Origin of the sequence: Achromobacter sp. Marseille-Q0513, from assembly GCF_018195695.1 — a bacterium.
In the GTDB taxonomy this organism is placed as follows: domain Bacteria; phylum Pseudomonadota; class Gammaproteobacteria; order Burkholderiales; family Burkholderiaceae_B; genus Achromobacter.
In genome coordinates this window covers 1-41,068 of the sequence record NZ_JAGTJY010000035.1, presented here as the reverse complement: position 1 = coordinate 41,068, position 41,068 = coordinate 1, and the positions used below count along the sequence as shown (strand labels likewise).

Here is a 41,068-nt window from a genome sequence, read left to right as displayed (position 1 = left end):
TTCTTTCTGCACTCCTTTGTGCTCTGTTGACTCCGCTGTACGTTTCTCTTACCTCCTCCCCTCCCCCCACCTCTCTCCATCACTCCTCTACCTCCCCTCTCTTCCCTCTTTTTCTCTCCCTCTCTTTGCTCTCCAGAAGTGGAAGCTAGTGATGGTCAAGCAGTCACACTGAATCCTTGTCCCGGCTGGTGCGGGTGCGTTGGACGGAACGCGGCGCCGGCTGGCTCGCCGGCGCCGCCCTGATTGCCCTGGCGGTGCTCGCGCCGCTGCTGATACTGGGCTGGTGGGCGCTGGGCGGCGACCTGGCCCATTGGCAACACCTGGCCAGCTACGTGCTGCCCCAGGCGCTGGCCAACACCCTCATCCTGCTGGCCGGCGTGGGCGCGCTGGTGGCCCTGCTCGGCACCGGATCGGCCTGGCTGGTGACCGCCTACGAGTTCCCCACGCGCCACACGCTGACCTGGGCGCTGCTGCTGCCGCTGGCCGTGCCCACCTACATCATCGCCTTCGCCTATCTGGACCTGCTGCATCCCATCGGCCCTATCCAGACCGGCCTGCGCGCCATCCTGGGCTACGACAGTCCGCGCCAGTTCCGCCTGCCCGACCTGCGCTCGATCCAGGGCGCGATCTTCGTGCTGGGCTTCGTGCTGTACCCCTATGTGTACCTGAGCACCCGCGTGATGTTCATGACGCAGGCCGCCAGCCTGCTGGAAGCCGCCCGCACCCTGGGCGCCGGCCGCGCCGGCGTGTTCTTCCGCGTGGCGCTGCCGCTGGCGCGTCCGGCCATCGTGGTCGGCATGAGCCTGGCCCTGCTGGAAACGCTGAACGATATCGGCGCCTCGGAATTCCTGGGCGTGCAGACGCTGACCGTCTCGGTCTACACCACCTGGGTCACGCGTTCCGACCTGGCCGGCGCGGCACAGATCGCGCTGACGATGCTGGCCATCGTCGTCGGACTGATCCTGCTGGAACGGCATGGCCGCAAGCGCCAGCGCTATGCCAACACCCAGCGCATGCGCCCGATGCAGCCACGCCGCCTGCATGGTCCGGCGGCGCTGGTCGCCGCGGCGCTGGGCTGGATTCCCGTGCTGCTGGGCTTCGTCGCCCCGGCGCTGTACCTGATGGTGGAAACGTACAAGCGCCTGCACCTGGTCGGCGGCGTGTCGGGCCAGCTGCTGGTCGGGCTGCGCAATACGCTGACCGTAGCCTTCTGCGCCACCGTCGTCACCCTGCTGTGCGGCCTGATCGTCGCCTGGGCCGGACGCACGCTGCGCGAGAGCGCCGCCTTCAATCCCGGGCGCGCCTGCGGCCGCATCGCCAGCCTGGGCTACGCCGTGCCCGGCACGGTGCTGGCCATCGGGCTGCTCACGCCCTTCGTCTGGATCGATACGGCCGTGGGCCGCCTGTTCGGCGGCAGCGGCCTCTTGCTGATGGGCTCCATGGGCGCGCTGGTGTGCGCCTATGCGATCCGCTTCCTGGCCATCTCCACCGGCGCCATCGAGGCGGGCCTGGCCCGCATTCCGCCGTCGCTGGAACAGGCGTCGCGCATGCTGGGCGAGACGTCCGCCGGCACGCTGCGCCGCGTCCACCTGCCGCTGTTGCGCCCGGCCCTGGCGGCCAGCGCGTTGCTGGTGTTCGTGGACGCCATGAAGGAACTGCCCGCCACCCTGCTGCTGCGCCCGATGAACTTCGACACGCTGGCCACCTGGCTGTACGCCGAGGCCGCCCGAGGTACCTACGAGGAAGGCGCGGTCGCCGCGCTGGCCATCGTGCTGGCGGGCCTGTTGCCCGTCATCCTGCTGGCGCGCACCAATCTGAAAATGGGACATTGAACATCTTGTCGTCCGATCTGCTCGAAATCGACCATATCTCGCTGGCCTACGACACGCCCAAGGGCGTGCGCGACGTGGTGCGGGACCTGACGCTGTCGCTGCCCGCCGGCCACATCGGCTGCCTGCTGGGCGAATCCGGCTGCGGCAAGACCACCGTGCTGCGCGCGATCGCCGGCTTCGAGCCGCTGCGCGCCGGCCGCATCCTGCTGGACGGCACAGTCATCTCCACCCCCGACATGCAGGTCGCGCCCGAGTCGCGCCGGGTCGGCATGATGTTCCAGGACTATGCGCTGTTCCCGCACCTGACGGTGGCGCAGAACGTGGCCTTCGGCCTGCGCAAGCTGGACCGCGCGGCGCGCGCGCGCCGGGTCGAGGAAATGCTGGAGCTGGTGGGGCTCAGCCATGCCGCTGCCAGCTATCCGCACGAGATCTCCGGCGGCCAGCAGCAGCGCGTGGCGCTGGCCCGGGCGCTGGCGCCCTCGCCCGAGCTGCTGCTGCTGGACGAGCCCTTTTCCAACCTGGACGTGGACACGCGCGAGCGGCTGGCCTTCGAAGTGCGCGAGATCCTGAAGGCCACCGGCCACACCGCCATCCTGGTCACGCACAACCAGGCCGAGGCCTTCGCCATCGCCGACCGCATCGGCGTGATGAGCAAGGGCCGCATCGCGCAGTGGGACACGCCGTACAACCTGCATCATCACCCGGCCGACGCCTTCGTGCGCGACTTCATCCGCAGCGAGGCGCTGGAAGAACAGCGCGAACAGGTCTTCGCGCGCGGCCGCTGAACGCAACGCGGGCGGCCCGGACCACGATCCGGGCCGCCCGCGCGAACGGCGCGCCATCCAGGCCGCCGTCACTTCCGTCGCGGCGTCAATCCGCCGACAGCTTCACCTTCTGCGACAAGGCCTTGAAGGCCTCGTGTTGGCTGCGCGTCAGCTTTTCCACCTCTTCCGGCGTCGAGCCATACGGCATGAAGCCCGCCTGCTCCAGCTTGGTCTTGACCTCGGGCATGGCCAGCGCCGCCTGGAACGCCTCGCTCAAGGTCTTGGTGATCTCCGGCGGCATCTTGGCCGGGCCATAGACGGCGAACCACGGATCGACCACGGCCGCGCCATAGCCCAGTTCGGCCAGCGTGGGCACGTCCGGCAGCGCCGGCGCGCGCTTGCTGCCGGTCACGGCCAGCGCGCGGACCTTGCCCGACTTGATATGCGGCAGCGAGGCCGGCAGGTTGTCGAACATGATGGGCAGATGGCCGCCCAGCAGATCGTTGATGCCTTGCGCGCTGCCCTTGTACGGAATGTGCTGCATGCCGGCGCCGGTCAGCTGGTCGAACATCACGCCCGCCAGATGCATCGACGTGCCCGTGCCCGGCGTGCCGAACGCGGTGCCCGGATGCTGCTTGGCATAGGCGACCAGATCCTTGACGCTGTCGACCTTGATCGACGGGCCGGTCTCCAGCACCACCGAGGACGCGCCCAGCATGCTGATGCCGGTGAAGTCCTTGGTCGGATCGAACGGCATCGACGGATAGACGAAGGGATTGAGCGCATTGGTGGAAATGGCGCCGAAGCCGATGGTGTAGCCGTCCGGCGCGGCCTTGGCCACGGCGTCCATGCCGATGTTGCCGCCCGCGCCCGGACGGTTCTCGACGATGACGGGCTGGCCCAGCTTTTCCGCGACCTTCTGGCCGGCGGTGCGCGCGACCAGATCGGTGGTGCCGCCGGCGGTGTAAGGCACGATGAATACGATGGGCTTGGCCGGATAGCCGGCGGCCTGCGCGGCGGCCGCGCCGTGGACCAGCGCCAGCGCGGCCAGGCCGCGCAGCGCGTTCAAGGTAAAGCGTTGCATGATGTCTCCATCCCGTTGTTGTCTCGCGGCGATCGCGTTGTGGTCGATGCCGGACGCGCATCATACTGCGCGGCGCCAGTCGCCCTGGCGGCGCCGAGCGCACGCACTGTGGCGCAATTCATACGTATCGACGCGCATGACGGCCTCGCTTGCGGCAACCGCGAGACAGGCCGCGAAGTTCAATGATAGAGTTGCGCTCTTTCCGGCCTGACGCCCGCGCAACGCCCCGTACCGGCGCCAACGAGCATCCGCCGTGGAAGCCGCGCCGCGCAGGCCATGAACGGCCATTTGAATGGCCATACCCGCGACGCCATCCCCCCCATCAACCGAACTGCACAGGAGGAATCATCATGCAACAACAACCGACTTCCCGCCTTGCAGGCCGCGTCCAGCCCGACTGAATTCTTCTTGCCGCAGACAAGCCGGCAAGACATTCGCACTGCCCTGGTCCGGTCCTGCCATACAGGGTCTTTCATACGCATCACGCCCGCACGGCCACTGCCTGGCAGTCCGCCGCGCCGCAATCGCCGCGTCCGCGCCATGCGCCGCGCCGACGAGCCGTGGCCTCGCCTTGCGGTTCCGATGCCTGTGGAAGCAAGCCCTTTCCAAGACCTGATTATGGAAATTCCATGGGCAATTGCATTCAAGCACTGTCCGAGAGCGTCACGCTGATCGCCTCGGACGACACCTGGATCGAAGGCAACGCGATCCAGCAACTACACACGACCGCCAGGCTCGCCGGCATGCGCCGCGTCGCCGGCATGCCCGACCTGCATCCGGGTCGAGGCTATCCGGTGGGCGCCGCCTTCTTCTCCACCGGACGCCTGTATCCCGCCCTGATCGGCGGCGATATCGGCTGCGGCATGTCGCTATGGACCACCGGCATCGACGCCCGCAAGGCCGCGACCGCCAAGCTGGAGAAGCGGCTCGGCGATATCGACGGACCGCTGGACGACAGCTGGCAGTCGCTGGTCGCCGAGCTGGCGCCCGCGGATGTCGGCCATCGGCAGGCGCTGGGCACCATAGGCGGAGGCAACCACTTCGCCGAACTGCAGCGCATCGACACCGTCTACGACCCGCAGGCGGTCGACGCGCTGGAGCTGGATCTGGACCGGCTCGTCCTGCTGGTCCACAGCGGGTCGCGCGGCCTGGGCCGCGCCATCCTGGAAGAGCATGTCCAGCGGCACGGCCACGATGGCCTTGCCGAAGACAGCGCCGATTGCCAGGCCTACCTGGCGCGGCACGACGCCGCCCTGCGCTACGCCCGGGCCAACCGGCAGCTGGTCGCGCGCCGCATGCTGGACCGGCTCGGCACGGACGGCGGACAGGTGCTGGACGTGCACCACAACCTGGTCACGCGCGCCGAAGTCCAGGGCGAACATGGCTGGCTGCACCGCAAGGGCGCCACGCCGTCCGACGGCGGACTGGTTGTGATCCCGGGCTCGCGCGGCGACTTCAGCTATCTGGTGGCGCCGGTTCCCAGCGCGGCCAGCCTGTACTCGCTGGCGCACGGCGCGGGCCGCAAGTGGATGCGCAGCGAGTGCAAGGACCGGCTGTTCAAGCGCTACAGCCCCGCGCAACTCGCCAAGACCCGGCTGGGCAGCCACGTCGTCTGCGAAGACAAGCAGCTGATCTACGAAGAAGCGCCCGAGGCCTACAAGCCGGTGGACAGCATCATCGCCAGCCTGGAACAGGCCGGCCTGCTGACGGTGCTGGCCAAGCTGCGTCCGGTGCTGACCTACAAGACCCGGGGAGGATGCTGCTGATGATCCTGCTGCAACTATCCTCGGCCCAGGGGCCGGACGAGTGCTGCCTGGCGGTGGCCAAGGCGCTGGCGCGGCTGTCGCGCGAAGCGCAGGCCCGCTCGGTCGATGTGGACATCGTCGAAAGCGAAAGCGGCGGCAAGACCGGCACTTACCGCTCGGTGCTGCTGAGCCTGGACGGCGACGGCGCGGCGGAACTGGCGGCGAGCTGGGAGGGATCGATCCAGTGGACCTGCCCCAGCCCTTACCGTCCGTCCCATCCGCGCAAGAACTGGTTCATCGGCGTGCTGCGCTGCGAAGCGCCCGCGCCCAGCCTGGCCGCCGACATACGCTTTGAAACGACGCGCTCGTCCGGACCTGGCGGCCAGCATGTCAACAAGACGGAATCCGCCGTGCGCGCCACGCACGTTGCCACCGGCATCAGCGTGAAGGTACAGACCGAGCGCAGCCAGCATGCCAACAAGCGCCTCGCCGTGCTGTTGATCGCGCATCGGCTGGCCAGCCACGAGCAGGCGCGGGACGCGGCGCAACGCGCCCGCCGCCGTCAGTTCCACCATGAGGTGGAGCGCGGCAGCCCCAGGCGTGTATTCAAGGGCGCCGCCTTCGAGCCGGCCGACGGCGCCTAGACCGCGCGCGGACGCCTTGCGCAAACGGAAACGGCCGGGACGCGAGTCGCCGGCCGTTTTTTTTCGCCAGACCGTCACCTCCCCCAGCGGCAAGCGCAAACCGTGCTGGGGGAGATTTCTGATGCCCGTCAGGCCTTGGGCGGCGGCAAGGGAATGAACTCCGTCTCGTCGCCCGGCACCGTCTGGCCGAAACGATCGCGTTGCCAGTCCTCTTTGGCCTGCTCGATACGGTCCTTGCTGCTGGACACGAAGTTCCACCAAAGGAAGCGGGGACCGTCCAGCGGCTCGCCGCCCAGCACCGCGTAGCGCGCATCGCTCACCGCGCGGATCTGCACCGGCCTGCCCGGCGCGAACACGACCAGACGGCCGCTTTCGAACACCTGCCCATCGACCTCTATCGAGCCCGTGGCCAGATAGGCCGCGCGCTCTTCATGCTCGGCAGGCAGGACCAGGGTCGAACCTGCGCGCATCTGGATATCACCGTAGAACAGCGGCGACAGCGTCTTGACGCTGGAGGTCTTGCCGAACAGCTCGCCGGCCACCACCTGGGCGCGCACGCCCTCGCCTTCCACCACCGGCTGCGCGTCCAGCCCGTAGTGGACAAAACCGGGATCGGTCTCCTCATGCTGTTTCGGCAGCCCCACCCAGATCTGCAGGCCACAGAGCCGCTGGTCGGCCTGCCGGCTTTCGGGCGACGAGCGCTCCGAATGCACGATGCCCCGGCCCGCCGTCATCCAGTTCACTTCGCCCGGCAGGATGGTCTGCGTATGCCCCGCGCCATCGCGATGCACCATCGACCCTTCGTACAGATACGTGACCGTGGACAGCCCGATATGCGGATGCGGCCGCACATCGATGCCGCTGCCGGCCCTGAACTCGACCGGTCCCATATGATCCAGGAACACGAAAGGCCCGACCGTGCGCTTCTGCGCCGAAGGCAGCGCCCGCCGAACCTCGAATCCGCCCAGATCGCTGCTGCGCGGCACCACCACCGTTTCAATCTGGCTCGCGCCATCGTCAGACAAGGTCGTCATGGTCATTTCTCCCAATTGAATCCTGCAACTACATTCCATCTTAGTAACACAGCCCCCTCACGCCGCCCACCAATCGCGGCAAAACCTCCCAATCGGGGCAAAGCCTCCCAAGCGGGGCCGCACGGATCCGGCTCCGCCGGTCCGTAGCGGCGCCCCTGGGGGAAGCGCGCAGCGCTCGGGGGGGCCCCCTACTTCAGGTCAAACACCAGCACTTCGGCATCCTTGCCGTTCGACAGCTTCACGGCGGCCTCATCGCTGAGCGCCAGCGCGTCGCCGGCCTTCAGCGTCTCGCCATTGGCGACGATCTCTCCCCGGGCCACATGGACCCAGGCGCGACGCCCCGCCGCCAGCGGCAGCTCGGCGCTTTCATCGCCGTCGAACAGCCCACCGTACAGCCGGGCGTCCTGGTGGATCTTCATCGAGCCCTCGGCGCCATCCGGCGACACTAGCGCCTGCAGGCGGCCGCGTTTCTGCGCATCGCTGAATTCACGCTCCTCGTACTCCGGCGCGATGCCGGCCACGTCGGGCTCGATCCAGATCTGCAGCAGATGCGTTTCGGCATCCGGCAGCGGGTTGAACTCAGAATGCAGCACGCCCCGGCCCGCGCTCATGCGCTGCACATTGCCTGGCCGGATGGTCGAGCCGCTGCCCATGCTGTCCTTGTGGGCGACGGCGCCGTCGAGCACATAGGTGATGATCTCCATGTCGCGGTGCCCGTGGGTGCCGAAACCGCGTCCGGCGGCGATGCGGTCATCGTTGATCACGCGCAGCGCGCCAAAGCCCATGTGCGCCGGGTCGTAGTAGTTGGCGAAAGAGAAGGTGTGGAACGAGTCGAGCCAACCGTGGTTGGCATGGCCCCGTTCGGCGCTGCGGCGGATGGTAAGCATGGCTGACTCCTATTTCAATAAAATGAATGGTTGTGCCGTACCTGCTGGCGGGAATCGCCGTTCGGTTTCTAGCTGCACAACCGGCATGAGTGATATTCTGCGCCTGACGGCAGCCTGCTTTGTCGCCCGTTTTTGAAGACAACGTTCATAATTTTTGAATGCATGGCCACGACCCCGCTCTCCCAGCCCATCACCCCCGAGCTGCTGACCCTGGTGGACGCCATCGCGCGCCACGGCAGCTTCGCCAAGGCCGCCCGCGAACAGGGCAAGGTGCCCTCGGCGGTGACCTACGCCATCCGCAAGCTGGAGGACGGACTGGACGTGCTGCTGTTCGACCGCAGCGGGCAGCGCGCGCGGCTCACCCCCGCCGGCGAAGCGCTGCTGCGGGAAGGCCGCCACGTCCTGCAATCGCTCGACGACCTGGCTTGCCGCGTCAAGCGCATCGCCACGGGCTGGGAGGTGGAGCTGCGCATCGCGGTCAGCGCCGTGCTGCCATGGCGCCCGCTGTATGACCTGATCGAGGAATTCCAGGCGCTGCGCAGCGCCACCGCGCTGCGTTTTTCCACCGAGGTGCTGAGCGGCAACTGGGACGCGCTGACCTCCGGGCGCGCCGATCTGGTCGTCGGCGCCGGCGCGGCCGGCGAGCCGACCGGCCCGTATCGCTCGCAGGCCATGGGCCAGGTGCAGTTCGCGTTCTGCGTGGCGGCCGGCCATCCGCTGGCGGCGCTGGACCGCCCGCTGGGCCCGGCCGATCTCAACCGCTATAGCGCGGTGGTGGTGGCCGATACCAGCCGCGGCCTGCCGCCGCAGACGCGCGGGATCCTGTCGGAACAGCCCGTGCTGGTCATGCCCACGATGCAGGCCAAGATCGACGCGCAGGTGCGCGGCCTGGGCTGCGGCTACCTGCCGGTGACGCTGGCCGCGCCGTATCTGGCACAAGGCCTCCTGACGATCTGCGAAACGGAGGAAGGCATGCCCTTGACGGAGCATGTGGCCTACGCGTGGCGCGCGGAGCCGCCGGGCGAGGCATTGAAGTGGTGGCTGGAAAAGCTCAAGTCACCCCGGCTGTGCGAAAGCCTGCTCGGGCTGGGCTGAGGGCGGGCGCGATGCCGCGCCCGCGCCTCAGTCGTCCTCGATGCCCAGCTCGCGCAGCTTGCGCGTGATGGTATTGCGGCCGATGCCGAGCCGCGTCGCGGCCTCGACGCGGCGGCCACGGCTGGCATCCAGCGCGCTTTGCAGCAGGATCTTCTCGAACTGGCGCGTCAGCGTGGCCATGACGGCCGGCTCGCCGCGCTCCAGCCGATGCTGCGCGTCGCGCAACAAGGGATCCTGCCAGTTGCGCGGCGTCGCCGCATCCGGCTCGGCCTGCGCCGGCATCGCGGTCGGCAACACCGTGCCGATGGCAGCCACCGGCGGGCGCGGCGCCATCGACGCGCCGGATGCCTGCTGCGGATCCACCGCGCGGATTTCGGGCGGCAGATCGGCGGGCTCCACCGTCTGCCCCGGCGCCATCACGGTCAGCCAGTGACAGAAATTCTCCAGCTGGCGCACGTTGCCGGGGAAGTCGAAGCGGGTCAGCACCGCCAGCGCCTCGGGCGTCAAGCGCTTGACCGGCACGCCCAGCGCGCGTGCGCTGGCCGTCAGGAAGTGGTTGGCCAGCGCCGGAATGTCCTCGGTGCGCTCGCGCAAGGGCGGCAGGCGCAGCCGGATCACGTTCAGGCGGTGGAACAGATCCTCGCGGAACAGGCCCTGCTCCACCCGCTGCTCCAGCGGCTGGTGGGTGGCCGCGACGATGCGCACGTCCACGCGCACCGGCTGGGCGCCGCCCACGCGGTAGAAGCTGCCTTCGGCCAGCACGCGCAGGAGACGGGTCTGCAGCTCGATCGGCATGTCGCCGATCTCGTCCAGGAACAACGTGCCGCCGTGCGCTTCCTCGAAGCGACCTCGGCGCAGCGTGTTGGCGCCGGTGAAGGCGCCGCGTTCGTGGCCGAACAGTTCGGCCTCCAGCAGGTCGCGCGGAATCGCCGCCGCGTTCAGCGCGACGAAGGGACCGCCGGCGCGCACGCCATGGCCGTGCAGCGCCCGCGCCACCAGTTCCTTGCCGGTGCCGGACTCGCCCGTGATCAGCACGGTGACCTTGGACTGGGCCAGCCGGCCGATGGCGCGGAAGACTTCCTGCATGGCGGTGGACGAGGACTGCGTCATCATCCAGCGCTCGTTGTTCTGCGCCTCGTCCTGCCCGGGCGCGGCCTCGTCCTGCTGCGAGGACTCCTGCATCGCGCGCTGGATCAGCGCCACCGCCTCGTTCACATCGAAGGGCTTGGCCAGGTAGTCGAACGCGCCGCCCTGGAAGGCGGACACGGTGCTGTCCAGGTCGGCGAAGGCCGTCATCACGATCACGGGCAGGCCGGCGTGGCGTTCCTTCAGCTGGCGCAACAGCTCCAGGCCGTTGCCGCCCGGCATGCGTATGTCCGACACCAGCGCCGACGGGATATCGCGCGCCAAGGCGTCCAGCACGTCGGCCGACTGGGAGAAACTGCGGGTGGGGATGCCAGCGCGCGCCAGGGCCTTTTCAAGCACCCAGCGGATGGCCTGGTCATCATCGACGATCCATACAGGTTTCATCAGTGTGCGGGCTCCATCGGAAGGACCAGGCGGAACTCGGTGCGCCCGGGCCGGGATTCGAATTCGATGATGCCGCCGTGCTGCTGCACGAAGTCCTGAGCCAGGCTCAGGCCCAGTCCCGTGCCGCCGGCACGGGCTGTCACCAGCGGGTGGAAAATGCGGTCGCGGATGTGCTCGGGCACGCCCGGACCGTTGTCGATGATGGACAGCACCAGCGCCAGCCGGTGCTGCCGGTGCGCCAGCATGACCTGCCGCGCCACCCGCGTGCGCAGCGTCACCACGCCATGCTCCACGCCGGCGTCCCTGGGACGCGCCATCAGTTCCTGCGCGGCATTGCGGGCCACGTTCAGCACCGCCTGCATCAGCCGGGCCGCGTCGCCCTTCAGGTCGGGCACGGAGGCGTCGTAGTCGCGCAGCAGCGTGATCTCGTCGCGGAACTCGGCCTGTATCAGCGCGCAGACGCGCTCGCAGATCTCGTGGATGTTCACCGGCCGCGCGTTCAGCGGCACGCGCTGCGGTCCGCTCAGGCGGTCCACCAGCGCCTGCAGGCGGTCGGCTTCGGAAATGATGACCTGGGTGTACTCGGCCAGCGCCGCATTGGGCAACTCGGCCTCCAGCAATTGGGCGGCGCCGCGCAGTCCGCCCAGGGGATTCTTCACTTCATGCGCGAGATTGCGCAGCAATTCGCGGTGCGCCTCGATCTCCTCGACCAGGCGATGACTGCGATCGGCCAGCACGCGCTGCTCGATCTCGCGCGCCTCGATCAGCACGGGCCAGCGCTGGCCCGTCAGCCCGACGGTCGTGACCGACACTTCCACCGACTCCATGGCGCGGCGCAGGAACGCCAGCTGCCTGACGTCGGCATAGCGGCCGCCGGCGGCGCGATCGATGGAGGACTGTATGTGCTCGGGATTGTCGAACAGCGTGGCGGCCGAATGTCCGCACAGCTGCTTGCGCGACCGCCCGAACAGATCCTCGGCGGCGGCGTTGGCGTATTCGATGTGGCCTCGCCCGTTCACCAGAAAAACGGACGTGGCGAGCAGGTCTAGAGCTTCTACATTCATCTCAGTTACCCATCGCGCTACGCGCCACCCGCAACGCAAGAAATCAACACAACTCCATCGAGAACGCAGCGGAACCGGCCAAGCCGGCCCGCTAGCGTCACCCATGGAGACAAACACTCCGGACAGCAACGCCTCAATTCAGCGATGCTCTCCCCCACCCAAGACCGCGCGGAGCCGGCTTTGCCGGTCCGCAGCGGTGCCCCCTTGAGGGGGAAGCGCGCAAGCGCTTCGGGGGTGGGTCTACCCTACAGGCTGTAGTACATGTCGAACTCGATCGGGTGCGTCGTCATGCGCAGACGGTTCACATCGCCCATCTTCAGGTCGATGTAGGCGTTGAGCATGTCGTTGCTGAACACGCCGCCACGGGTCAGGAACTCGCGGTCCTTGTCCAGGGCTTCCAGCGCTTCTTCCAGCGAGGCGCACACGGTCGGGATCTTGGCGTCTTCTTCCGGCGGCAGGTCGTACAGGTTCTTGTCGGCCGGATCGCCCGGGTGGATCTTGTTCTGCACGCCGTCCAGGCCGGCCATCATCAGGGCCGAGAAGGCCAGGTACGGGTTGGCCAGGGGGTCCGGGAAGCGCGCCTCGACGCGGCGGCCCTTCGGGTTGCCGACGTAGGGGATGCGGATCGAGGCCGAGCGGTTGCGGGCCGAGTAGGCCAGCTTGACCGGGGCTTCGTAGTGCGGAACCAGACGCTTGTACGAGTTGGTGCCCGGGTTGGTGATGGCGTTCAGCGCGCGGGCGTGCTTGATGATGCCGCCGATGTAGTACAGCGCGAAGTCCGACAGGCCGGCGTAGCCGTTGCCCGCGAACAGGTTCTGGCCGTCCTTCCAGATGGACTGGTGCACGTGCATGCCCGAACCGTTGTCGCCGACGATGGGCTTGGGCATGAAGGTGGCGGTCTTGCCGTAGGCGTGGGCCACGTTATGAATGATGTACTTGGTGATCTGCGTCCAGTCGGCGCGCTGCACCAGCGTGCTGAACTTGGTGCCGATTTCCAGCTGGCCGGCGCCCGCCACTTCGTGGTGGTGCACTTCGACCGGCACGCCCATCTGTTCCATCAGCAGGCACATTTCCGAGCGCATGTCCTGGAACGAATCGACCGGGGGCACGGGGAAGTAGCCGCCCTTGACCGAGGGACGATGGCCGGTGTTGCCGCCTTCGAAGTCCAGGCCGGTGGACCAGGAGGCCTCTTCCGACTTGATCTTGACGAAGGTGCCCGACATGTCGGTGTTCCAGGTCACGCCGTCGAACACGAAGAATTCGGGTTCCGGACCGAAGTAGGCGGTGTCGCCCAGGCCCGAGGACTTCAGGTAGGCTTCGGCGCGCTTGGCCAGCGAGCGCGGATCGCGGTCATAGCCCTTCAGGTCCGAAGGTTCGACCACGTCGCAGGACAGGATCAGCGTCGGCTCTTCGCGGAACGGATCCATGTTGGCGGTGGACAGGTCGGGGATGAGCAGCATGTCCGAGGCTTCGATGCCCTTCCAGCCCGCGATCGACGAACCGTCGAAGGCTTGCCCGCTTTCCAGCTTGTCTTCATCGATCGCGCTCGTGGGCACGGACACGTGGTGCTCGCGGCCCACGGTGTCGGTAAAGCGGAAGTCGACGAATTTGACTTCGTTGTCGGCGATCTGTTTCAGGACGTCTTTCGGGCTTGCCATGTCATCTCCATTAGATAAAAAGGTCGAGGGCGCTGCCGCTCGACTGGCATGAAAGAGGGAAGCAATAAGCGTGCCAGGTTTGCCCTCAGGGAATCCCCGGGGACAATGGCGAGTAAGAAGGAAAATGTAGCACCAATATGGTGCAAAAGATGGGGCATGAACGCCCCATCTTGGTGCCCTTTTGCTACAGGAACATTTCCTGGAGGTCGTTCAGGAAGCGCCAGCCCAGGGCGGTCGCCTGCAGACGGGTGGGATCGACGTCCAGCAAGCCGCGCTTGGCCGCTGCCTCCAATTGGTGCGCGATGACGGCCAGCGACAAGCCGGTGCGCTCGCTGAACAAGGTCGCCGCCACGCCATCCTTCAGGCGCAAGGCGTTCAGCATGAACTCGAATGGCAGCTCGTCCGGTCCGACCTGGCGGCTTTCGGCCAGATGGCTGCCATCGCGCGCGGCGGCGGCCTGCATCCAGGATTCCGGGTTGCGCAGCCGCGCCTCGCGCACGATGCGGTCATGGAAGGACAGCTTGCCGTGGGCGCCCGGCCCGATGCCCAGGTAGTCGCCGAACTCCCAGTAATTCAGGTTGTGCCGGCAGCGCGCGCCCGGCCGGGCGTAGGCGGACACCTCATAGCGGGCCAGGCCCGCGGCGGCCAGTTCGGTTTCGACCAGGTCCTGCATGGCGGCGCTGGCATCGTCGTCCGGCAGGTCCTCGGGCGGAAACTTGGCAAAGACCGTGTTCGGCTCCATCGTCAGGTGATAGAGCGACAGATGCTCGGTGCCGAAGGCCAGCGCCTGGCGCAGATCGTCCGTACAGGCCGCCAGCGTCTGGCCCGGCAAGGCGAACATCAGGTCCAGGTTGACGCGCGGCACGGCGCGCTGCGCCATCTCGATCGCGGCGCGGGCCTGGGCCGCGTCGTGGATGCGGCCCAGCTTCTTGAGCTGGACATCATCGAAGCTCTGGATGCCCAGCGAGAAGCGCGTCACGCCGCTGGCGGCATAGTCCCGGAAGCGGCGGGCCTCGGCCGTGCCGGGGTTGGCTTCCATCGTGATCTCGGCGTCCGGCCACAGGTTCAGGCAGGCGCGCAGCATCGCCAGCAGCTCGTCCAGCCCGGCGGCCGACAGCAGGCTGGGCGTGCCGCCGCCGATGAACACCGACACGACCTGCCGGCCCCAGATGCCGGGCAGCGCCTGCTCCAGGTCGCTGCGCAGCGCATCCAGGTAGGCGCGTTCCGGAATGCCCTCGCCCGGCGATGCATGCGAATTGAAGTCGCAGTACGGGCACTTGCGCACGCACCAGGGCACGTGCACATAGAGCGACAGCGGCGGCAGGCTGGTCAGGGCGGAGCCCGCCGCCAGGCGCGGGCGCGAAGCGCCCGATTCGGCGCGGATGGGAATGGTGATGGACATGCTGGGGTACGAATGCTGGGAGGGCGGCGCGCCGCTCAGGCCTGATTGAGCTTGCCCAGCAGCTCGCGCAGCGCGCGGGCGCGGTGGCTGACGGCGTTCTTTTCCGCCGGATCCAGCGAGGCGGCGGTCAGGCCCAGGTCGGGCAGGTAGAAATGCGGATCGTAGCCAAAGCCGTTGGCGCCCTCGGGCTGGTCGATGATCTCGCCGTGCCAATGGCCTTCGCCGATGAGCGGACACGGGTCGTTCTCGGCGCGCACCAGCGCCAGCACCGCCACGTACCAGGCGCGCCGGTCGGCCTGGCCGGCCAGCTTCTGGACCAGCAGCGCGTTGTTGGCCTGGTCGGATTTCTCGCCGCCGTGCATCTTGGCGTAGCGCGCCGAATACACGCCGGGCGCGCCCTGCAGCGCGGCCACGCACAGGCCGGAGTCGTCGGCCAGGGCCGGCAGGCCGGTCAGGCGGCTGGCGTGGCGGGCCTTGGCCAGGGCGTTCTCGATGAAGGTGACGTGCGGCTCTTCGGCCTCGGGCACGCCCAGCTCGCCCTGCGGCACCAGCTCCATGCCGAGCGGGGCGAACAAGGCGGAAAACTCACGCAGCTTGCCGGCATTGTTGGACGCCAGCACCACGCGGCGCAGCGATTCGGGAATCTTGGGGGAAGTCATGGCGGCATTGTAAGGGAGCCGGCCGGCGCCGCCCTGCCCGCCCCGGCCTGCCATGCCGCTGTTGCGCCAGCGCAGGAAGAATGATGAATATGGCAATCGCGCAACAAGACAGACATATTTTATTGTCACTATGGATAATCTTGTCACTGATCGTATCTGACGCACCGGCGATGAACTCTCTTCACGCTTTGCCCCGGCCGGTTGCGGCCGGCGCTCCCCATTCCATTCCGGCAGTGGGGTCTGGTCACGCCAGTCTGGCCGGCATCTTGCGCGAACGCCTCCTGCAACCCCGCTTCCAACCTGTCATCGACCTGGCCCAAAGCCGCATCTACGGCCATGAAAGCCTGATCCGCGGCCCGTCGGACTCGGCGCTGCACTTTCCCGACGCGCTGTTCGCCGAGGCCCGCCGCCAGGGCCTGCATCCCCAGCTGGAACTGGCCAGCTTCCGCGCCGGCGCCCAGGGCTTCCATGAAGCCCACGCCCAGGGCAAGCTGTTCCTGAACCTGTCCGGCTCGGCACTGATCCATTACTGGACGCTGTGGGGCGACGAAATGCCGCTGCGGCTGCTCAAGGATTGCGCGCTCGAACCCACCAGCATCATCGTCGAGCTGACCGAGCAGGATCCGCTATCCGAGCACATGGCCGCGCTGGGCAGCGCCTTCGCCTGCCTGCGCGACTGCGGCATGCGCATCGCGCTGGACGACTACGGCGTGGGCAATTCCAACCTGCAGCTGTGGGCCGAGATGCAGCCCGATCTGGTCAAGATCGACCGCTACTTCTTCCGTGGCATCGGCCAGGACGACCGCAAGCAGAACATGGTGCGCGCCATCCTCAAGGTCGCCCAGCACCTGGGCACCGCCATCGTGGCCGAAGGCATCGAGACGGCCGAGGACCTGGCCGTGGTGCGCGAGCTGGATATCCGCTACGCCCAGGGCTGGCTGCTGGGGCGGCCCGAAGAAGCCCTGCTGACCGAACTGACGCAGCCGCTGCGAGATTCGCTGCGCGTGCGCACGCCCACGCCGCTGGCCCAGCGCTCGGCCGGCGGCACCGCCGCCAGCCTGAGGGTCGAGGCGCCCGCCGCCCTGCTTGGCAAACACACCAACGACGATGTGCACCGCCTGTTCATGGAACACAAGCACCTGCATGCCGTGGCCGTGGTCGACGCCGACAACCGCCCGGTCGGCATCATCAACCGCCGCGATTTCTCCGAGCACTACGCGCAGCGCTACACGCGTGAGCTGTTCGGCCGCGATACCTGCTCCACCTTCATGAACGGCGAGCCGGTGCTGGTCGACCTGAACGTGTCGATCGACCAGCTCAGCCACGTGCTGATCTCCGAAGACCAGCGCTACCTGATGGACGGGCTGATCATCACCCGCGACGGCCGCTACGACGGCCTGGCCACCGGCGAGACGCTGGTGCGCTCGGTCACCGAGATGCGCATCGAGGCCGCCCGCTACGCCAACCCGCTGACCTCGCTGCCCGGCAACATCCCCATCAGCCGGCACATCGCCACCCTGCTCGATGACGCCGAGGACTTCACCGTCTGCTATGGCGACCTGAACAACTTCAAGCCGTTCAACGACGTCTACGGCTACTGGCGCGGCGACGACATGATCCTGCTGACCGCCGAGGTCATCAAGCGGCATTGCGATCCGCTGCGCGACTTCGTCGGCCATGTCGGCGGCGACGATTTCGTGGTGCTGCTGCGCAGCCCCGACTGGATGGAGCGGGTGCAGCGCATCATCGCCGAGTTCAACGACCGCGCCATGGACCTCTATGACGACGAGGGCCGCCGCAACGGCGGCATCGAGGCCGAGGACCGCTACGGCGTGCCGCGCTTCTTTCCCTTCGTGACCCTCGGCGTGGGCGCGCTGACGGTCACGCCTTCCCTATGCGAGCGCATCCGCCCGGAGGACATCGCGTCGGCCGCCGCGCACGTCAAGCACAAGGTCAAGCATGGGAACCTGTCGCTGGTGAGCGAGCGCTATACCGGCGGATCCCTGGCGCAGCTCGCCGGCGGCTGAGGCCTGCCGCGCCTCGTCCTCTTCCTGGGCGATCTGGAACACCGCCACGGCGCGCCGCAAGGCCTGCGCCTGGCCTTCCAGCGCAGCGGCCGCCGCCGCGGTCTGCTCGACCATGGCGGCGTTCTCCTGCGTGGAGCGCTCCACGTCGGCCACGGCCAGGTTGACCGAGGCGATGCCGGCGGCCTGCTCTGCCGTAGCGCTGGAGATCTCGGCCACGATCTGCGTCACGCGGTCCACCGACACCATCATGTCGCGCATGGTGTCGCCGGCCAGGCCGACCTGGCGCACGCCGGCCTCGACCCGCGCCGCCGAATCGTCGATCAGGCCCTTGATTTCCTTGGCCGCCTGCGCGCTGCGCTGCGCCAGCGAACGCACCTCGCCCGCCACCACGGCGAAGCCCTTGCCCTGCTCGCCGGCGCGCGCCGCCTCGACCGCCGCGTTCAGCGCCAGGATATTGGTCTGGAAGGCGATGCTGTCGACCACGCCCACGATCTCGCCGATGCGCCGCGCGCTGTCGGCGATGCCGCGCATACTCTGCACCACTTCGTCGACCGCCTGGCCGCCGCGCTGGGCCAGCTGAGTGGCGCTCTGCGCCTGGCGGCTGGCCTGATCGGCGTTGCCGGCGGTCAGCTGCACGGTGTGCGCCAGCTGCGTCATGTTGGCGGCCGCTTCCTGCAATGAACCAGCCTGGCGCGCGGTGCGGTCGGACATGTCGGCGCCGCCCGCGGCGATCTCGCCCGAGCCGGTATGGATTTCCTCGACGCCGTAGCGCACCGAGGCCACCGCCTCGGTCAGACCGGTCTGCATGCGGCGCATGGCCGAGTACAGCACGCCGATCTCGTTGTCGCCGCGCAGCGCGATCGCGCCGGTCAGGTCGCCGTCGGCGATGCGGTCGAAATGCGCGCCGGCCTCGTTCAGCGGGCGCAGGATGCCGCGCCGGAACGCCAGGCGGATCAGCACGGCCAGCAGCACCACCAGCCCCAGCACCACCGCCGCCACCAGGATGACCCTGGCCAGGGTATCGCTGGCGCCGGCCACCGCCGCCTCGCCGCGCTGGCGCGCGTAGGCCTGGTAGGCCTCGGCCTGCCTCACATAGGTGCTGCCGCTGCCCGGCAGCACCTTGTCGACCAGGCGATTCACCTCGATGCCGTTCCAGCCCTGTATCGCCTTCTGCATGGGCGCCAGGGTCTGGTCGGCGAAGGCCGCGTAGGCGGCCAGCATCTGGTCGAACAGCGGCGCGCCCTGCGCGCTGGTGTCCGGATTGGCGCGCAGCCGCGCTAGGCTGTCGGCGGCCTGCTTGAGCAGGGTCTCGGACTGCTTGATCGACGCATTGCGCGCCTCTTCCAGCCCGCCTTCCATGGCCGTCTTGGCATCGGTCAACGCGGCGCGCGCCTGGAACAGACGGCTGGTCATGTCTGCCAGGTCGCTGGCGCGCTCGATGCTGCCCTTGCCCAGCGCTTCAATATCGGCGCGATTGTCGCGCAGCACCGCGATGCCCGCGGCGGCGGCCGCCGCGAACAGCACCACGAACAAGGCCAGGATCGCCGACAAGGCCGTGGTGACTCTCAGATTCTTCCGCATATCCATCCCATCGCCCTGCCTCCAGGGCACATCGCGAATGATTATGCGGACACAGTTTGGCAAATTCTTGACACAACCCGGCCCCTTGCATGACAAACCCTTGTCATGATCGCGCGCTTAGGCGCGGAGCAAGCCCGTGTTAATGAATTGTGAATTGGCAGCCCCTGCGCCTTGCGGCACAGTCCATCCTGTACCGAATTTCCATCCATCACGATCCAAGAAGCCCCCATGCCCCAAGCCTCCCACGCCTACCAGGACATCCGCGAAGCCGTGCGCGACCTGTGTTCCCAGTTCCCCGGCGAGTACTTCCGCAAGATCGACGAAGAGCGCGGCTATCCCGAGGCATTCGTCCGCGCGCTGACCGAGGCCGGCTGGCTGGCTGCGCTGATTCCCCAGGAATACGGCGGCTCCGGACTGGGCCTGACCGAGGCCTCGGTCATCATGGAGGAAATCAACCGCAGCGGCGGCAATTCCGGCGCCTGCCACGGCCAGATGTACAACATGGGCACGCTGCTGCGCCACGGCTCCGAGGCGCAGAAGTGCGAATACCTGCCGCGCATCGCCACCGGCGAGCTGCGCCTGCAGTCGATGGGCGTGACCGAACCCACCACCGGCACCGACACCACCAAGATCAAGACCACGGCCGTGCGCCGAGGCGACCGCTACGTGATCAACGGCCAGAAGGTCTGGATCTCGCGCGTGCAGCACTCCGACCTGATGATCCTGCTGGCGCGCACCACGCCGCTGGACCAGGTGACGCGCAAGTCCGAGGGCATGTCGATCTTCCTGGTGGACCTGCACCACGCGATCAAGCACGGCATGACGGTGCGCCCGATTCCCAACATGGTCAATCACGAGACCAACGAGCTGTTCTTCGACAACCTGGAAATCCCGGCCGAAAACCTGATCGGCGAGGAAGGCAAGGGTTTCAAGTACATCCTGGACGGCCTGAACGCCGAGCGCACGCTGATCGCCGCGGAGTGCATCGGCGACGGCTACTGGTTCATCGACAAGGTCGCCGCCTACGCCAAGGAGCGCACCGTGTTCGGCCGCCCCATCGGCCAGAACCAGGGCGTGCAGTTTCCCATCGCGCGCGCCTACGTCAACGTCGAGGCCGCCAACCTGATGCGCTTCGAGGCCTGCCGCCTGTTCGACGCCCACGAGCCCTGCGGCGCGCAGGCCAACATGGCCAAGCTGCTGGCGGCCGACGCCTCGTGGGAAGCGGCCAACGCCTGCCTGCAGTTCCACGGCGGCTTCGGCTTTGCCAACGAGTACGATGTGGAGCGCAAGTTCCGCGAGACCCGTCTGTATCAGGTGGCGCCAATCTCCACCAACCTGATCCTGTCCTACGTGGCCGAACACATCCTGGGCCTGCCCCGCTCCTTCTGACGATGACGAACGCCTCCCACACCCCCCACCTCAGCGCCGAGCTGGCCGCCTTCGCGGCCGGGCTGCGCTACGAGGACATTCCCGCGCCGGTGCTGCGGCGCGCCGAGGACCTGCTGCTGGACTGCCTGGCCTCCATCCTGGCCGGCGCCTCGGCGCGGGCGGTGCTGGCGATCGAGCGCTATGCCGCCGCCATGGGCCCGGCCGACGGCCCCAGCGAGGTGCTGATCAACCGCCGGCGCACCACGCCGCTGTTCGCGGCCATGGTCAACGCCGCCGCCGCGCATGTGGTCGAGCAGGACGACGTGCACAACGGCTCGGTGTTCCACCCCGCCGCCGTGGTGTTCCCGCCGGCGCTGGCCGTGGCCCAGGCGCTGGGACGCTCGGGACGCGACCTGCTGACCGCCGCCGTGGCCGGCTACGAGGTCGGCATCCGCGTCGGCGAATTCCTCGGCCGTTCGCACTACAAGATCTTCCACACCACCGGCACCGCCGGCACGATCGCGGCCGCCGTCACCGTGGGCCGGCTGCTGAACCTGGACGCCGAGCAGATGCTGCATGCGCTGGGCTCGGCCGGCACCCAGGCGGCCGGGCTATGGGAATTCCTGCGCGATGCCGCCGATTCCAAGCAGCTGCATACCGCCAAGGCCGCCGCCGACGGCCTGACCGCCGCCTACCTGGCGCGCGATGGCTTCACCGGCGCCCGCCACATCCTGGAAGGCCCGCAGGGCATGGCCGCGGGCATGTCGCGCGACGCCGATCCCGCCAAGCTGTGCGACCGGCTGGGCACGCGCTGGGCGCTGGCCGAAACCTCGTTCAAGTATCACGCCTCCTGCCGCCACACGCATCCGGCGGCGGATGCGCTGCAACAGGCGCTGCGCGAGCATGGGCTGAGTCCGGACGATATCGAGCGCGTGGTCACGCACGTGCACCAGGGCGCGATCGACGTGCTGGGGCCGGTGACCGATCCGCGCACCGTGCATCAGTCCAAGTTCTCGATGGGCACGGTGCTGGCGCTGGTCGCGCTGCAAGGCCGCGCCGGTCTGGCGGAATTCGACGCCGGACTGGACGACGAACGCGTGGCGGCGTTCCGTCAACGCGTCGTAATGGAGCTGGATCCCGAAGTCGACGCCGCCTACCCGCAGCGCTGGATCGGCAAGGTCACGGTCCATACCCGTGACGGCCGCCAGCTGCGCAGCCGCGTGGACGAACCCAAGGGCGATCCCGGCAACACGCTGTCCCGCGCCGAGATCGAAGACAAGACGCTGCGCCTGGGGCGCTACGCCGATGCCGCCACTGAAAGCGAACTGCGCGCGCTGATCGGCACGGTGTGGGGCCTGGAAAAGGCGCAGACCCTGGGGCCGCTGCTGGGTTGAAGCAGGCGTGGCGGCCCAGCCCGGAACGGGCTTGGGCCGTTGCGGACCGGCGTCGCATCGCGCCAGCCCGCGCAAGGATTGAATCAGCCGGCCAGCGCAGCCCGCTGCGCCCGCACCAGCCCGGCGATGCCGCCCTCGGCCAGCTCCAGCATGCGGTCCAGCTCCGCGCGGGTGAAGGTCGCGCCCTCGCCCGTGCCCTGCACTTCCACGAACGCGCCGCCGCCCGTCATGATGACGTTGACGTCGGCGTCGCAGGCCGAATCTTCCTCGTAGTCCAGGTCCAGCACCGGGCGGCCCTGCACCAGCCCCACGGACACCGCCGCCACCGCGTCGCGGATCGGGCTGGCGGCCAGGTCGCCGCGCTTCATCAGCAGCGCGATCGCGTCGGACGCCGCCACCCAGGCGCCGGTGATGCTGGCGCAGCGCGTGCCGCCATCGGCCTGCAACACGTCGCAGTCCAGGTGCAGCGTGCGCTCGCCCAGCGCCCGCATGTCGAACACCGCCCGCAGGCTGCGGCCGATCAGGCGCTGGATTTCCTGGGTGCGGCCGCTCTGCTTGCCGCGCGCGGCCTCGCGGTCGCCGCGCGTGTGCGTGGCGCGAGGCAGCATGCCGTACTCGGCCGTGACCCAGCCCTCACCCTTGCCTTTCAGGAACGGCGGCACTTTCTCCAGCACGCTGGCCGTGCACAGCACATGCGTGTTGCCGGCCTTGACCAGCACGGAACCTTCCGCATAGCGCGTAAAGCCGCGTTCCAGGCTGAAGGGGCGCAATTCGTCGACGGCGCGGCCGGACGGGCGGGCAATGGCGGGGGTGGTGGTCACGATGACTCCAGGGCAAGAATTCAGATGGCGGCATTGTAAGGGCTTGCGCCCTGGCGAAACGCCGCGCCCCGCCCAGGAACCCCGCAAAATGCGGCGGCATGGAGTATCCTGCCGCGATATTGGCGCTCGCGCGCCCGCGAACGCCCTGTGCAGGCGGCCGCGACGCGCCATCCCTCCGGCAAAGAACAGGATAGACACACCATGATCCGCAGCATGACCGCCTTCGGCAACGCCAAGGCAGACCTGGAACAAGGCACGCTGGCGCTCGAACTGCGCAGCGTCAACAGCCGCTTCCTCGACCTGTATTTCCGCCTGCCCGACGAGCTGCGCCATGTGGAAACGCCGCTGCGCGAACTGCTGACGGCGCAACTGGCGCGCGGCAAGGTCGAGATCCGCGTGTCCTTCACGCGCAATGCCAGCGCCGACATGTCCCGGCTCGACCCGGCCTGGCTCGAGACGCTGTCCGAGCAGCTGCAGGCCGCGCGCCGCATCCTGCCCGACATCGCCTCGCCCCGCCTGGTGGAACTGTTCAACTGGCCCGGCCAGCGCGGCAACGACGCGCTCGATCCCCAGGTCTGGGGCGCCGCCTGCCTGCAGGCCGCCCAGCAGGCGCTGACGCAGTTGCAGGAAGGCCGCGAGCGCGAAGGCCAGCGCCTGGCCGCGATGATGCGCGAGTGCGCCGACGGCGTGGGCCGCATCGTCGAGACCGTGGAAAGCCACCTGCCCCAATTGCTGGCCGAGCATCGCGAGAAGCTGGCCGCCAAGCTGCGCGAGAGCGTGGAAACCGCCTTCCCCGGCGGCTTCAATCACATCTCGGGCACCGAGCTGTCCGAACGGCTGGCCCAGGAAGCCAATCTGTTCGCGCTGCGCATCGACGTGGCCGAAGAGCTGTCGCGGCTGCGCTCGCACCTGGAAGAACTGCGCCATCTGCTGGGCGACGGCGGCGGCAAACCGGCGGCGGGCAAGAAGAACGCCGGCAGCGCCGGCAAGCGGCTGGATTTCCTGTTCCAGGAAATGAACCGCGAAGCCAATACGCTGGGCTCCAAGGCCGGCAGCATGGACGTGACGCGCGCGGCCATGGATCTGAAGCTGCTGATCGAGCAGATGCGGGAACAGGCGCAGAATTTGGAGTGATGAATCAGTAAGGCATGGATATGGCCTCTGCGGCATCGCGGAACGTAGGCTGAACCATGTCTTGCCGCCCACGGGGGGGGATCTACGACCCGTACGAGTCCCCTCCGGAACGCAGGGCTTGTAAGCGCCCGGCAGGCTATCTACACGCAGTGGAGCACGGGAAGTGACTGTCCGACTCCAACGATGGCGAAATGGATGACGAATTCGTCTCGGTCTCCATAAGCAACCCATTGCGCCTCAATACAATCCTGCCGACAGCTCGTTAAAAGCAGAGCAACCCAGGCCATGGATGGGCGCCAACGGGTTCACTCAGCACCACGGCCTGGTACAGATCCGAGCGCATCCTACGCCAGCCCGGTCTCAACGGCACGCTGTTCTCCCGCAAGCGGAATTTCGACGGGCAGACGATCCCATATGAGCGTACAGAATCCGTTGAATGGCGGACTCGTCTCCTGGAACCATTTTCCAACTGCGCTTGTTTTACATAATCCATTGGATTAGTATGGAATACGAAGTCATGCACGGCATCGCCGAACTGCCCTCCTATATCCGTCTGGCCAGCAAGCTCCTGAGCGCGGAAGAACGCCAAGATCTAATCGGCTATCTGGCCGAGCATCCCAAGGCTGGGGACATCATGGAAGGCACGGGTGGCGTACGCAAACTGCGATGGCGCCGTGGCGACCAGGGTAAAAGCGGAGGAGTGCGCGTCGTCTACTACTATCACGATGACCTCATGCCGCTATACCTGCTGACAATCTTTGCCAAAGGCGATAAAGCGAATCTGACCAAAGCCGAGCGCAACGATCTGGCCGATTTGGTCGGTGTATTGGTGAACATCTGGAAAAGACGAGCGGAATCATGAGCGCCACATTCAACAACATCAAGCAAGGCTTGCAAGAAGCCATCACGCACGCCGGGGGCGATATCCGTGGCGTGCGCGTATATCGTCCCCGCAAGGTCGATGTAAAAGCCTTGCGGGCCAAGGTGGGCATGACTCAGGAACAGTTCGCCGCCCGATTCGGTTTCTCCACCGCGACTTTGCGGCACTGGGAGCGCGGCGACCGCACTCCGAGGGGACCGGCGTTGGTGCTGCTCAACGTGATCGAGCGGAATCCCGAAGCGGTCATGGAAGCATTGGCGTGAGCGGAAATCAATCAGGTTGGCACAGCTCAGAGTGGTTCAGATTCTGATCATCGCTTCCCTGCCCTTTCAACCACGGCATCTTCACACCGCCTCGGCGGACCCCGTGTGCATCTGAAAGCCTCCCTCTTCGCTGGTCTCAAAAACGAGGTCAGGCTCGAGCCGGAAGACTGGGCAGAATATGCAATTCCTCATCAATTGCTCTTGAAACGTCGCAGAAATTCCTGAGCGCGGACATTCTGTCGAAGATCCTTGCCGCTTCGATGGGATCCTCAACGTCGATCTTGTTCGCCAAAAGGAAAACCGGCATGCATTGGCGCTACTCATGAGCAATCGCCAGTTTCAGGAAGGACATTTCCATCAGGCACATGGGGCTGGGAATTGCCCCGTTCGCGGACTTCGTCAGATTCTCGCAGAGAGCGTAGCCTATCGCGAACCGCCCGGTCCTCAATGCAGGATCTGCTCCAGGAACCGCCGCGTGCGCTCCTGCGCCGGCGCGCCGAACATCTGCTCCGGCGTGCCGGCCTCCACCACCGCGCCCTGGTCCATGAACACCACCCGGTCGGCCACCTGCCGGGCAAAACCCATCTCATGCGTGACGCAGATCATGGTCATGCCCTCCGCCGCCAGCGCCAGCATGGTGTCCAGCACTTCCTTGACCATTTCCGGATCCAGCGCCGACGTGGGTTCGTCGAACAGCATGATCCTGGGGCGCATGCACAGCGCGCGGGCAATGGCGACCCGCTGCTGCTGTCCGCCCGACAGCTGGCCCGGATACTTGCCGGCCTGATTGGCCACGCGCACCCGGTCCAGGTACAGCTCGGCGCGCTCCCGCGCTTCCTGCCGCGATACGCCTAGGCAATGCGCCGGCGCCAGCATGCAGTTTTCCAGCACCGTCAGATGGGGAAACAGGTTGAAGTTCTGGAACACCATGCCCACGTCCTGCCGCGCCCGCGACAGGGCCTCGCCCGACTCCGGCAAGGCCTGTCCGTGCAGCAGGATTTCTCCGTCCGTATAGCCCTCCAGCCCGTTGACGCAGCGAATCATGGTGGACTTGCCGGAACCGGACGGGCCGCAGACGATCACGCGCTCGCCCTCCCCGACCTGCAGATCGATGTCGCGCAGGACATGGAAATCGCCGAAATGCTTGTTGAGCTTGCGCAGTTGCACAGCGGGCGTGGCGGACAAGGGAGCGTTCATGGCGGGGACCTCCGTGGGGACAGGAAAGCAGCGGTGTTCGGATTCGAGATTCAGATTCGGGATTCAGACTACGGGCTCGGACGCCGGGCGCCGATCCGGCATCCGGCTCCGGCGCTCAGACCGGCGCGGCCGCTGCGGTGCGCTTGCGCAGCCAGGCCACCGCCTGCGACGCGCAGGCACAGATCAGCAGGTACATCGCGGCCACCGTCAGGTACAGCTCGACCAGGCGCGCGTCGCGCTGCGCGATCTTGGACGCCGCGCCCAGCAGGTCGGTGATGGACAGCACATACACCAGCGACGTGTCCTGGAACAGGATGATGGTCTGGGTCAGCAGGATCGGACTGACCGAACGCAGCACCTGGGGCAGGATCACCAGCCAGTAGCTCTTCATCGTGGACATGGACAGCGCGCGGCAGGCTTCGTATTGCCCCTTGGGCACGGCATTGAGCCCCGTGCGGATGATCTCCGCATAGTAGGCCGCCTCGAACATCGCGAACGTGATGAAGGCCGTGTACACGGGTCCGATCGGCACCGGCCGGGGCGCGCCCGTGGCCCACATGAGCAGCAGCGGCGCCAGGAAGAAAAACCAGAACAGCACCATGATGAGCGGTATCGCCCGCATCAGCGTGACATAGCCCGTGGCCAGCGGGGCCAGCACCGGAATCCGCAGATGGCGCACCAGCGCCAGCGCGATGCCCAGCACCAGGCCGCCGGCGAAGCTGCTGGCGGTGAGCTTCAGCGAAAACGCCAGGCCGTCCATCAGATAAGGCGCGGCGCGGGAAATGGCGCCGAAATCGAAGCTGTCCATGGCGGTTCAGACCTCCTTCAGCGATTTGCCGGCGCGGCCTCGGCTGCGGACGGCGGGCGCCGGCTCATTGCCGGGAATCCGCAGCCGCCGCTCGATCAGGCGCATCAGCGCGTACACCATGAGCGCCAGCCCCAGATAGGCCAGCGTGGCGGCGCCGAAGGCCTGGAAGGTCTGGAACGTGAATTCATTGATCTGGCGCGCCTGCGCCGTCAGTTCCAGCACGCCGATGGTGAGCGCCACCGAACTGTTCTTGAACACGCCCATGACCTCGCTGGTCAGCGTCGGCACGATGATGCGCAGCGCCTGCGGCAGCAGCACCAGCCGGTAGGCCTGCAAGCCGCGCATGCCCAGCGCGTCGGCCGCCATGCGCTGGCCGCGCGGCAGCGCTTCCAGGCCGGCCTTAACCTGCTCGGCCACGCGCGCCGCGGTGTAGAGCGCCAGGCCCAGCAGCGCGGGGATCACGCTGCCCCAGGGCGGCGGGATCTCCTTGATCGCCTGGCCCCAGGCGCGTGGCAGCAATTCCGGCACGACGAAGTACCACACGAACATCTGCACGATCACCGGCACGTTGCGGAACACTTCGACGTACAGCCGCGCCAACAGCGCGATGGGTCGGCTCCTGGCGGTACGCCCGCAACCCACCGCCACGCCCAGCGCGAAGGCGATCGCCCAACTCGCCAGCGCCAGGAACACCGTCCAGCCCAGCCCCGACAGCAGCCAGTCCAGATAGCGTCCGCCGCCGTCGGGCAGCTCTTCGAGCAGTACGCTGAACATGGTCAGAAGTCGACTTTGTCGCTGGGATGGGCGATCCGCTCGCGCAGCTTGTCGGAGATGGGGAACGCCAGGTTCACGCCACGCGGCGGGATCGGCGACTCGAACCATTTCCGGTAGGCCTGCTCGAACGAGCCGTCCTTCATCATGCCGGTCAGCACGCCGTCGACCAGCGCCTTGAAGGCCGCGTCGTCCTTCTTGAACATCAGGCCGTAGTAGCCGACCTCATAGCCGCCTTCCAGGAAGGCATAGGCGGAGGGATCGCGGGCATTGGCGCGCTCGCCCGCCAGCAGGATGTCGTCCTCCAGGAAGGCTGCGGCGCGGCCGCTGCCGAGCGTCAGCATCGACTCGCCGTGATCCTTGGCCTGGATGACGTTCAGTCCCAGCTTGCCCTCCTCATTGATGCGGCGCACGAAGCCGACCGCGTTCGAACCCTGTGTCACGACCACGGTCTTGCCCTTCAGGTCGGCCGGCGTCTTCAGCCCGGCGTCGGCGCGCGCCAGCCAGCGTGGCTGGCCGGCGAAGGTGGCCACCGAGAACGACACCTGCTTCTGGCGGGCCAGGTTGTTGGCCGTACCGCCGCATTCGATGTCGACCGTGCCATTGACCACCAGCGGGATGCGGTTCGAGGAATTCACCGCCACCTGCTTGACCGTCAGCTTGGGCAGGTCGAGCTGGCGCCGGACGCGGTCGATGATGGCGGCGCACAGGTCCAGGGAGAACCCGACGGGTTTCTGCTCGCCGTCGAGAAAGGAGAATGGCACCGAAGATTCGCGGTAGCCCAGTGTCATCGTTCCGGTCTCCTTGATCTTGCCCAGCGTGCCTTCCAGCGGCTGCGCCCAGGCGCAGGAGACGCCCAGCAAGGCGGCGCCCAGCAAGGCGGCGCCCAGCAAGGCGGCGCCCATGGCGACGGACCAGCGGCGCAGGTGATGAATGCTCATGATGTTCCCCTTGATGTTCAGGCATCTCGCCGGATCGATGTCCGGCTGTTGCGCGCGCCGACAGCGGCGCGCCGTCAGGCCAGGGCCCGCGTCCGCAGCCCGGCTTCCACCAGCTGGGCGAAACGATCCACGTCGTCCGCCGTATTGAAGAGTCCGAACGAGACGCGGATGCCGTCCCGTTCGGGTGACACCCGCACGCCCTCGCCCGTCAGATACTCCAGCCACGGCTGCGTCGGCAGCGCCAATACGTAGATGTGGGCACGGCGGGCGCGTTCGCGCGGACCGACCAGCGCCACGCCGAGCGCGTCCATCCGTTCGATCAGGCGATCCCCCAGCGCCAGCACGTGATCCTCGATGCCGGCCACGCCCACGCTCTCGATCAGATCCAGCGCTGCCTCCAGCGCATGGATGTCGGGCAGGTTGTAGTTGCCGGTCTCGAAGCGTCCTGCATCCTCGCGCAAGCCCAGGTCGGATGGGTCGGCGACCAGGTCGGCGGGCGGGCGCGCCAGCGCCGACAAGGCCAGGTACGCCGGGCGCATCTTGCTCGACAGGTCATGGTCCACATACAGCAGGCCCAGTCCCTGCGGCACCAGCAGTCCCTTGTGGCACCCAGCCGCCAGGATGGAAATACCCATGGCCTTGACATCGATCGGCACCACGCCTGCCGACTGCATCGCGTCCACCACCATCGGCACGCCGCGTTCGCGGCACAGCGCGCCGATGCCGGCGATGTCGTGCCGATGGCCGGCGTGGAAGGTGACGTGCGACAAGGACACCGCGCGCGTGCGCGCGTCCATGTGCGGCGCGAACAGCGCGGCATCGGCCACGCCGCGCCGCAGCGGGATGAACTGCACCTCGACGCCCTGGCGAACCAGGTTGAGCCAGGCATAGGCATTGTTCGGATGGTCGCCCTCGATCAGCAGCACTTTGTCGCCCCGCGTCAGGCCCAATGCGTTGGCCGCGATGTTCAGGCCTTCCGAGGTGTTCTTGGTGAAGGCGATTTCGCCGGGCAGCGCACCGAGGAAGGCCGCCACGCGGGCGCGCACCTGCTCCACCCGTCGCAGCCAGACGGGCTTGGGGCCGCCGTGGAGATGCGCCGCCAGATAAAAGGCGTCCAGCGCCTGGCGCACCGGCGTGGCCAGCGGCGTCTGGTGCGCGGCGTCCAGATAGAGCATGTGCCGGCGTACCGGGAAATGCTCGCGCAGGGTATCGAAGGTCGCGGAATGGGTCATGGCGGCGTAGTCCGGAAAAGGATGGAATGGCCTGGATCAATCGAGCCGGAATGCCGCGATCTTGCGGCCCGGCCCATGCTCCAGGAAGACGGCCGACACGCGTCGCCCGGCCAGGGACTCGCCGTCCAGCGGCGCGCCCGGCAACTGGCCGTACAGGCACGGCCCCTCGTCCAGCTCGATGGCGGCGAACACATAAGGCGCGTCGGCATTGAAGCCGTCGTGGTGGGTGCGGCGCACGGTGGTGTGCGAGATCACCCTGCCCTGTCCGCTGGCCTGCACCCATTCCAGTCCATCGGCGCGGCAATACGGGCAGCACACGCGCGGATAGAACACGTGCCGGTCGCAGGCGCCACAGTGCTGGATCAACAGCCTGCCCTGGTTGCAGCCGTCCCAGAAGGGCCGGTTGAGCGCATCGACGCGGGGTTGCGGCTTGAAGGGGTGGCCCACATCCGTTCCAGAACTGGCCGAAGACGCGGCGGACAATGGACCGATCGGATCGCTTGGCATCTTGTTCTCCTCACTGAACCCGTTCCAGGATGGCGGCGCTGGAGCACAGCCCCCGGCCATAGGCCACCATGCCGTAGCCCGACACCAGCCCCAGGCGGCAATCGAGCTGGCGTTCGCCCGCGCGGCCAAGCAACTGGGCGGCCGCTTCGTACACGCCGATCATGCCGCCGCTGGCTCCAGCCTGGCCGGCGGACAATTGGCCCCCGCCGGTATTGATGGGCAGCGTGCCGCGCGTGGTGATGTCGGTGCTGCGCAGGAATTCATGTGCGCGCCCCGTTGCGCACAGGCCCAGGCCTTCCATCTGCACGCAGGCCATGACGGGATAGTCGTCATAGAGCTGGGCAAAATCCATCTGTGCCGGCGCCACGCCGGCGCGTCCGTACAGGCGGTCCGACAGGCCCGTCCAGCCGCCCGGCACCGCATAGGGATCATTGGCGGGATAGTTGTGGATCTCCTCGGCCGCCAGGATCCGCACCGAGGGGCCGCCCAGCCGAGCCGCCGTGCGCTCGGACGCCAGCACCACCGCGTCGCCGCCGGCGCAAGGCATGACGCAGTCGTACAGGCGCAGGGGATCGGCGATCGGCTTGGCGCCCAGGTAATCGGCCATCGTCAGCGGCGTCTTGAACAGCGCGTTCGGATTGCGCAGCGCGTTTTCGCGCAAGGCGATGCAGAACCGGCCGAAATCCTCGGGTTCGGCGCCGTGCCGCTCCATGTACAGGCGCGTGTGCAGCGCGAACATGCCATTGGCGCCGCCGAAGCCCTGCGGCGACATGTATTCCTTGATGGAGCCGTTGAAACGATCGAGCGTCTCGTTGTGGGCCGCCACGTCGAAGGCGTCGGCCGCCAGCACCAGCGCCACGTCGCAGGCGCCGTCGCGGATCGCGCGCGCCGCGTGCGCCATGCCGATGATGCCGGACGCCCCGCCATACAGCCCCTGGAACAGAAAGCGCGCCTCGATGCCCAGGTGCTCGGCCACCGTGGGCGCATTGTCCGGCGGCAACAGGAAGCAGCTGACGGCCAGCCCGTCGACTGCGCCCCAGGACAAACCGGCATCGGCCAGCGCCGCGCCGCCAGCCTCGTACATCAAGCGCTGCACGCTCTTGTCGCCCCGCTTGGCGTAGGGCGCCTGCCCGGCGCCGACGATGCGCACGCCCTCGAATGCCCCGGCCATCAGATCACTCCCTGCTCGGTCAGCGCCGAGAATTCCGTTTCGGACAGACCCAGCGCGCCCAGGTAGATTTCCCGGTTGTCGGCGCCCAGCTTGCGTCCGGCGTGGCGCACCTCGCCCGGCGTTTCCTGGAAATGCGGCACCACGCCCTGCATGCGGACCTGGCCGAAATCCTCGTCCTGCACAGAGACGATGTTGTTGCGGGCCAGATAGTGCGGATCACGCACGATGTCGCTGATGTCCAGCACCGGCCCGGCCACCACCTCCGCCGCCTCGAACAGCGCCATGACGTCGGCGCAGTCCCGCTCCCGGAACCAGCCGGCGATGATGGCGTCGAGCGCCGTGTCATGCGTGCAGCGCAGCGCGTTGTCGGCGAAGCGCGGATCCGAGATCAGTTCCGGCATGCCCAGCGCCTGCGCCAGCCGTTCGAAGGTGCGCTGCGAGCTGGCGGATATGCCGATCCAGCGGCCGTCGCGCGTTTCGTAGGTATTGCGCGGCGAATCCTCGGCCAGCCGGTTGCCCAGGCGCTGCTTGACGATGCCCAACTGGTCGAAACCGATCACCTGCGATTCGACCAGCCGGAACAGCGGCTCGTACAGGCTGACGTCGATCTCCTGCCCACGGCCATTGCCGTGGTCGCGGTTGTAGACGGCGAACATGGCCGACATGGCGGCAAAGGTGGACGCCACCGAGTCGGCCATGGGAAAGCCCGGCAGGGTCGGCGGCCGGTCCGGCGCGCCGGTGAAGGACGGAATGCCGGAGAACGCCTCGGCGATGGTGCCGTAGCCGCCGCGTCGGGCATAGGGGCCGGTCTGGCCGAAGCCGGACACGCGCACCATGACCAGCCGGGGATTGATCCGGGACAGTTCTTCGTAGCCCAGCCCCCAGCGCTCGAAGGTGCCGGGACGGTAGTTCTCGATCAGCACATCGGCGTCACGCACCAGTTCGCGGAACAGTTCCTGGCCGCGCGGATGGGACAGCGTCAACGTGATCAGGCGCTTGTTGCGGGCGATGACCTTCCACCACAGCGACAGGCCCTCTTTCATCGGCGTCCAGTGCCGCATCGAATCGCCGGTGCCGGGCAGTTCCAGCTTGATGACGTCGGCGCCGAAGTCGGCCATCTGGGTCGCGGCCAACGGGCCGGCGATCATGTTGCCGGCGTCGATCACGCGCAGGCCCGCGAGCGGCCCCTTGCGTGGCGTCGGGCGTTGAGCATCCGCGTTGGCGGGGAACTTCGTGGTGCTGGGCATTGCGCATCGTCCTTTTCAGGGGGGCTTGCAACAAGCGCTGGCTTCACGCTAGACTTTCGAATATTGGAAGTTTTTATCTCACTATTGAGTAAATTATGCGCAGCGATCCGCAGGCTGTCGCTAGGGATCAACCCCTAGACCGTTTGTTGCATGTGCTCGAGGTGGTGGCCCAGGCCGACCGTCCCATTTCCATGACCGACGTGGCCGCGGCCTGCGGCCTGCCGGTGCCGACGGCGCACCGCCTGGTAGCCCAGCTGGAAGAAAGACGGCTGCTCAAGCGCGTGCTGGGCAGCAAGAAACTGGCCGTGGGCGCCGAACTCGTGAACCTGGGCGCGGCGGCGGTGCAGGCGGCGCTGCGGGCCGATCCGGCACATCAGATCCTGACCGCGCTATCCAGCCGCATCGGCGAGCACTGCCAGATCGGCCAGCGGGCCGACAACGAAGTCGTGTACGTAGATGCCGTCTATGCGACACGATCGCAGGGCCTGCACTTCTCGCAGGGCCGGCGCTCGCCGCTGTATTGCACGTCGATCGGCAAGCTGTTCCTGGCCGACCTGCCGCCCGAGCAGTTCGAATGGTGGCTGGCGCACGCTGCGCTCAAGCCGGTCGCGCCGAACACCATCGTATCGGCCGATGCGCTGCGCAGCGTGGTCGACGCCGTGCGCAAGGAACAATGGGCGGCCAGCAACGAAGAAGTCGAGGCCGGCGTGGTGGGCTGCGCCGTGCCCATCCGCAATGCGCAAGGCCGGCTGATCGCCGGCCTGGGCATTTCGGTGCCCAGCGCGCGGGTGTCGTTCGACGCGCTGGAAGCGTTCCGCCAGCCGATGCTGGCGGCGGCCGCCGAGATCTCGGCGACGCTGGGGCAGGAATAGGCGCGCTCAGAACCTGTGCCGCATGCCCACCACCGTCGAGACCTGGCTCCTGCCCGATGAGGGCAACAGCGTATAGATCTGCGCGAACTGCGCGTCGCCGGCCGCGCGCTGATAAATGCCCGTCACATACAGGTCTGTCCGCTTGCTCAGGAAATAGTCCGCGCCGATATTGATCTGGTGCCATTTCGGACGGGTTTCCGACGGCTTGTACGCGCCCCAGGTGTAGATATAGGCAAGCCCGACCAGCAGGCGCGGCGACAGGTTGTACGTGGTCGACACTTCGGCGTTGTTCAACCCCAGCCGGGTCCGGTCCAGGTAGTCGAAGCGCACATGCGTGTAGAGCAGCGACACGCCCAGCGCGCCGAACTTGTAAGCGCCGCCCGCGCCGAAGATCCGCTGACGGTCCACGCCCGCGCCGCCAGGGCTCTTGACGAAGGGCGAGCTGAAGCCATAGTCCGCCACCACCGCCCCGTCCTGGTTGGTGGGACTGTTGGGTGTGTTCACCACTTCATACATCGTGCCCAGCGACAGCCCGCCGCGCTGGTAGTTCAGGCCCAGCGCGTAGGCGTTGTTCGACTGCGACTGCGTCTGACCGCCCAGGCTGTACATGCCCGAGACCTGCAACCCGTCGTACACGGGGCTTTTGTAGATCACCGTATTGTTGACGCGGAAGGTGTTGAACACGTTGTCGCTGTCGCCGATATGCGTGCCATAGGCCGCGAATTGCGTGGCGGACTCATAGGACCACAGCACGGCATTGGCCAAGTCGTACTGGCGTCCCAGCGTGATGGTGCCGTAGTCGTTCGATTGCAGGCCGACATAGACCTGGCGTCCGAACATCCGGCCATTCTGCGACGCGGTGCCGTTGGTCATGGAAAAACCGCTTTCCATGACGAAGACCGTCGACAGCCCATCGCCCAGGTCTTCCACGCCGCGCAATCCCCAGCGCGGCGTCTGCATGGGGCCGTTGACCGCCTTCACGCTGGAACTGCCGCCCTGGTTGTTGGTGTAGGCGACGCCGGTGGACAGCAAGCCGTACAGCGTGACATTGGAGTTCTCTGCATGCGCCGAGGCGCATGCCAGCGACGCGGCCGCGGCCGCGATGACGCTACGTTTCATGACAGCGAAAAACATGTGGGGGTCTCCTCCTGGCATCTCTTGTTGGTGAGATTTGCGTGGATTGTCGGCTCAGGAAAGTCGCCGCAGGAAGCATAGATTTTTGCCACGGCCACTCGAATATTTCGCGCACCCGGCGATCCGGCGCATGCCGCGCGACGCGCGCCTGAGCGTTACCGAGCGCTCTAATTTCGGCATCGGTATCGCTCGAAAAACGGTTCTTGTCAGCGCACTGCCCGAAGGCCAGAATGCATTCCACAACGCATCGACCGGCACAGCCGGCACCCCCGCAAGGCCTGCGGCGGGCACATAAAACCAAGGAGACAAGGGCAATGAAAAATCTGGATTTGAACGATCCCAAGCGGCGGCGCCTGATGCAGGCCTCGCTCGTGATGGGAGGACTGGGCGCCCTGCTATCGGTACGCGCGGCCGCCGCCCAGCGCTCGGCGATCAGCATGCAGCTGGGCTGGGTTCCCGGCGGCGGACAAGTGGGCGAAGTGGTGGCCAAGCGGCTGGGCTTCTATGAAAGGGAAGGCATCGATCTCAAGATCGAACCCGGCGGGCCCAACATCGATGGCGTGGCCATCGTGGCATCGGGCCGTGGCCAGACCGGACAGGTCTCGTCCAGCCCGTCGGTCATGCTGGCGGTGTCCGAGGGCCTGCCGATCAAGTGCTTCGCTGTCGGCGTGCAGCGCCATCCCTACGCCTTCTTTTCGCTGGGCAAGAACCCGATCCGCAAGCCTCAGGACATGATCGGCAAGCGCATCGGCATACACGCGACCGGCATGGTGCTGCTCAAGGCCATGCTGGCCCGGCACCAGATCCCCGAGAGCCAGGTCAGCATCGTGCCGATCGGCTCGGACATGATGCCCCTGCTCAGCGGCCGCGTGGACGCCGTGGCCGGCTGGCAGACCAACGTCTCGGCGCTCAAGGCGCTGGGCGCCGAGCGCGTCGACATGAGCCTGTGGGACTCCGGCGTGCGCCTGTATGCCCTGCCCTATTACGCGCACACCGACACGTTGCGCGATCATCCGGACCTGCTGCAACGCTTCCTGCGCGCGACCGCCAGCGGCTGGCACCACGCCAACCGCAATCGCGACCAGGCGGTGGAACTGCTGGTCAAGGAGTTTCCCAGCCTGAACCTGGCCGACGAGCGCGTCGCGATCGACGTGTTCATGGAGTACGTCTTCAACGACGAGACCAAGGCCAAGGGCTGGGGCAACATGGATCCGGCGGTATGGCAGGAGCAGATCTCCGCCTATGCCCAGCTCGGGCAGTTCCGCGCCCGCACGCCCAAGGTCGAGGACATCATGACGCTCGACATCCTGCAGGCCACCCAATCCGCGCGACTGGCGGGGTAAACGATGCAACAAGCGATTCAATCCCCATCCGCCAGGACGGGCGCCGCCGGCGCGCGCCCTGAGCTGTCGATCAGCTGCCGCGACATCAATGTCCGGTTCTTCAGCGACCGGCGCAGCACGACCGCGATCGAGGGCCTGAGCCTGGATGTCCCGGCGGGCGAGTTCCTGACCCTGCTCGGCCCCTCCGGCTGTGGCAAATCCACGTTCCTGCGCGTGGTGGCCGACCTGGTGCAACCCAGCCGCGGCGAGATCAAGGTGCTCAACGACGCTCCTTCCGCCGCCCGCGCCCGGCGCGACATCGGCTTCGTGTTCCAGGACGCGGCCCTGCTGCCCTGGCGCACCGCGCTGCAGAACGTCGAGCTGCCGCTGGAGGTTGCCAATGGCCGCTCGCGCGCCGGCAAGGCGACGCCGCGCGAACTGCTGGAACTGGTGGGCCTGAAGGGCCGCGAGGACGCATACCCCCATGAAATGTCCGGCGGCATGCGCCAGCGCGTGGCGATTGCCCGCGCGCTGGTGAGCGATCCGCGCGTGCTGCTGATGGACGAACCGTTCGGCGCGCTGGATGAGATCACGCGCGACCGCCTCAACGAGGAACTGCGCCGCGTCTGGCGCGAGATGGGGCTGACGATCCTGTTCGTCACGCACAGCATCCACGAAGCGGCCTTCCTGGGCCAGCGCGTGCTGCTGCTTGCCGCCAATCCCGGCCGGGTCAAGGAGATCGTGCCGGTGATGCTGCCGGAGCAACGCACGCTGGCCACCCGCGACACGGCGGAATTCGTTCAACTGTCCGCGCATCTGCGGCGCGTTCTGGAGACCTGCTGATGAGCGCGTCCGAAATGAAACTGAATCTGGCCAAGCCCGGCATCGACGCCGAGGCGGACGCCTACCGGGCCAGCCGTCGCCGCAGCCTCTGGCGTTCACGCTCGCTGCCGGCGCTGGGCATCCTCGGCATCGTGGCCGCCTGGTGGGCGGTGGTGGCGATCTTCGACGTCAAGCCCTTCATCGCGCCCACGCCGGGCCTGGTGCTGCAAACGCTGTACGACAAACGCGACATCCTGCTGCAGAACCTCATACCGACCGCGGTCGAGGCCGCCGGCGGGTTCCTGCTCGGCAACCTGCTGGCGGCGCTGCTGGCGACGGTGTTCGTGCACAGCAAGACGTTGCGGGAGATCTTCTATCCGGTCGCCGGCATGATCAATTCGATCCCGATCGTCGCCAAGGCGCCGATCCTGGTGCTGATCATGGGCAACGGCATCGAGCCCAAGATCACGATCGCCGCCATGGTGTGCTTCTTCCCCACGCTGGTGAACATGGTTCGCGGGCTGGAAGACGTCAACCCCCAGTCGCTGGAGCTGATGCGCGTGCTGTCGGCCAGCAAGCGCGAGATCTTCTTCAAGCTGCGCCTGTACAACTCGCTGCCCTATCTCTTCTCGGCGCTGCGCATCGCCGCCTCCATGTCGGTGATCGGCGCGGTGGTCGGCGAATGGATCGGGGCCACGGCAGGCGTGGGCGCCATGATCATCCAGGCCACCTACGCCTTCGATTCGGCCCTGCTGTATGCCGCGATCGTCCTGTGCGCGGCCTTGTCCGGCAGCTTCTTCCTGATCATCACCCTGGTGGAGCGCTGGCTCATCAAATGGAAGCCCGAGCAGTCGCATTGAGCGGCACGTAGCGCAACGGCCCAACACCCAAGAACCCGCTGGACGCGGTCCCCGGAACGCTGGCATCCCTGCCCGGCGGGGACCGCCGCAGCCCAAGCGCACGCCTCGACGGCGCGCGCCCGCCCAGCGATCGGCACACTTTTTCGGAACACAGCCTGGAGGATAGACATGACAAAGATCGGCGATTGGCTTGAACGGCCCGCCCGCGACGCACGGGTCGCGGCGCAGGCGGACGTGGTGGTGGTGGGCGGCGGCCCCGCCGGACTGTCCGCCGCCCTGGCGGCGGCGCGCAACGGCGCCCGGACCATCCTGCTGGAGCGCTACAACCATCTGGGCGGCCTGGCTTCCGGCGGCATGGTGCTGGTGCTGGACGACATGTGGGACAGCCATCTGCGCGAGATCTCGGTGCGCGGCAACTGCCTGGACATGATCGAGCGCATGGCGGCGATGGGGCTGGCGCGTTTCCCCCGCTCGGACGAATGGGGCGAGGATCCCGCTGCGTACCGGCGCTGGGGCCGCTGGGGCACCTTTGATTTCCATAGCCAGAAGACGCCCCACCCCATCTGCTTCGCCGCCGCCTTCGACCCGGACGCCTACAAGCGCGTGGCGCTCGAAATGGTGCAACAGGCCGGCGTGCAGCTGCGCCTGCATTCCTGGTTCTCGCAGGCCCTGGTCGACGGCGACCGTATCAAGGGCGTCATCTGCGAAACCAAGAACGGCAGCGAGGCGATCCTGGCGGACATGGTCATCGACGCCACTGGCGACCTGGACGTCGCCGCCTCGGCCGGCGCGCCGCACATCAGCGACAGCTACATCACCACCACCGTGTTCCGCCTGGGCGGCGTGGACACCGAGGCGGCCGAGCGTTACGAGCGCGAGGAGCCCGAGGCCTATGCCGAGCTCGACCGCCAGATCAAGCGCGTGCTGGGCGGCTCGTGGGGCATCTGGTGGATGAAGACGCCCCTGCCCGGCGTGGTCTGGTGCAACTGCCCGCACATGGCCGGCATCGACGGACTCAAGGTCGAAGACCTGACGCGCGCGGAAATCGTGGGCCGCCAGCACATCCACGCGCTGGTCGACTTCGTGCGCGGCAAGCTGCCCGGTTTCGAGCATTGCTTCGTCGTCGACGTGGCCCCGCAGACCGGCGTGCGCCAGACCCGCCTGCTGGACGGCGAGTATGTGATGACCAAGGAAGACGTGGTGCAGCGCGTGCGCTTCGACGACAGCATCGCGCGCGGCCGCGACTACTACTACCCGTTCCGCGCCCTGCTGCCCAAGCGGATCGACAACCTGCTGGTGGCCGGCCGGCACTATTCGGCGACCTCCCAGGCCCAGAAGATATCCCGCGAGATCCCGCCGTGCATGGCGATGGGCGAAGCCGCCGGCACGGCCGCCGCGCTGGCGCTGAGCGCGGGAGTTGCCGCGCGCGATGTCGACGTGCGCGCCTTGCAGAAAACGCTGCGCGCCCAGGGCGCCGACCCAGGCGACCAGACCGGCCGCAACGCCGACGTCCCGGCCCTGGCCGCCTACGTACGCCAGGCCGAAACCGCATGAGCATCATGGAGAACCGCGATATGCAACAAGACCTGCCGCTGAGCGGCGTGCGCGTGATCGATTTCACCCAGGTGATGATGGGGCCGGTCTGCACGCAGACGCTGGGCGACTACGGCGCCGACGTCATCAAGATCGAGCGCAAGGGCGCGGGCGACCTCAGCCGCTCCACCTTCGAACCCGTGGCCGGCGCCGACAACCCGATCTTCTGCAGCCTGAACCGGAACAAGCGCAGCGTGGCGCTGGATCTGCGCGATCCGGCGCACATGGCCCAGGTGAAGGCGCTGATCGCCGGCGCCGACGTCGTCGTCAACAACTTCCGCGCCGGCGTCATGGAGCGCATGGGCCTGGGCTACGACGATTGCAAGGCGCTCAACCCGCGCGTCATCTACGCGGTCGGCACCGGTTATGGCGAGACCGGCCCCTACGCATTCAAGGGCGGCCAGGACGTGCTGGCCCAGGCGATATCCGGCGTGATGGCGCGGCGCTCGGACGCATCGGTGCCCGTCTCGGTCTACCCGACGGCGCTGGCGGACTATTCGGCTGGCATGCACATGGTGCAAGGCATCCTGCTGGCGTTGCTGCACCGCGCGCGTACCGGCCAGGGCCAGAAGATCAGCGTGTCCCTGTACAACTCCATGCTGGCGATGCAGATGCAGGAAGCCGCCATGATCCTGATGGCCGATTCCGAGGTCAACTGGGCGGCCATGCCCCTGTGCGGCGTGTACGACACCCGCACAGGGCCGCTGGTGATGGTGGGCGCCTTCAAGCCCAATCCGCTGCGCGACATCTGCGCGGCGCTGGAAATCGACGACCTGTCCGCCGATCCACGCTATTGCGACCTGACGCAGCAGTTCAAGAACAAGGCGGCGCTGCAGGCCGTCTTCCGCGAGCGCTACGCCAGCAATACCCGCGAACACTGGCTGGCGCGGCTGGAGGCGGTCGACATCCTGTGCTCGCCCGTGCGGGATCTGCGCGAAGCGCTGGTCGACCCGCAGACGCTGCACAACCAGATGCTGATCGAGGGCGACGGCGAGGGCCAGCGCGTGCGCTTCATCAACAGCCCGATCACGATGTCCAGCGCGCAGGTCAGCCTGCGCCGCGCGCCGCCCAGGCTCGGCCAGCACAACGAGGACGTGCTGCGCGAGCTGGCGCAAGCTGCGGATACCCCCAAGGAGGCGCCATGAGCGTGCATCTGCGAATCGAGAACCATGTCGCCACGGTGACGCTGGCGCGGCCCGACGTGCTCAACGCCGTCGACCTCGCCACCGAGGCCGAGCTGCAACGCATCTGGACCGAGATCGAGGGCCGCGACGACATCCGCGTGGTCGTGCTCACCGGCGAAGGCGAGCGCGCCTTCTGCGTGGGCGCGGACCTGAAGAACCCCACCACCACCGGGCTGGAATACTGGGGAGCGGCGCGGCCCGGCGGCTTCGGCGGCATCGCGCTGCGCGAGACCCTGAACGTGCCGGTCGTGGCCCGCGTCAACGGTTTCGCGCTGGGCGGCGGCTTCGAGATGGTGCTGGGCTGCGACATCGTGGTGGCCTGCGAGGAAGCCAGCTTCGGCCTGCCGGAGGCGCTGGTGGGCCGCATGCCGCTGGACGGCGGCATGACGCTGCTGCAGCGGCAGATTCCCTACCGCAAGGCGATGGCGATGCTGCTGACGGGTCGCCGAATCCCCGCGCGCGAGGCGGCCGAGCTCGGCCTGATCAACGAAGTGGTGCCCCGCGCCGGCCTGGACGAGGCGGTCCGGCGGTGGGTCGACGC

Annotated in this window: 37 protein-coding genes and 1 pseudogene; 19 read left to right on the top strand and 19 right to left on the bottom strand. The window is 67.5% G+C overall.

All coding sequences use genetic code 11. The features are described 5' to 3' along the window. Nucleotides 1–188: 188 nt before the first annotated feature. Both KDH83_RS10245 and KDH83_RS10240 read left to right on the top strand, forming a co-directional pair. Nucleotides 189–1,832 carry an iron ABC transporter permease gene (locus tag KDH83_RS10245; protein ID WP_212315086.1) on the top strand — a complete coding sequence of 548 codons (1,644 nt, stop codon included), beginning with the start codon at nucleotides 189–191 and terminating at the stop codon, nucleotides 1,830–1,832. Continuing rightward, entirely contained in the window at nucleotides 1,829–2,617 is a 789-nt protein-coding gene (locus tag KDH83_RS10240) for an ABC transporter ATP-binding protein (RefSeq protein ID WP_212315071.1), read from the top strand. The genes KDH83_RS10245 and KDH83_RS10240 overlap by 4 nt, the downstream gene beginning before the upstream one ends. 85 nt (nucleotides 2,618–2,702) lie before the next feature. Here KDH83_RS10240 and KDH83_RS10235 read toward each other — a convergent pair whose 3' ends face one another. Continuing rightward, on the bottom strand, nucleotides 2,703–3,680 hold the full coding sequence (locus KDH83_RS10235) for a tripartite tricarboxylate transporter substrate binding protein (protein WP_212315069.1): 978 nt from the start codon (nucleotides 3,678–3,680) through the stop codon (nucleotides 2,703–2,705). A 629-nt stretch (nucleotides 3,681–4,309) separates the two neighbouring features. On the opposite strand from KDH83_RS10235, the gene KDH83_RS10230 reads away from it, so the two are divergent. Further along, the gene (locus KDH83_RS10230) at nucleotides 4,310–5,446 is read left to right on the top strand and encodes an RNA ligase RtcB family protein (protein ID WP_212315067.1); all 1,137 of its coding nucleotides are present in this window, start codon (nucleotides 4,310–4,312) and stop codon (nucleotides 5,444–5,446) included. Continuing rightward, nucleotides 5,446–6,069: a peptide chain release factor H gene (gene prfH, locus KDH83_RS10225; RefSeq protein ID WP_212315063.1), complete on the top strand. Its 624-nt coding sequence runs from the start codon at nucleotides 5,446–5,448 to the stop codon at nucleotides 6,067–6,069. Before KDH83_RS10230 ends, prfH begins: the two co-directional genes overlap by 1 nt. A 128-nt stretch (nucleotides 6,070–6,197) precedes the next feature. Here the strand turns inward: prfH and KDH83_RS10220 are convergent, their stop codons facing one another. Next, complete coding sequence (locus KDH83_RS10220) at nucleotides 6,198–7,103, bottom strand: pirin family protein (protein ID WP_212315061.1); 906 nt, start codon at nucleotides 7,101–7,103, stop codon at nucleotides 6,198–6,200. A 188-nt stretch (nucleotides 7,104–7,291) separates the two neighbouring features. Beyond that, on the bottom strand, nucleotides 7,292–7,990 hold the full coding sequence (locus KDH83_RS10215) for a pirin family protein (protein WP_212315056.1): 699 nt from the start codon (nucleotides 7,988–7,990) through the stop codon (nucleotides 7,292–7,294). On the opposite strand from KDH83_RS10215, the gene KDH83_RS10210 reads away from it, so the two are divergent. Beyond that, nucleotides 7,989–8,126 (top strand): hypothetical protein, encoded by a 138-nt coding sequence (locus KDH83_RS10210; RefSeq protein WP_212315054.1) that lies wholly within the window; start codon nucleotides 7,989–7,991, stop codon nucleotides 8,124–8,126. The genes KDH83_RS10215 and KDH83_RS10210 overlap by 2 nt on opposite strands. A gap of 26 nt (nucleotides 8,127–8,152) precedes the next feature. Beyond that, the gene (locus KDH83_RS10205; RefSeq protein WP_212315052.1) at nucleotides 8,153–9,085 is read left to right on the top strand and encodes a LysR family transcriptional regulator; all 933 of its coding nucleotides are present in this window, start codon (nucleotides 8,153–8,155) and stop codon (nucleotides 9,083–9,085) included. Nucleotides 9,086–9,112: 27 nt separating this feature from the next. Here the strand turns inward: KDH83_RS10205 and ntrC are convergent, their stop codons facing one another. The 5 genes from ntrC to rdgB all read right to left on the bottom strand — a co-directional run bounded on the left by ntrC (nucleotide 9,113) and on the right by rdgB (nucleotide 15,398). Then, nucleotides 9,113–10,615: a nitrogen regulation protein NR(I) gene (gene ntrC / locus KDH83_RS10200; protein WP_212315050.1), complete on the bottom strand. Its 1,503-nt coding sequence runs from the start codon at nucleotides 10,613–10,615 to the stop codon at nucleotides 9,113–9,115. Then, nucleotides 10,615–11,679: a nitrogen regulation protein NR(II) gene (gene glnL, locus KDH83_RS10195; protein ID WP_212315048.1), complete on the bottom strand. Its 1,065-nt coding sequence runs from the start codon at nucleotides 11,677–11,679 to the stop codon at nucleotides 10,615–10,617. The genes ntrC and glnL overlap by 1 nt, the downstream gene beginning before the upstream one ends. Before the next feature lie 245 nt (nucleotides 11,680–11,924). Next, the gene (gene glnA / locus KDH83_RS10190; protein WP_103274519.1) at nucleotides 11,925–13,337 is read right to left on the bottom strand and encodes a type I glutamate--ammonia ligase; all 1,413 of its coding nucleotides are present in this window, start codon (nucleotides 13,335–13,337) and stop codon (nucleotides 11,925–11,927) included. A gap of 184 nt (nucleotides 13,338–13,521) precedes the next feature. Next, entirely contained in the window at nucleotides 13,522–14,739 is a 1,218-nt protein-coding gene (gene hemW / locus KDH83_RS10185) for a radical SAM family heme chaperone HemW (protein WP_212315034.1), read from the bottom strand. A 35-nt stretch (nucleotides 14,740–14,774) separates the two neighbouring features. Beyond that, nucleotides 14,775–15,398 carry an RdgB/HAM1 family non-canonical purine NTP pyrophosphatase gene (rdgB, locus tag KDH83_RS10180; RefSeq protein ID WP_212315032.1) on the bottom strand — a complete coding sequence of 208 codons (624 nt, stop codon included), beginning with the start codon at nucleotides 15,396–15,398 and terminating at the stop codon, nucleotides 14,775–14,777. Between the two features lie 170 nt (nucleotides 15,399–15,568). Between rdgB and KDH83_RS10175 the strand changes: the two genes are divergently transcribed. Beyond that, on the top strand, nucleotides 15,569–17,425 hold the full coding sequence (locus KDH83_RS10175; RefSeq protein ID WP_349291616.1) for an EAL domain-containing protein: 1,857 nt from the start codon (nucleotides 15,569–15,571) through the stop codon (nucleotides 17,423–17,425). Between the two features lie 147 nt (nucleotides 17,426–17,572). On the opposite strand, the pseudogene KDH83_RS10170 reads toward KDH83_RS10175, so the two are convergent. Beyond that, a pseudogene (locus KDH83_RS10170) lies at nucleotides 17,573–19,006 on the bottom strand (methyl-accepting chemotaxis protein); the annotation flags it as partial. Between the two features lie 228 nt (nucleotides 19,007–19,234). On the opposite strand from KDH83_RS10170, the gene KDH83_RS10165 reads away from it, so the two are divergent. Together KDH83_RS10165 and KDH83_RS10160 are read left to right on the top strand one after the other, a co-directional pair. Next, entirely contained in the window at nucleotides 19,235–20,395 is a 1,161-nt protein-coding gene (locus KDH83_RS10165) for an acyl-CoA dehydrogenase family protein (protein ID WP_212315029.1), read from the top strand. Continuing rightward, complete coding sequence (locus KDH83_RS10160) at nucleotides 20,392–21,768, top strand: MmgE/PrpD family protein (protein ID WP_212315082.1); 1,377 nt, start codon at nucleotides 20,392–20,394, stop codon at nucleotides 21,766–21,768. The genes KDH83_RS10165 and KDH83_RS10160 overlap by 4 nt, the downstream gene beginning before the upstream one ends. A gap of 83 nt (nucleotides 21,769–21,851) precedes the next feature. Here the strand turns inward: KDH83_RS10160 and rph are convergent, their stop codons facing one another. Next, nucleotides 21,852–22,589 (bottom strand): ribonuclease PH, encoded by a 738-nt coding sequence (gene rph, locus KDH83_RS10155; protein ID WP_103274523.1) that lies wholly within the window; start codon nucleotides 22,587–22,589, stop codon nucleotides 21,852–21,854. Nucleotides 22,590–22,790: 201 nt separating this feature from the next. Here rph and KDH83_RS10150 point away from each other — a divergent pair, with 201 nt between their 5' ends. The 3 genes from KDH83_RS10150 (at nucleotide 22,791) to KDH83_RS10140 (ending at nucleotide 24,866) form a co-directional block, all read left to right on the top strand. Further along, a complete protein-coding gene (locus tag KDH83_RS10150) occupies nucleotides 22,791–23,723 on the top strand; it encodes a YicC/YloC family endoribonuclease (RefSeq protein ID WP_212315027.1) in 933 nt (310 codons plus the stop codon). Between the two features lie 502 nt (nucleotides 23,724–24,225). Beyond that, on the top strand, nucleotides 24,226–24,585 hold the full coding sequence (locus KDH83_RS32505) for a type II toxin-antitoxin system RelE/ParE family toxin (protein ID WP_249204998.1): 360 nt from the start codon (nucleotides 24,226–24,228) through the stop codon (nucleotides 24,583–24,585). Next, nucleotides 24,582–24,866: a helix-turn-helix domain-containing protein gene (locus KDH83_RS10140; RefSeq protein ID WP_212315025.1), complete on the top strand. Its 285-nt coding sequence runs from the start codon at nucleotides 24,582–24,584 to the stop codon at nucleotides 24,864–24,866. The genes KDH83_RS32505 and KDH83_RS10140 overlap by 4 nt, the downstream gene beginning before the upstream one ends. Nucleotides 24,867–25,310: 444 nt before the next feature. On the opposite strand, the gene KDH83_RS10135 is transcribed toward KDH83_RS10140, so the two are convergent. From KDH83_RS10135 to KDH83_RS10100, 8 genes are all read right to left on the bottom strand, one after another. Then, nucleotides 25,311–26,063, bottom strand: coding sequence for an amino acid ABC transporter ATP-binding protein (locus KDH83_RS10135; protein ID WP_212315023.1), 753 nt, complete (start codon nucleotides 26,061–26,063; stop codon nucleotides 25,311–25,313). A 115-nt stretch (nucleotides 26,064–26,178) separates the two neighbouring features. Next, complete coding sequence (locus KDH83_RS10130; protein ID WP_212315021.1) at nucleotides 26,179–26,871, bottom strand: amino acid ABC transporter permease; 693 nt, start codon at nucleotides 26,869–26,871, stop codon at nucleotides 26,179–26,181. 6 nt (nucleotides 26,872–26,877) lie between these two features. Beyond that, on the bottom strand, nucleotides 26,878–27,645 hold the full coding sequence (locus tag KDH83_RS10125) for an amino acid ABC transporter permease (protein WP_212315018.1): 768 nt from the start codon (nucleotides 27,643–27,645) through the stop codon (nucleotides 26,878–26,880). 2 nt (nucleotides 27,646–27,647) lie between these two features. Next, entirely contained in the window at nucleotides 27,648–28,583 is a 936-nt protein-coding gene (locus KDH83_RS10120) for a transporter substrate-binding domain-containing protein (protein ID WP_249204997.1), read from the bottom strand. Nucleotides 28,584–28,657: 74 nt separating this feature from the next. Beyond that, complete coding sequence (locus KDH83_RS10115; RefSeq protein WP_212315016.1) at nucleotides 28,658–29,815, bottom strand: aminotransferase class V-fold PLP-dependent enzyme; 1,158 nt, start codon at nucleotides 29,813–29,815, stop codon at nucleotides 28,658–28,660. A 36-nt stretch (nucleotides 29,816–29,851) separates the two neighbouring features. Next, nucleotides 29,852–30,262 (bottom strand): OB-fold domain-containing protein, encoded by a 411-nt coding sequence (locus KDH83_RS10110; protein WP_212315015.1) that lies wholly within the window; start codon nucleotides 30,260–30,262, stop codon nucleotides 29,852–29,854. A gap of 70 nt (nucleotides 30,263–30,332) precedes the next feature. Then, entirely contained in the window at nucleotides 30,333–31,493 is a 1,161-nt protein-coding gene (locus tag KDH83_RS10105) for a thiolase family protein (RefSeq protein ID WP_212315011.1), read from the bottom strand. Further along, a complete protein-coding gene (locus KDH83_RS10100; protein WP_212315009.1) occupies nucleotides 31,493–32,740 on the bottom strand; it encodes a CoA transferase in 1,248 nt (415 codons plus the stop codon). The genes KDH83_RS10105 and KDH83_RS10100 overlap by 1 nt, the downstream gene beginning before the upstream one ends. Before the next feature lie 146 nt (nucleotides 32,741–32,886). Between KDH83_RS10100 and KDH83_RS10095 the strand changes: the two genes are divergently transcribed. Continuing rightward, nucleotides 32,887–33,612: an IclR family transcriptional regulator gene (locus tag KDH83_RS10095; RefSeq protein WP_212315007.1), complete on the top strand. Its 726-nt coding sequence runs from the start codon at nucleotides 32,887–32,889 to the stop codon at nucleotides 33,610–33,612. Nucleotides 33,613–33,618: 6 nt separating this feature from the next. On the opposite strand, the gene KDH83_RS10090 is transcribed toward KDH83_RS10095, so the two are convergent. Further along, complete coding sequence (locus KDH83_RS10090; RefSeq protein WP_249204995.1) at nucleotides 33,619–34,746, bottom strand: porin; 1,128 nt, start codon at nucleotides 34,744–34,746, stop codon at nucleotides 33,619–33,621. 314 nt (nucleotides 34,747–35,060) lie between these two features. Here KDH83_RS10090 and KDH83_RS10085 point away from each other — a divergent pair, with 314 nt between their 5' ends. From KDH83_RS10085 to KDH83_RS10060, 6 genes are all read left to right on the top strand, one after another. After that, on the top strand, nucleotides 35,061–36,089 hold the full coding sequence (locus tag KDH83_RS10085; RefSeq protein WP_212315005.1) for an ABC transporter substrate-binding protein: 1,029 nt from the start codon (nucleotides 35,061–35,063) through the stop codon (nucleotides 36,087–36,089). A gap of 3 nt (nucleotides 36,090–36,092) precedes the next feature. Beyond that, complete coding sequence (locus KDH83_RS10080) at nucleotides 36,093–36,911, top strand: ABC transporter ATP-binding protein (RefSeq protein ID WP_249204994.1); 819 nt, start codon at nucleotides 36,093–36,095, stop codon at nucleotides 36,909–36,911. After that, nucleotides 36,911–37,750, top strand: a complete 840-nt coding sequence (locus KDH83_RS10075) for an ABC transporter permease (protein ID WP_212315004.1) — start codon at nucleotides 36,911–36,913, stop codon at nucleotides 37,748–37,750. The genes KDH83_RS10080 and KDH83_RS10075 overlap by 1 nt, the downstream gene beginning before the upstream one ends. A gap of 168 nt (nucleotides 37,751–37,918) precedes the next feature. Then, nucleotides 37,919–39,304 (top strand): FAD-dependent oxidoreductase, encoded by a 1,386-nt coding sequence (locus KDH83_RS10070; protein WP_212315003.1) that lies wholly within the window; start codon nucleotides 37,919–37,921, stop codon nucleotides 39,302–39,304. Continuing rightward, a complete protein-coding gene (locus KDH83_RS10065; RefSeq protein WP_249204993.1) occupies nucleotides 39,301–40,488 on the top strand; it encodes a CoA transferase in 1,188 nt (395 codons plus the stop codon). Before KDH83_RS10070 ends, KDH83_RS10065 begins: the two co-directional genes overlap by 4 nt. Continuing rightward, nucleotides 40,485–41,068 (top strand): enoyl-CoA hydratase-related protein (locus tag KDH83_RS10060; RefSeq protein ID WP_212315002.1); only part of this gene is annotated, 584 nt, incomplete at its 3' end. The genes KDH83_RS10065 and KDH83_RS10060, both read left to right, overlap by 4 nt.

Excerpts from the sequence above, each read along its gene's own strand:
- KDH83_RS10075 (WP_212315004.1), top strand. The coding sequence starts at position 36,911 with ATGAGCGCGTCCGAAATGAAACTGAATCTGGCCAAGCCCGGCATCGAC.
- KDH83_RS10070 (WP_212315003.1), top strand. The coding sequence starts at position 37,919 with ATGACAAAGATCGGCGATTGGCTTGAACGGCCCGCCCGCGACGCACGG.
- ntrC (WP_212315050.1), bottom strand. The coding sequence starts at position 10,615 with ATGAAACCTGTATGGATCGTCGATGATGACCAGGCCATCCGCTGGGTG.
- KDH83_RS10130 (WP_212315021.1), bottom strand. The coding sequence starts at position 26,871 with ATGGACAGCTTCGATTTCGGCGCCATTTCCCGCGCCGCGCCTTATCTG.
- rdgB (WP_212315032.1), bottom strand. The coding sequence starts at position 15,398 with ATGACTTCCCCCAAGATTCCCGAATCGCTGCGCCGCGTGGTGCTGGCG.
- KDH83_RS10230 (WP_212315067.1), top strand. The coding sequence starts at position 4,310 with ATGGGCAATTGCATTCAAGCACTGTCCGAGAGCGTCACGCTGATCGCC.
- KDH83_RS10115 (WP_212315016.1), bottom strand. The coding sequence starts at position 29,815 with ATGACCCATTCCGCGACCTTCGATACCCTGCGCGAGCATTTCCCGGTA.
- hemW (WP_212315034.1), bottom strand. The coding sequence starts at position 14,739 with ATGTCCATCACCATTCCCATCCGCGCCGAATCGGGCGCTTCGCGCCCG.
- KDH83_RS10175 (WP_349291616.1), top strand. The coding sequence starts at position 15,569 with ATGAACTCTCTTCACGCTTTGCCCCGGCCGGTTGCGGCCGGCGCTCCC.
- KDH83_RS10135 (WP_212315023.1), bottom strand. The coding sequence starts at position 26,063 with ATGAACGCTCCCTTGTCCGCCACGCCCGCTGTGCAACTGCGCAAGCTC.
- KDH83_RS10090 (WP_249204995.1), bottom strand. The coding sequence starts at position 34,746 with ATGTTTTTCGCTGTCATGAAACGTAGCGTCATCGCGGCCGCGGCCGCG.
- KDH83_RS10210 (WP_212315054.1), top strand. The coding sequence starts at position 7,989 with ATGGCTGACTCCTATTTCAATAAAATGAATGGTTGTGCCGTACCTGCT.
- KDH83_RS10215 (WP_212315056.1), bottom strand. The coding sequence starts at position 7,990 with ATGCTTACCATCCGCCGCAGCGCCGAACGGGGCCATGCCAACCACGGT.
- glnL (WP_212315048.1), bottom strand. The coding sequence starts at position 11,679 with ATGAATGTAGAAGCTCTAGACCTGCTCGCCACGTCCGTTTTTCTGGTG.
- glnA (WP_103274519.1), bottom strand. The coding sequence starts at position 13,337 with ATGGCAAGCCCGAAAGACGTCCTGAAACAGATCGCCGACAACGAAGTC.
- KDH83_RS10165 (WP_212315029.1), top strand. The coding sequence starts at position 19,235 with ATGCCCCAAGCCTCCCACGCCTACCAGGACATCCGCGAAGCCGTGCGC.
- KDH83_RS10140 (WP_212315025.1), top strand. The coding sequence starts at position 24,582 with ATGAGCGCCACATTCAACAACATCAAGCAAGGCTTGCAAGAAGCCATC.
- KDH83_RS10125 (WP_212315018.1), bottom strand. The coding sequence starts at position 27,645 with ATGTTCAGCGTACTGCTCGAAGAGCTGCCCGACGGCGGCGGACGCTAT.
- KDH83_RS10220 (WP_212315061.1), bottom strand. The coding sequence starts at position 7,103 with ATGACGACCTTGTCTGACGATGGCGCGAGCCAGATTGAAACGGTGGTG.
- KDH83_RS10235 (WP_212315069.1), bottom strand. The coding sequence starts at position 3,680 with ATGCAACGCTTTACCTTGAACGCGCTGCGCGGCCTGGCCGCGCTGGCG.
- prfH (WP_212315063.1), top strand. The coding sequence starts at position 5,446 with ATGATCCTGCTGCAACTATCCTCGGCCCAGGGGCCGGACGAGTGCTGC.
- KDH83_RS10080 (WP_249204994.1), top strand. The coding sequence starts at position 36,093 with ATGCAACAAGCGATTCAATCCCCATCCGCCAGGACGGGCGCCGCCGGC.
- KDH83_RS10065 (WP_249204993.1), top strand. The coding sequence starts at position 39,301 with ATGAGCATCATGGAGAACCGCGATATGCAACAAGACCTGCCGCTGAGC.
- KDH83_RS10120 (WP_249204997.1), bottom strand. The coding sequence starts at position 28,583 with ATGAGCATTCATCACCTGCGCCGCTGGTCCGTCGCCATGGGCGCCGCC.
- KDH83_RS10205 (WP_212315052.1), top strand. The coding sequence starts at position 8,153 with ATGGCCACGACCCCGCTCTCCCAGCCCATCACCCCCGAGCTGCTGACC.
- KDH83_RS10150 (WP_212315027.1), top strand. The coding sequence starts at position 22,791 with ATGATCCGCAGCATGACCGCCTTCGGCAACGCCAAGGCAGACCTGGAA.
- KDH83_RS32505 (WP_249204998.1), top strand. The coding sequence starts at position 24,226 with ATGGAATACGAAGTCATGCACGGCATCGCCGAACTGCCCTCCTATATC.
- KDH83_RS10100 (WP_212315009.1), bottom strand. The coding sequence starts at position 32,740 with ATGCCCAGCACCACGAAGTTCCCCGCCAACGCGGATGCTCAACGCCCG.
- KDH83_RS10085 (WP_212315005.1), top strand. The coding sequence starts at position 35,061 with ATGAAAAATCTGGATTTGAACGATCCCAAGCGGCGGCGCCTGATGCAG.
- KDH83_RS10105 (WP_212315011.1), bottom strand. The coding sequence starts at position 31,493 with ATGGCCGGGGCATTCGAGGGCGTGCGCATCGTCGGCGCCGGGCAGGCG.